The organism is Amycolatopsis sp. NPDC088138, assembly GCF_044741685.1.
Classification (GTDB): domain Bacteria; phylum Actinomycetota; class Actinomycetes; order Mycobacteriales; family Pseudonocardiaceae; genus Amycolatopsis.
In genome coordinates this window covers 289702-346395 of sequence record NZ_JBIUTB010000009.1, presented here as the reverse complement: position 1 = coordinate 346395, position 56694 = coordinate 289702, and the positions used below count along the sequence as shown (strand labels likewise).

General features: G+C 72.2%; 51 protein-coding genes (1 of these 51 only partly in view). 15 read left to right on the top strand and 36 right to left on the bottom strand.

The features are described from left to right. Positions 1-17: the start of an MFS transporter gene (locus ACIOD2_RS46035; protein ID WP_400551992.1), read on the bottom strand. It extends 1171 nt beyond the left edge of the window; only the first 17 of its 1188 coding nucleotides appear in the window; the start codon lies at positions 15-17; the stop codon falls past the left edge of the window. Positions 18-83: 66 nt separating this feature from the next. Between ACIOD2_RS46035 and ACIOD2_RS46030 the strand changes: the two genes are divergently transcribed. After that, complete coding sequence (locus tag ACIOD2_RS46030) at positions 84-1067, top strand: DUF5937 family protein (protein ID WP_400551991.1); 984 nt, start codon at positions 84-86, stop codon at positions 1065-1067. A 1-nt stretch (position 1068) separates the two neighbouring features. On the opposite strand, the gene ACIOD2_RS46025 is transcribed toward ACIOD2_RS46030, so the two are convergent. The 11 genes from ACIOD2_RS46025 to ACIOD2_RS45975 form a co-directional block, all read right to left on the bottom strand. Next, positions 1069-2298 carry a hypothetical protein gene (locus ACIOD2_RS46025; protein WP_400551990.1) on the bottom strand — a complete coding sequence of 410 codons (1230 nt, stop codon included), beginning with the start codon at positions 2296-2298 and terminating at the stop codon, positions 1069-1071. 218 nt (positions 2299-2516) lie between these two features. Next, entirely contained in the window at positions 2517-3332 is an 816-nt protein-coding gene (locus tag ACIOD2_RS46020; RefSeq protein ID WP_400551989.1) for an HpcH/HpaI aldolase/citrate lyase family protein, read from the bottom strand. Beyond that, positions 3329-4537, bottom strand: a complete 1209-nt coding sequence (locus ACIOD2_RS46015) for a CaiB/BaiF CoA transferase family protein (protein ID WP_400551988.1) — start codon at positions 4535-4537, stop codon at positions 3329-3331. Before ACIOD2_RS46015 ends, ACIOD2_RS46020 begins: the two co-directional genes overlap by 4 nt. Next, positions 4534-6417, bottom strand: coding sequence for an SUMF1/EgtB/PvdO family nonheme iron enzyme (locus ACIOD2_RS46010; protein ID WP_400551987.1), 1884 nt, complete (start codon positions 6415-6417; stop codon positions 4534-4536). Before ACIOD2_RS46010 ends, ACIOD2_RS46015 begins: the two co-directional genes overlap by 4 nt. Beyond that, positions 6414-7295 carry a ribokinase gene (locus ACIOD2_RS46005; protein WP_400551986.1) on the bottom strand — a complete coding sequence of 294 codons (882 nt, stop codon included), beginning with the start codon at positions 7293-7295 and terminating at the stop codon, positions 6414-6416. Before ACIOD2_RS46005 ends, ACIOD2_RS46010 begins: the two co-directional genes overlap by 4 nt. A gap of 109 nt (positions 7296-7404) precedes the next feature. Further along, a complete protein-coding gene (locus ACIOD2_RS46000; RefSeq protein WP_400551985.1) occupies positions 7405-8706 on the bottom strand; it encodes an ADP-ribosylglycohydrolase family protein in 1302 nt (433 codons plus the stop codon). Beyond that, complete coding sequence (locus tag ACIOD2_RS45995; protein ID WP_400551984.1) at positions 8703-9866, bottom strand: ADP-ribosylglycohydrolase family protein; 1164 nt, start codon at positions 9864-9866, stop codon at positions 8703-8705. Before ACIOD2_RS45995 ends, ACIOD2_RS46000 begins: the two co-directional genes overlap by 4 nt. A gap of 13 nt (positions 9867-9879) precedes the next feature. Next, the gene (locus ACIOD2_RS45990) at positions 9880-11163 is read right to left on the bottom strand and encodes an ABC transporter substrate-binding protein (protein WP_400551983.1); all 1284 of its coding nucleotides are present in this window, start codon (positions 11161-11163) and stop codon (positions 9880-9882) included. Between the two features lie 35 nt (positions 11164-11198). Then, entirely contained in the window at positions 11199-12026 is an 828-nt protein-coding gene (locus ACIOD2_RS45985; protein ID WP_400551982.1) for a carbohydrate ABC transporter permease, read from the bottom strand. A 3-nt stretch (positions 12027-12029) separates the two neighbouring features. Further along, positions 12030-12971 carry a carbohydrate ABC transporter permease gene (locus ACIOD2_RS45980; RefSeq protein ID WP_400551981.1) on the bottom strand — a complete coding sequence of 314 codons (942 nt, stop codon included), beginning with the start codon at positions 12969-12971 and terminating at the stop codon, positions 12030-12032. Next, positions 12968-13978: a LacI family DNA-binding transcriptional regulator gene (locus ACIOD2_RS45975; RefSeq protein WP_400551980.1), complete on the bottom strand. Its 1011-nt coding sequence runs from the start codon at positions 13976-13978 to the stop codon at positions 12968-12970. The genes ACIOD2_RS45980 and ACIOD2_RS45975 overlap by 4 nt, the downstream gene beginning before the upstream one ends. Positions 13979-14765: 787 nt before the next feature. Here ACIOD2_RS45975 and ACIOD2_RS45970 point away from each other — a divergent pair. Beyond that, positions 14766-15611: an alpha/beta hydrolase fold domain-containing protein gene (locus ACIOD2_RS45970; protein ID WP_400551979.1), complete on the top strand. Its 846-nt coding sequence runs from the start codon at positions 14766-14768 to the stop codon at positions 15609-15611. Positions 15612-15614: 3 nt separating this feature from the next. Here ACIOD2_RS45970 and ACIOD2_RS45965 read toward each other — a convergent pair whose 3' ends face one another. Then, entirely contained in the window at positions 15615-16577 is a 963-nt protein-coding gene (locus ACIOD2_RS45965; RefSeq protein ID WP_400551978.1) for an alpha/beta hydrolase, read from the bottom strand. A gap of 103 nt (positions 16578-16680) precedes the next feature. On the opposite strand from ACIOD2_RS45965, the gene ACIOD2_RS45960 reads away from it, so the two are divergent. Together ACIOD2_RS45960 and ACIOD2_RS45955 are read left to right on the top strand one after the other, a co-directional pair. Beyond that, a complete protein-coding gene (locus ACIOD2_RS45960; RefSeq protein ID WP_400551977.1) occupies positions 16681-17721 on the top strand; it encodes a PucR family transcriptional regulator in 1041 nt (346 codons plus the stop codon). 71 nt (positions 17722-17792) lie between these two features. Continuing rightward, positions 17793-18170 carry a hypothetical protein gene (locus ACIOD2_RS45955; protein ID WP_400551975.1) on the top strand — a complete coding sequence of 126 codons (378 nt, stop codon included), beginning with the start codon at positions 17793-17795 and terminating at the stop codon, positions 18168-18170. A gap of 275 nt (positions 18171-18445) precedes the next feature. Here the strand turns inward: ACIOD2_RS45955 and ACIOD2_RS45950 are convergent, their stop codons facing one another. The 7 genes from ACIOD2_RS45950 to ACIOD2_RS45920 are packed head-to-tail and all read right to left on the bottom strand — an operon-like array spanning position 18446 to position 27965. Further along, entirely contained in the window at positions 18446-20167 is a 1722-nt protein-coding gene (locus tag ACIOD2_RS45950) for an acyclic terpene utilization AtuA family protein (protein ID WP_400551974.1), read from the bottom strand. After that, the gene (locus ACIOD2_RS45945) at positions 20164-20943 is read right to left on the bottom strand and encodes a TIGR03084 family metal-binding protein (RefSeq protein ID WP_400551973.1); all 780 of its coding nucleotides are present in this window, start codon (positions 20941-20943) and stop codon (positions 20164-20166) included. Before ACIOD2_RS45945 ends, ACIOD2_RS45950 begins: the two co-directional genes overlap by 4 nt. Position 20944: 1 nt before the next feature. Further along, positions 20945-21691, bottom strand: coding sequence for an enoyl-CoA hydratase/isomerase family protein (locus tag ACIOD2_RS45940; protein ID WP_400551972.1), 747 nt, complete (start codon positions 21689-21691; stop codon positions 20945-20947). After that, on the bottom strand, positions 21688-23640 hold the full coding sequence (locus tag ACIOD2_RS45935; protein WP_400551970.1) for an acetyl/propionyl/methylcrotonyl-CoA carboxylase subunit alpha: 1953 nt from the start codon (positions 23638-23640) through the stop codon (positions 21688-21690). Before ACIOD2_RS45935 ends, ACIOD2_RS45940 begins: the two co-directional genes overlap by 4 nt. A 4-nt stretch (positions 23641-23644) precedes the next feature. Continuing rightward, positions 23645-25243 carry an acyl-CoA carboxylase subunit beta gene (locus tag ACIOD2_RS45930; protein ID WP_400551969.1) on the bottom strand — a complete coding sequence of 533 codons (1599 nt, stop codon included), beginning with the start codon at positions 25241-25243 and terminating at the stop codon, positions 23645-23647. Next, positions 25240-26805 carry an AMP-binding protein gene (locus ACIOD2_RS45925; RefSeq protein ID WP_400551968.1) on the bottom strand — a complete coding sequence of 522 codons (1566 nt, stop codon included), beginning with the start codon at positions 26803-26805 and terminating at the stop codon, positions 25240-25242. Before ACIOD2_RS45925 ends, ACIOD2_RS45930 begins: the two co-directional genes overlap by 4 nt. An 8-nt stretch (positions 26806-26813) precedes the next feature. Continuing rightward, complete coding sequence (locus ACIOD2_RS45920; RefSeq protein ID WP_400551967.1) at positions 26814-27965, bottom strand: acyl-CoA dehydrogenase family protein; 1152 nt, start codon at positions 27963-27965, stop codon at positions 26814-26816. A 69-nt stretch (positions 27966-28034) separates the two neighbouring features. Here ACIOD2_RS45920 and ACIOD2_RS45915 point away from each other — a divergent pair, with 69 nt between their 5' ends. Together ACIOD2_RS45915 and ACIOD2_RS45910 are read left to right on the top strand one after the other, a co-directional pair. Continuing rightward, complete coding sequence (locus ACIOD2_RS45915) at positions 28035-28664, top strand: TetR/AcrR family transcriptional regulator (protein ID WP_400551966.1); 630 nt, start codon at positions 28035-28037, stop codon at positions 28662-28664. Positions 28665-28733: 69 nt separating this feature from the next. Then, the gene (locus ACIOD2_RS45910) at positions 28734-30401 is read left to right on the top strand and encodes an AMP-binding protein (RefSeq protein ID WP_400551965.1); all 1668 of its coding nucleotides are present in this window, start codon (positions 28734-28736) and stop codon (positions 30399-30401) included. Here ACIOD2_RS45910 and ACIOD2_RS45905 read toward each other — a convergent pair. After that, positions 30398-30679 (bottom strand): VOC family protein, encoded by a 282-nt coding sequence (locus tag ACIOD2_RS45905; protein ID WP_400551964.1) that lies wholly within the window; start codon positions 30677-30679, stop codon positions 30398-30400. The two genes, ACIOD2_RS45910 and ACIOD2_RS45905, sit on opposite strands and share 4 nt — an antisense overlap. Positions 30680-30728: 49 nt before the next feature. Beyond that, positions 30729-32831 carry an RICIN domain-containing protein gene (locus ACIOD2_RS45900; RefSeq protein ID WP_400551962.1) on the bottom strand — a complete coding sequence of 701 codons (2103 nt, stop codon included), beginning with the start codon at positions 32829-32831 and terminating at the stop codon, positions 30729-30731. A 158-nt stretch (positions 32832-32989) separates the two neighbouring features. Between ACIOD2_RS45900 and ACIOD2_RS45895 the strand changes: the two genes are divergently transcribed. The 4 genes from ACIOD2_RS45895 (at position 32990) to ACIOD2_RS45880 (ending at position 36125) form a co-directional block, all read left to right on the top strand. Continuing rightward, positions 32990-33724, top strand: a complete 735-nt coding sequence (locus ACIOD2_RS45895; RefSeq protein ID WP_400552079.1) for an SDR family NAD(P)-dependent oxidoreductase — start codon at positions 32990-32992, stop codon at positions 33722-33724. Between the two features lie 327 nt (positions 33725-34051). After that, the gene (locus ACIOD2_RS45890; protein WP_400551961.1) at positions 34052-34354 is read left to right on the top strand and encodes a hypothetical protein; all 303 of its coding nucleotides are present in this window, start codon (positions 34052-34054) and stop codon (positions 34352-34354) included. Continuing rightward, positions 34341-35366 carry a ketoacyl-ACP synthase III family protein gene (locus ACIOD2_RS45885; protein ID WP_323327087.1) on the top strand — a complete coding sequence of 342 codons (1026 nt, stop codon included), beginning with the start codon at positions 34341-34343 and terminating at the stop codon, positions 35364-35366. Before ACIOD2_RS45890 ends, ACIOD2_RS45885 begins: the two co-directional genes overlap by 14 nt. Before the next feature lie 84 nt (positions 35367-35450). Further along, positions 35451-36125, top strand: a complete 675-nt coding sequence (locus ACIOD2_RS45880; RefSeq protein ID WP_400551960.1) for an SGNH/GDSL hydrolase family protein — start codon at positions 35451-35453, stop codon at positions 36123-36125. A gap of 45 nt (positions 36126-36170) precedes the next feature. Here the strand turns inward: ACIOD2_RS45880 and ACIOD2_RS45875 are convergent, their stop codons facing one another. From ACIOD2_RS45875 to ACIOD2_RS45835, 9 genes are all read right to left on the bottom strand, one after another. Beyond that, positions 36171-36572 (bottom strand): hypothetical protein, encoded by a 402-nt coding sequence (locus tag ACIOD2_RS45875; RefSeq protein WP_400551959.1) that lies wholly within the window; start codon positions 36570-36572, stop codon positions 36171-36173. A 216-nt stretch (positions 36573-36788) separates the two neighbouring features. After that, positions 36789-37646 (bottom strand): alpha/beta hydrolase, encoded by an 858-nt coding sequence (locus ACIOD2_RS45870; RefSeq protein ID WP_400551958.1) that lies wholly within the window; start codon positions 37644-37646, stop codon positions 36789-36791. Between the two features lie 39 nt (positions 37647-37685). Continuing rightward, a complete protein-coding gene (locus ACIOD2_RS45865; protein ID WP_400551957.1) occupies positions 37686-38330 on the bottom strand; it encodes a response regulator in 645 nt (214 codons plus the stop codon). Then, entirely contained in the window at positions 38327-39460 is a 1134-nt protein-coding gene (locus tag ACIOD2_RS45860) for a sensor histidine kinase (protein ID WP_400551956.1), read from the bottom strand. Before ACIOD2_RS45860 ends, ACIOD2_RS45865 begins: the two co-directional genes overlap by 4 nt. Positions 39461-39485: 25 nt before the next feature. After that, the gene (locus ACIOD2_RS45855) at positions 39486-40169 is read right to left on the bottom strand and encodes a hypothetical protein (RefSeq protein WP_400551955.1); all 684 of its coding nucleotides are present in this window, start codon (positions 40167-40169) and stop codon (positions 39486-39488) included. 616 nt (positions 40170-40785) lie between these two features. Continuing rightward, positions 40786-41691: an ATP-binding cassette domain-containing protein gene (locus ACIOD2_RS45850; protein WP_400551954.1), complete on the bottom strand. Its 906-nt coding sequence runs from the start codon at positions 41689-41691 to the stop codon at positions 40786-40788. Next, complete coding sequence (locus ACIOD2_RS45845) at positions 41688-41936, bottom strand: PLD nuclease N-terminal domain-containing protein (protein WP_400551953.1); 249 nt, start codon at positions 41934-41936, stop codon at positions 41688-41690. The genes ACIOD2_RS45850 and ACIOD2_RS45845 overlap by 4 nt, the downstream gene beginning before the upstream one ends. 101 nt (positions 41937-42037) lie before the next feature. Next, on the bottom strand, positions 42038-43066 hold the full coding sequence (locus tag ACIOD2_RS45840; protein ID WP_400551952.1) for a Glu/Leu/Phe/Val dehydrogenase dimerization domain-containing protein: 1029 nt from the start codon (positions 43064-43066) through the stop codon (positions 42038-42040). Further along, positions 43063-44262 carry an FAD-dependent oxidoreductase gene (locus ACIOD2_RS45835; RefSeq protein ID WP_400551951.1) on the bottom strand — a complete coding sequence of 400 codons (1200 nt, stop codon included), beginning with the start codon at positions 44260-44262 and terminating at the stop codon, positions 43063-43065. Before ACIOD2_RS45835 ends, ACIOD2_RS45840 begins: the two co-directional genes overlap by 4 nt. A gap of 248 nt (positions 44263-44510) precedes the next feature. On the opposite strand from ACIOD2_RS45835, the gene ACIOD2_RS45830 reads away from it, so the two are divergent. From ACIOD2_RS45830 to ACIOD2_RS45815, 4 genes are all read left to right on the top strand, one after another. Beyond that, a complete protein-coding gene (locus ACIOD2_RS45830; protein ID WP_400551950.1) occupies positions 44511-45086 on the top strand; it encodes a snapalysin family zinc-dependent metalloprotease in 576 nt (191 codons plus the stop codon). A 98-nt stretch (positions 45087-45184) separates the two neighbouring features. Then, positions 45185-46594 carry a glucose-6-phosphate dehydrogenase gene (zwf, locus tag ACIOD2_RS45825; RefSeq protein ID WP_400551949.1) on the top strand — a complete coding sequence of 470 codons (1410 nt, stop codon included), beginning with the start codon at positions 45185-45187 and terminating at the stop codon, positions 46592-46594. Then, the gene (locus ACIOD2_RS45820; protein WP_400551948.1) at positions 46591-48393 is read left to right on the top strand and encodes a glycoside hydrolase family 15 protein; all 1803 of its coding nucleotides are present in this window, start codon (positions 46591-46593) and stop codon (positions 48391-48393) included. Before zwf ends, ACIOD2_RS45820 begins: the two co-directional genes overlap by 4 nt. Positions 48394-48658: 265 nt before the next feature. Beyond that, entirely contained in the window at positions 48659-49093 is a 435-nt protein-coding gene (locus tag ACIOD2_RS45815; protein ID WP_400551947.1) for a VOC family protein, read from the top strand. 6 nt (positions 49094-49099) lie between these two features. Here ACIOD2_RS45815 and ACIOD2_RS45810 read toward each other — a convergent pair whose 3' ends face one another. From ACIOD2_RS45810 to ACIOD2_RS45790, 5 genes are read right to left on the bottom strand one after another with little or no spacing between them, the layout of a single operon-like run. Beyond that, a complete protein-coding gene (locus ACIOD2_RS45810; protein WP_400551946.1) occupies positions 49100-49501 on the bottom strand; it encodes a hypothetical protein in 402 nt (133 codons plus the stop codon). A gap of 20 nt (positions 49502-49521) precedes the next feature. Then, entirely contained in the window at positions 49522-52749 is a 3228-nt protein-coding gene (locus ACIOD2_RS45805; RefSeq protein ID WP_400551945.1) for a WXG100 family type VII secretion target, read from the bottom strand. Further along, a complete protein-coding gene (locus ACIOD2_RS45800; protein WP_400551944.1) occupies positions 52749-53063 on the bottom strand; it encodes a hypothetical protein in 315 nt (104 codons plus the stop codon). The genes ACIOD2_RS45805 and ACIOD2_RS45800 overlap by 1 nt, the downstream gene beginning before the upstream one ends. A 1-nt stretch (position 53064) precedes the next feature. Continuing rightward, a complete protein-coding gene (locus tag ACIOD2_RS45795) occupies positions 53065-53328 on the bottom strand; it encodes an acyl carrier protein (protein ID WP_400551943.1) in 264 nt (87 codons plus the stop codon). After that, complete coding sequence (locus ACIOD2_RS45790) at positions 53321-54964, bottom strand: fatty acyl-AMP ligase (RefSeq protein ID WP_400551942.1); 1644 nt, start codon at positions 54962-54964, stop codon at positions 53321-53323. Before ACIOD2_RS45790 ends, ACIOD2_RS45795 begins: the two co-directional genes overlap by 8 nt. Positions 54965-55033: 69 nt before the next feature. Between ACIOD2_RS45790 and ACIOD2_RS45785 the strand changes: the two genes are divergently transcribed. Then, complete coding sequence (locus ACIOD2_RS45785; RefSeq protein ID WP_400551940.1) at positions 55034-55921, top strand: carbon-nitrogen hydrolase family protein; 888 nt, start codon at positions 55034-55036, stop codon at positions 55919-55921. The last annotated feature ends 773 nt before the right edge of the window (positions 55922-56694 follow it).

Here is a 56694-nt window from a genome sequence, read left to right as displayed (position 1 = left end):
GTCTCGATCCGCGTCATACCGGAAATCCTTCGGCGCCGCGGGAAAACGGGACAGCATTTAGCCCGTGGCTACATACTCGGACCATGGCGCTGACGATCGAACTCGGGGTGGCCGAGCTGGCGACGACCCGCTTCGCGATCTCGCCGCTGTCGGAAACCGTGGCCTGCCTGCAGCAGCTGGCCGGGCGCGACCGGGAGGCCGCCAATCTTCCGTGGCTGCGGTGGGCCGAGGACGAACTCGCGAGCGCGCCGCTGGATCTCGCGCTGACCTGGCCGTTGCTCATCAGCGACCGGCCCAACTGGCCCGAATTCCTCGTCCCCGCCCCGCGCGGCTCCGGCCCGTCGATCGACGACGACCTGGCCGCGCTGCGGCGGACCACCACGCGTCAGGTCCGGGCCAGCCTCGGCCGGGTCTTCGGGGACACGCTCCCCGGTCCCGTCGCGGCGCTCGCCGCGCACCCGAAGGCCGGCCTGGCCACGATCGCCGCGGAGCTGCGCGCGGCGCACGACCGGCTCGTCGCGCCGCACTGGCCGCGGATCCGGGCGGTGCTCGACGCCGACGTCGGGCACCGCGCCCGGCAGCTCGCCGCGGGCGGCAGCGCGAAGCTGTTCACCGGCCTGCACCCGGACCTGCGCTGGGAGGCGGGAAAGCTGCTGCAGACCGGAAAGCGCTGGCGGGCGGACCGCTTCGTGAACCGGGGACCCGGCGGGCTGGTCCTCATCCCGGTCGTGCTCGGCTCGCCGTACGCGGTGATCAAGGGGAACACCTCGACGCAGACCACCGTGCGCTACCCGGCGCGCGGGCGCGGGACGCTCTGGACGGCGGGCACGCGGCCGCCGCCGGGCAGCACGGTCCGGCTGCTCGGCCGGGCACGCGCCGAGCTGCTCGAGGCGCTGCGGTCCCCGGCGACGACGACCGACCTCGCGCGAGCACTCGGCGTCACGCCCAGCGCCGTGTCCCAGCACCTCGGTGTCCTGCGCGAGAGCGGGCTGGTCGAGCGGGAACGTTCCGGGCGCCAGGTCCTCTACCTGGTCACGGCGCTCGGAACGGCCCTGCTCGACCGCTGACTCAGGCCGCCAGCGACGACAACGGCACCGCGAACACCGACCGGCCGCAGGTCTGGCTCTGCGCCTTGCAGTCCGCCGTCGACCACTCCGACTGGGACCAGACCAGGCCCGTCGACCAGTCGTACGTCAAGGCCTCCGGGTGGACGGCCCAGCACGCGGCGGTGGAGCCGCACGTGGCCGACGTGCTCTGCGCCGTCGTCTGGGTCCAGAGCTGGCCGTTGATCGTGGCCGAGCTGTGGGCGACGTACCACTTGCCGCCGTGGGACAGCACGCCCTGCATGTTGCCCACCGAGCTGCGGAACGCCTCCGCCGCGGTCCCGGTCAGCAGGTAGTCCGTGCCCATCGGGAAGCGGTAGAGCCGGCCGTGGAGGCTCTGGTCGGAGAAGTACTCCGTCGTCACGACGCTGGCCGGGCTCGTGCTGCGGTCCAGGGAGATCGACGAGAAGCACGGCACCCCGGTATCGGAGGCCATGCTGCACGTGCCGCCCGCGTAGGTGTAGTAGCCGACCTGCATCATCGCGTACTTGTACGTGTACGCCGCATATCCGCCGGACGTCTTGCCGATCGCGTTCGACGTCGTGTCGGTCAGCTGCAGGATGTGCTGGGTGCTGAACACCCGGATCGCGGTCGAGGTGTTCCCGACGGCGGTGACGTAGATCTTGTCGCCGTACCAGGCCATCCCGCCCATGTGGGCCTTCGCCGCCGTGAAGCTGCTGCCGGTGCTGTTCGGCACGGCCAGGTACATCATCCGGTGCGCGGCGGAGGCGGGGTTGTCGTAGTCGACCGCCTGGATCCGCGCGTCGTCGTAGCGGCCGAGCGCGTCGGTGCTGTGCCAGCCGGACAGGATGATCTTGTCCGCGCCCCACATACCGTCGTCGTCGGCGTCACCGGAGGTCGTGATGCCCTGCGGGACCCAGGTCGTGCTGCCCGCACGTTCAGCGTCCCAGCACAGCGACTTCGTGGCGGCCGGCGCCTTGGGCAGCGCGGCCTTCTCCGCGCCGGTGCAGCCGGTCATCGCGTAGCTGGGGTCGTTGACGACGGTGTTGAGGCTGACGTTCGGCAGCGCGTTGTCCAGCGCGGTCAACGCGGCGGCCGGGGTCGCGTGCCAGACCAGGTTCTGCTTGGTCGTGGTCGTCAGCGGGTCGCTGTAGGCGGCGCTCGCCGTACCGGGCAGCGCCAGTGCGCCGGCCACCACGGCCAGCGCGAGAAGGAGCACTTTCGGAGTTCGCATGGCGCCATTGCCGCACCCGGTGATCCAAATTTCGTACAACGGCACTTGTACTACTCGTTGTACCCGCTGAAGCTCCGGCGACGGCTCCGCCCAGGGTCGCGCCAAGGCAGGGCCCTCAGCGTTCGTCGATGGAGGATTCTGGACACTCGGCGTCCCAAATCCTCCATCGACACTCGCGGGCGTGCCCGACGCTGTCGACGAACCCCGGGCGGGCGCCACTACTCCGCGAGCGAAAGCACCGTCCGCGCCTGTTCGACCATCGCGACGTCGAGGAAGGTGCCGTCGGCGAGGGCGATCGCGCCGACACCCGCTGCCGTCGCGCCCGTGACCCGCTCGATGACCTCCCGCGCCCGGGAGACCTCCTCACGCGTCGGCAGGAACGCGGCGCGGATCGTCTCCAGCTGCACCGGGTGGATCGCCGTGCGGCCGCGGAAGCCGAGCGCCCTGCCCGCTCGGCAGGACTCGGCCAGGCCGTCGAGATCCCGGACGTTGACGTAGGCGGACATCGCGGGCGGCGGCAGCCGCGCGGCCCGGGCCGCGACGATCACGCGGCTGCGGGCCCACGTCAGCCCGGCGTCGTCGGCCACACCCAGGTCCGAGCGCAGGTCGGCCTCACCGAGGCCGATCGACGCGATCCGCGGGGACGCCGTCGCGATCTCCAGTGCGCGTTCGATGCCCAGTGCGGACTCGATGAGCGGGTGCAGCGCGCGGTCCGGCACGGCGGCCGCGACGGCCCGGATCTCCTCCGGCGACTCGACCTTCGGCAGTCGCACCCCCACTTCCGGCGGCAGGGTCGCGACCGCCGCGAGGTCGGCGGCGTGCCACGGCGTGGTCGGGTGGTTGACGCGCACCTGGACCGGCCGCGCCACCTCACCGAGCAGCAGGATCGTGTTCTCCCGCGCTTCGTCCTTGCGCCCGGGCGCGACCGCGTCCTCGAGGTCGGCGAGCACGACGTCGGCCGCGGAGGCCAGGGCCTTGCGCACCCGGTCCGGCCGGTCGGCGGGCGCGTAGAGGAACGTCAGCGGCGGGCTCACACCGCACCCCGGTCCCGCAGCTCGGCCACCCGGTCCGGCGCGAAGCCCAGCTCCGCCAGCACCGCGTCGGTGTCCGCGCCGTGCGGCCGGCCGGTGAAGCCGATGACGCCGTCGTGGTCCGAAAGCCGGAACAGCGGGCCCTGCATGAGCATCGGCCCCAGCTCGGGGTCGTCGATCTCGTGGATCGTGCCGAGGGCCCGGAACTGCGGGTCTTCGACGATGTCGGCGGCGTCGTAAATCGGCGCAACCGCGGCCTGGGCCTGCTCGAACGCGGCGACGACGTCGTCGCGCGTGCGCTGCCCGATCCACGTGCCGACGGCCTCGTCGAGTTCGTCGGCGTGCTGTGCGCGTTCGGCACCGGTCGCGAACCACGGCTCGTCGGCCAGGTCGGGCCGCCCGACCAGCCGGACGACGCGCTCGGCGATCGACTGGGCCGAGGTGGAGACCGCGACCCACTGGCCGTCGACGGTGCGATAGGTGTTGCGCGGCGCATTGTTGGTGGACCGGTTGCCGGTGCGCGGCTGGACGGTCCGCAGCTGGTCCCAGCGTGTGATCTGCGGCCCGAGCATGGCCAGCATCGGCTCGATGATGGCCGTGTCGACGACCTGCCCGCGCCCGCTGCGTTCACGCGACGCCAGCGCGACCATGATCGCGTACGCCGTGGCCAGCGACGCGACGCCGTCGGCGAGCCCGAACGGCGGCAGCGTCGGCGGGCCGTCCGGCTCGCCGGTGGTCGCCGCGAACCCGCTCATCGCCTCGGCCAGCGTGCCGAATCCCGGACGTGAGCGATAGGGGCCCAGCTGGCCGAAGCCGGTGACGCGGGCGAGCACAAGCCGCGGGTTCCAGTCGGCGAGGACGTCATAACCGAGGCCCCAGCGTTCGAGCGTGCCGGGGCGGAAGTTCTCGATGACGACGTCCGCGCTGGTGACGAGCGCGAGGAACACCTCGCGGCCGCCTTCGCTGCCGAGGTCGGCGGTGATCGTGCGCTTGTTGCGGCCCAGGGTCTTCCACCACAGGTTGACGCCGTCCTTGGCGGCGCCGTGGCTGCGCGACGGGTCGGGTTTGCGCGGGTGCTCGACCTTGATCACCTCGGCACCCATGTCGCCCAGGTGCATCGCGGCCATCGGGCCGGCGAACAACGTCGAGGCGTCGACGACACGCAGCCCGGCGAGGGCGCCGTTTTCCGGGTCGCGGGTGACGGTCATGCCGTCACGTCCCAGGCGCACCGGAAACCGACCGTCGCCGCGCGGGCGAGGCCGAGTCCGGGCAGCAGGAGCTTGACGCTGTACGCCGGTTCGCGGCGGCCGCCCTCGACGTACCACTCGGAGCCTTCGGCCCGGTAGTCGCTGCCGCCCTTGAGCATCACGAAACGCGTCCGTCCGTCCGAGTGTTCGCTTTCCGTCCAGTTCCACACCGCCGGCGTGCCGCGTTCGAGGCCGCCGGTCTCCCCCGCCAGCTGCCATTCGTCCTCGGTGGGCAGCCTTCCGCCGCGCCAGGCGCAGTACGCGCGGGCGTCGCCGAGGTCGACGTAGGTCACCGGCTCGTCCCTCCCGCCGCGGTGCGCCAGGAATCGGTGCGGGTCCGCCGGCTGGTAGCCGGTGGTCTCGACGAACTCGGCGAACTGGGCGCTCGTCACCTCGGTGACCGCGACGGCGACCGGCGTCGGCAGCTCACCCTCGCGTTGCAGCGTCCGGGCGTCGTGCAGGCGGGGCGGGAGCGGTTTCCATTCGTCCACGTAGGGCGCGCCCTGGTACATCCCGGTTTCGCGGGCGCGGTAGCGGACGGTCAGGACGTACGGTCCTTGAGGGACGACCACGGCGTCCGGCTCGGGTTCACCAGTGGTCCTTTGTGGACTGACGCGCGTCGCGAGCCGGTGCGGGAAGCGGGCGTCGGGGTCGTGCTCGGGGGTCGCCAGGTCGTGCAGCCACGCGGGTTTGGTGGCGCCTTCGGCGACCTCCAGCGCCGCCCCGATCCCCCGGGCCGGAACCCCGCCCAGGAGGTCGATGCCCGGCAGCGAGCCCTCGTAGTCGGTGTCGCCGCGGTTGACGATCGTCCACAATGTCACGCCGTCCTGCTCCCAGCTCGACGCGTGGAGCCCGGGTGCCAGGTCGGCGAGGGGTGTCCAGTCGCCGTTCAGCAGGAGGTCGCTCGCCGCGCGCTGGACGGTCACCATCCGCCGCACGGTCGCGGCGTCGCGGCGGGACCAGCCGACCCACACGCCGAAGACGACTTCCCAGACCATCACGCCGACGCCGTTGAGCCACGCCGACTGCAGTTCCTCGGTGTGGTCGCGGTGCCAGCGGCGGACGTGGTGCTGCATGTGCCGCCGCTCGTACCAGTGCGCGCGCAGGACACCGGGCACGGGCGAGTCGGCGAAGAACTGCGCCCACGACGCGGCGTGGTCCTCGATCCGCTCGACCGCGAGCTTCGACTCGCCCTCCAGGACGAGCCCCGGCTTGGCCGCTTCGAGCCGTTCGACGAACTCGGGCTCGGCCTTCTTGAGGGTGTCGAGGAAAACGCCGTCGGCGTCGAGGTCGGCGACGAGCGCGGCCAGTTCGATGAGGTCGTCCTCGCCGCGGCGGGTGCCGACGTCCCACGGGTTGTAGTCGACGAACACGCGCAGCCCGGCTCGATGCAGGTCGTCAACGAGGGCCTTCAGGCCGGGGACGTCGCGGTAGAAGTCCCACTGGTTGCGGTCGTCGAGGCCGATCACCGGGTAGGCGTGCCAGAGGACGACGGCGTCGAGGCCGCCGAAGCGCTCGCGGGCGTCTTCGAGGAACCGCTCGGGGGTGAAGCGGTGGTCGTCGAACGAGTAGAGCAGCTCGTCCCACAGCCACACCTGGGCGACGCTGTAACAGGTCGCCGCCCAGGCCGCGCCGGGACGCGCGTAGGCCTCGCCGGTGTAGCCGTGGCGGGCTCGCGCGTCTTCGCGCCAGGCGTGGAGCTTCGCGCGCCACGCGGGCCGGTCGGCCGGGTCGTCGGGCGCGGCGAGGATCTTGGCTTCGTCCAATTCGGACAGCAGGCCGCGCACCGGCGTCGGCCGGTCGATCGGCCGCGGGACGAGCGGGTCGAACGGGACGGTCATGACACCTTTCCTCCGAGCAGCGCGACCTCTTCGGCGGACGGCACGGCGGTCTGCGCCCCGGGCCGCGTCACGGCGAGGGCGCCGGCCGCGGTCGCGAGCCGCGCGGCCGCTTCGACGTCGAGACCACGGGCGAGCCCGGCCGCGAGCACACCGCAGAAGGTGTCCCCGGCGCCGGTCGTGTCGATGACCTGAACCGGAATCCCGTTGACGTGCTTCGGTTCCTGCTCGCGCCGGAGAACGACACAGCCCTCGCCGCCCAGTGTCACCACAACCACCGGTACACGGTCCAGCAGGGCTTCGGGAGTACCCGCGAGATCGGCGGCCTCGTGCTCGTTGACGACGAGGATGTCGACCGCGGCCCACAGCTCCGGCGGCAACTCACGCGACGGCGCGGCATTGAGCACGAAAAGAGCCCCGGCTTTGCGTGCCGCGGCGGCTTCGGTCACGACGTCGAGGGGAATCTCCAGCTGGGCCAGCACGACATCGGCTTCGGCAATGCGCTCGGCTTGCTTGTCATTGAGCTGCAGGAGGTCATTTGCCCCGGAGGCGACGACGATGGCGTTCTCCCCATCCTGATCGACGGTCACGAACGCGGTCCCGGTGGGCGCATCCACGCGCGCGACGAGATCGGTGCGGACACCGGCGCCGCCGAGCGAGACGAGCAGCAGATCGGCAGCCTCGTCGTCTCCGAGCGCCCCGACAAAGGAGGTATCGACACCCCCGGCCCACGCGGCGGCGACGGCTTGGTTCGCACCCTTGCCTCCAGGACTGCGACGCAGCCGGTCCCCGAGAACGGTCTCGCCCCCATGCGGATGCCGAGGCACATCAACAACAAGGTCCACATTCGCCGACCCGACGACCACCACACGCCCGCTCACGCCACACCACCCACGAACGCCGTGCCGATCTGCGCCGCCCGCGAGGGTCGTGAGTGGTAAGGAGGGTTAGAACCCTCCTTACCACTCACGACCGCTACCACGCACTCGGTCATGACTGCCCCACCAGCGCCGCCGTGCGGGCCGCCAAGTCCGCGATCTGCCGTTCCCCACCAGGCAACGAGGTCGCGATGCGGCCGTCCAGGGGTTTCGTCCAGTACTCGCCGATGCCCTCGACACCGCGCAGCGCGCCCACCACTCCCCCGACCGTCGCCGCGGCCGAGTCGGTGTCCCAGCCCGCCGTCACCGCGATCGAGACGCTCGGGCCGAACTCGCCGCCACCCTTGGCCAGCGCGTAGGCGATCACCGCGGCGTTGTTGAGCACGTGCACCCAGTGCAGGTCGCCATACGCCGCGTGCAGCTGGTCGAGGCCCGTGCGGACATCACCCGAGAGAGCCGCGGAGCGGCCCAACGCGACTGCCGCAGCAAGGGAACTCCCGGCGGGGATCACCGCGTCGGCCGCGTCGAGGACCTCGTCCGGTGTCGAGCACACCATCGCCGCCGACGCCAGGGCCGCCGCCCACATCGCGCCGTAGACGCCGTTGCGGGTGTGGCTCAGCCGGGCGTCCGTCCAGGCGAGCCGGGCCGCGGAAAGGACGTCACCCGGCGAAACCCAGCCGAAGACGTCCGCGCGGATCAAAGCCCCGATCCACTCGCGGAACGGGTTCCGGTACGTGGCCGGCGAAGGCCGCGCGTCGAGGATGTTGCGGTACGCCGCCCGCTCCGCCGTGAACACCCGGCCCGCGGGCAGGTTGTCCAGCCACAGCTGCGCGACGTCGTCCGTGCCGAAGTCGCGTCCGTGCGTCTCCAGGAGGGTGAGCGCGAGGATCGGGTAGTTGAGGTCGTCGTCCTCGGGCATCCCGTCGATGTTCTCCTCGAGGGAGGTCGGCGCCGAACGCCGGTTCCACGGCCACCGCGCGGCCACCTCGGCCGGCAGGCCTGCCGCGGTGAACCAGCCCGACAGCGGCCAGCGGCCGGTCGCGCGGAGGATCTCCTCGATGCCCTCGCGCGGGATCTTCTCCACCGGCTTGCCCAGCAGGCACCCCGCGGCCCGGCCGGTCCAGGCGCCGAGCAGCCGGTCCGTCCCGCCACGCGGCAGAACCGGCGCCGACAGGCCGAGCGAATCCCACGACGGCTCCGCGATACCCGGCAGCGCGTCCAGTTCGTCCAGCAGTTCCCGAGCGAGCGCTCGCAGCTCGGCCGCCCCGGGACCCGCGCCGCTCACCACCGGGACGGGATCACCGCCCGCCGCGACCCAGCGGTCCCGGACGGCCGAGACGTCCTTGCCCTCCGCGGCCGACTGGACCAGCTCGTGGGCCAGGAGGTCCTCCGGTTGTGCCCAGGTCAGCCTCACGCGGCGCCGCCGAGCACGTCGAGGGACGCAACCCGGGCGAGCGCGCGCTCCCGGTCGGCGCGCAGGATGTCCGCGGCCGCCGAGGCCAGCAGGTGCCCGGTCTCGCGCAGGTCCATCCGGCTGGCGTCGCCGATCGTGTCGACCCACTCCTTCGGCACGACGGCCGTGCCGCCGAGGCCCGCGCAGAGCGCCGCCGCCATCACCGCGATCGAGTCGGCGTCCCGGCCGTAGTTCACCGAGGCGAGCACCGCGCCGCGGAAGTCGCCGCGGTGCGCGAGGACGAACGCCAGCGCGGCCGGCAGCTCCTCGATCGCCTTGGTCCGCGACGGGCGCCGCGCGTCCATCGACATCTGCCGGTAGTGCGGACCGACCGAGTCGAACGGCGCCACCGTCTCCCGCACACGCGCGGCTAGCGCCCGCTCTTCGTCGTCGGTGGCCGGGGCGGTGGTCCAGCCGCCGAACTCGTCGACGACGGCCCGCAGCGCCGCCGCGGTCCCGTCGTGGGCCACGTCGAGCCCGGCCGCGACGACGTCGTCGAGCGACGCGCCCGGGGCGACCGCGGCCGCGACCATCGCGGCCAGCACACCCGCCGCTTCCCGGCCGTAGCTCGACTGGTGTGCCGCCGTCAGGTCGATCGCCTCGGCGTACGCGGCCCGCGGGTCACCCGCGTTGACGACCCCCACGGGCGCGACGTACATCGCCGCGCCGCAGTTGACGACGTTGCCGACACCGGCTTCCCGCGGGTCGACGTGTCCATAGTGGAGTCTCGCGACGATCCACTTCTCCGCGAGGAACACCCGCTGCAGCAGCAGCGCCGTCGACTCCAGCTCCGGCACCCAGCGCGGCTCGCCGATCATGAGCGGCACCAGGTCCTCGGCCATGGCGTACGCGTCGAGGTGTTCGCGGCGCTTCGCGTACACCTCGACGAGCGCCCGCGTCATGAGGGTGTCGTCGGTGACGTGCCCGTCGCCCTTGTGGTACGGCGCGATCGGGCGGGCGTCCCGCCAGTCCGGGTACCACGGGCCGACAACGCCGGTCACCCGTCCGCCGTGCCGTTCTTCGATCTGCTCGGGCGTCCACCCTTCGGTGGCGCCGCCGAGCGCGTCCCCGACGGCCGCTCCGGTGATCACCGCGACGGCCCGGTCTTCCAGCCAGGTCAAGAATCCGCTCCTGTCACTTGCTGACGCTCTTCCAGCCGTCTTCCAGCTGCTTGGCCAAGCCGGCCGCGTCGATCTTCTGTCCGAGGAACTGCTGGTACGCCGGGGTCGCGACGGTGTCCTTCCACTGCGCGTACTTGCCGGCGAACAGGTACGGCGCCGAGGTCAGGTACTGACCGGACGCGAGGATCGGGCCCCAGCCGTTCTTCGTGCCGAGCTTCGTGGTCAGCGCCTGGCGCGCCGAGGTCGTCGGCGGGATCAGGGCGTCGGCCTCGTTCATCGCGGCGAGGTTGTCGGTGCTGGTGAAGAAGTCGACGAACTCGGCGGCTTCCTTGACGTGGCCGGAGTCCTTGTTCACCGACAGCGTCTGCGGGTTGGCGGCCTGCGCGGGCCCGGCCGAGCCGGCCAGCGGCGGCAGCACGACCCAGTCGAATCCCTTCGGCGCGTCCTTCTCTATGTTGGCCGCCTGGTAGGAACCCTGGACGGTCATCGCGATCTGGCCGGCGTAGAACGGCGCGAGAGCCTTCGTCCCGGACTGCGTCAGCGTGACCGGCATGATCGAGTGGTCCTGGTGGGCCATCGCGTCGACGAGCTGTGGCAGCGCCTGCTCACCCTGTCCGACGGACAGCTTCGCGTCGTTTCCGGTGCCCTCGAAGTACTTCCCGCCGAAGCCGGGGGCCAGCGCGACGAACGCCGCCGTCGGGCTGGACAGGCCCCAGCCGAGGCCGAACCTGCCGTCCTTGGTCGTCGCCTTCGCGATCTGGCGCAGCTGGTCCCAGCTCATCGTGGCGCCGGTCGGGATCGTCACGCCGGCCTGCTGCAGCTGGGTCTTGTTCGCGAAGACCACATAGGACTGCAGCTCGGTCGGGAAGGCGACCACCTTGCCGTCGACCGTCACCGAGTCGAGGACGCCCTTCGGGATGTCCGCCTTCTTCTCCGCCGGCAGGTACTGGGTCAGGTCCGCGAGGTAGCCGTCGGTGGCGAAGGGCGCGATGCTCGCCGCCTCGTAGTGCACGACGTCCGGCGCGGTGCCCGCGTTGAACTGGGTGATCAGCTTGTCGTAGACGCCGTCCCAGCCCGCCTGGACGATCTTGACCTGGACGTCCGGGTGCGCCTTGTTCCAGTCACCGACGATCTTCTGCGTCTGCGCGATCGCGGCCGGCTGGTCCGAAAGGGACTGGAAGGTGAGGGTGACCGGCCCGTCGCCGCTGTCCCCGCTGCCGCTGCCGCTGCCGCACGCGGCGAGCAGCAGGCTGGTGACCATCAGGCAGGCGGCGACCACCGCGCGTCGTGTCTTCATCGACCGACCTTTCGAGGATTCTCTGGTGGAGTGCGTCATCCCTTCACCGCCCCGGCCATCAGGCCGCTGGTGAGCTTCCGGCGCAGGATGCTGAAGAAGACGATGCTGGGGATGGCGGCGAGCACGGCGCCCGCCGCGAGCGGGCCGAGGGCGACCTTGCCCTCGCCGCCGACGAACATGTTGAGCGTGATGGGCAGGGTGTAGTTCTCCGGCGTCTGCAGCAGGACCAGGGCGAAGAAGAACTCGTTCCACGACGAGACGAAGCTGAACATCGCCGTCGCGACGACGCCGGGCGCCAGCAGCGGGAACACGATGGTGCGCAGCACGGTCAGCCGGCTCGCGCCGTCCATCGCCCCGGCTTCTTCGAGTTCCACCGGGATCGCCGCGACGTACCCCTGCAGCATCCACAGCGCGAACGGCAGCATGTACGTCGTGTGCACCAGGGTCAGGCCGACGAGGTTGTCGGCCAGCCCGAGCGTCCGCAGGATCAGGAACAGCGGCAGGATGATCAGCACGACCGGGAACACCTGGCTGACCAGGATCCAGGCGACCCCGGCGACGCGCAGCTTGCCCCGCAGGCGGGCCAGCACGTACGCGGCGGGCACGGCGATGAGCACGGCCAGCGCGGTCGACGCGAGCGCGACGACGAGACTGTTGGCCGCCGACCGGATCAAGCCCTGCTTCTCGAGAGCTTCGCTGTAGTTCTCCCAGTGCCACTCGCTCGGCAGCAGGCTCACCGACAGCGAGTTCAGCTCGCCGGACGACTTCACCGACGCGGACATCAGCCACAGCAGGGGAAACCCGAGGAACAGGATGTAGAGCGCGAGGGCCACGTACTGGGCCGGGCGCACGAGTCCGCGCATCGCTCAGCGCCCCTTTCCGGCGCGGTCGTCGCGGAACTGCGACCGCAGGTAGACGGCGAGGATCAGCACCACCACGAGGACGAGCACGAGGCCCATCGCCGCGGCGTAGCCGATCTCGCGGTTCTTGAAGGCCTCCAGGTAGACGAACAGCACCGGGACCATGGTCTTGCCGCCCGGCCCGCCCGCCGTCAGCACGTAGACCAGCGAGAACGAGTTGAAGTTCCAGATGAAGTTGAGCGAGGTGATCGACGTGACGATCGGGCGCAGGCTCGGCCACGTCACCGCCGTGAACCGCCGCCACGCGCCGGCGCCGTCCATCGCCGCGGCTTCGTGCAGCTCGGCCGGGATCTGCTGCAGGCCGGCCAGCAGCGTCACGGTCGTCTGCGGCATGCCGACCCAGACACCGACGACGATCACCGCGGGCAGTGCGAACGAGAAGTCGCCGAGCCAGTTGATGTCGCTGGGCAGGCCGACGCTGCCGAGGAAGGCGTTGAGCGGGCCGCCGTTGGCCGAGTAGATCATCTGCCACATGATCGCCACGACGACCGGCGGCATCGCCCACGGCACGAGCGCGAGCACCCGCGTCAGGCCCTGCAGCCGCAGGCCGGAGTTGAGCAGCAGCGCCAGGCCCATCGCGGCGGCGAGCTGGAGCACGGTGACCCCGACGGTCCAGATCATGCCGATCCGCAGCGAGTCCCAGAACAGCGAGTTGTCGACGAGCTTGGTGAAGTTGTCGATGCCGGCGAAGGCGTAGTCCGGGTGGCGCACCAGGCGCGCGTCGGTGAACGCGAGGAAGATCCCGACGACGATCGGCGCGACGCTGAGCACGAGGATCGGGATCAGCGACGGCAGCACGAGCCCGATCGCCTCACGCCGCCGGCTGCGCTGCCGCGCCGGCTTCGCCTTGGTCCGCACGGGACGTTCCTTCAGGGCCGGTGCCGTCACCACGCACTCCCCGGTGTCGAGGACTCGCGCACCACGAGCTCCGGGCCGACGGCGATCTGCTGGGCCGCGCGGTCCGGGTCGTCGGCGAGCTGGAGCATGATCCCGGCGGCCGCGCGGCCGCGTTCGGTCGAGCCGAGGGAGACGCTGGTCAGGCTCGGCTGGAAGACCCGGCCGATCTCGGTGTCGTCCATCCCGGTGACCGCGACGTCCTCCGGCACGGACAGTCCGAGCTCGCGCACGGCGCGGATAGCGCCGATGGCGAGCAGGTCGTTGGCCGCCACGAGCGCGTCGACCGGGCCGCGGGCGAGCAGCAGGCGGGCCGCGTCGAGCCCGGCGGTGACGGTGAAGTCGGCGGCGATCTCCTGGTCCGCCCGGTCGAAGGTGATCTCCCGGGTGACGGCGTCGAACCCCCGCTGGCGCGCGGCACCGGGGGTGGTGTCGAGCGGGCCGTTGAGGAAACCGAGCCGGCGGCGGCCGATGGTGTGCAGGTGGCGGACGGCCTGGCCGATCCCGCCCGCGGAGTCCGTCGAAACGGAGCTGATGCCACGGTCGTCGAGCGCCCGGCCGATCACCACGACCGGCACCGGCGCCTGCTGGATCTCCGCGATCAGCCGGTCGTCGGTGCGCAGCGGCGTGACGATCATGCCGTCGACGAAGCCGCTGTTCAGGCTCCGGACGAGCTCGGTGGTCGACGTCGCGGTGTCGCCGGTGCTCATCACGACGACCCGGTAGCCGTGCGGTTCGAGGACCGCGTGGATGGCCCGCATCATCTCGACGTAGACGGGGTTGCCGATGTCCGCGACCGCGAAGGCGACCTGGAAGGTCTTCTTCATCCGCAGCGAGCGGCCGATGGCGTCCGCGCTGTACCCGAGCTCGGCGGCCGCGGCCCGGACGCGCTCGACCATCGCCGGGCTCGCCCCGGTGCCGTGCAGGGCACGGGAGGTCGAGGCCAGGGAGACCCCCGCGCGCTCGGCCACCTGGATGAGCGTGGCGCGTGTTGACGTCATCGTCGCTGTTACCTCGGATCGAGAGCCTGGAAACGTTTCCAACCTGCGGAAGCGGAAGATGGAAACGTTTCCAACTGGATTGACGCCGATCCTGACACTCGACCGGCGGTTGTGTCAACCACCGGAACACGCCGGGTAAGGGGTTGCGCAGCCAGGCTCTCGGACCGGCCTGGAGTCGGCCAAGGCATCGGTGACCGAGCCTCCGCGGGCGAGTCGGGCACTGTGGTCGGCGAATTGGCCGCCGCGGGCGCCGCGTTGGCCGCCCCGAGCGGCGGGTTAGTCACCTCGGGCGCCGCGTTGACCTATCCGGCGCCGAGCCGGACGGGCCGCCGCCGCGTGTCGTCCCCCGATCACAAGTGATGCCCTTCCAATCACACGTGATGCCGCCCCAATCACGTGTGATGTCCCTCCAATCACGGGTGATGCCCCTCCAATCACGGGTGATGCCCCTCCAATCACGGGTGATGCCCCTCCAATCACGTGTGATGCCCCTCCAATCACGGGTGATGCCCCTCCAGTCACGTGTGATGCCCCTTTCAGCACGTGGTCCGTTCGCCACCACACCGATGTCCGAGCTTTCGCAGCCCTGGTTGCCGCGTGTTCGCCACCCCGGAGGTCGGCTTGCCGGCCGCCGCGGTCGGCTGATCGGCCGTTGCGCCGAGTCAGCCGGTCAACGCGGCCCGAACCAACCGGCCGGACCCCGGGACCAGCCCCGGCGAAACGCGGCATTCCTCCCGCATCGTGGTACTGCTCGCCACACCCCCGGCCGGGTCCCGATAGTGGTCCCGTGCTCACGCCCCGTGCTCCCCTCGCCGCGTTCGCCCTCCCCCGAGCCGAGCGCGCCGGAGCGCGGGTGACCTACCGCGACGCGCTCGTCGCGCCGTTGCCCGGCTACCGGCCCCTGCTGCTGGACCTCATCGTCCCGGCCGGGGCGCCGCCCGCGGTGGTGGTGTTCCTGGACGGCGGCGCGCTCGCGGCCGGCTCGCACAAGCACGGCCGGATCGGCGACCACGTCACGGAAACGTTGGTGGCGCACGGTTTCGCGGTCGCGCGAGCCCAGTACCGGCTGGGCCGGGAAGCCGCTTTCCCGGCCCAGCTGCACGACGTCAAGGCCGCGGTCCGCTGGATCCGGCGGCACGGCACCGAACTCGGGGTGGACGTCGGGCGCGTCGCGGCCTGGGGGCACTCCGCGGGCGGGTACCTCGCCGCGATGCTCGCGGTGACGGCCGACCACACCGAGCTGGAGGGCGATCTCGGCGTCACCGGCGAGTCGAGCGGGCTCGCCGCGGCGGTCGCGTGGAGTCCCCCGACGGACTTCACGCACATCCCGCCGCCCCCGGAAGGGACGTCGTTGCACCGCACCGGCCACGACCCGCACGACTGGCTGCCGGACGCGACGGCGAGCCCGCTGCTGCACGTCTCGGCCACCGCCGCACCGTTGCAGCTGGTGCACGGCACCGACGACTTCGGCATCCCGATCGCGCACAGCGAGGCGCTCGTCGCGGCGTACTGGCGTGCCGGGGCCGACGCCGACCTCATCCGGCTGGACGGCGCCGGCCACTTCTACAGCAGGCAGAAACTGCAGCAGGCCACCGAATCCGGCGTCGGCTTCCTGCGCGAGCGCCTCACCTGAGCTTCAGTCCTTCGCCGTCACCCCGAGCCCGCGGCGCAGCGCGGCCACCTCGTCGACCAGCATCCGGCGCGAAATCGCCGCGTCCTGGATGATCGAGGACCCGTGGAAGGTGCCCGGGTAGTGGTGCAGCTCCGTGGTCACCCCGGCTTGCAGAAGGCGTTGCGCGTACTGGATTCCCTCGTCGCGCAGCGGGTCGAACTGGCAGGTGCTCACGAACGCAGGCGGCAGCCCGGCGAGGTCCGTGGCGCGGGCGGGCGCGGCGTACGGCGAGACGTCGGCGCCGCCCGGCTCGGTACCCAGGTAGCTCGTCCAGCTGTAGACGGCGTTCGGCCGGTTCCACATCGGAGTGTCGACGTACGCGGTCATCGACGGAGTCTCCAGGCGGTCGTCCAGCTCCGGGATGCCGAGGTACTGGAAGCGCAGCACCGGGCCGCCGCGGTCGCGGGCCAGCAGGGCCGTCGCGGCGGCGAGCCCGCCGCCCGCGCTCTCGCCGCCGACGCCGATCCGTTCCGGGTCGATGCCCAGTTCGGCCGCCTTCGCCGCGGTCCAGGTCAGGGCCGCGTAGCAGTCTTCGACCGGCGCGGGGAACGGGTGCTCGGGCGCGAGCCGGTAGTCCACCGACACGATCACGATGCCCAGTTCGTCGACCAGGTGCAGCAGCGAGGCGTGGAACATGTCCAGGTCGCCGAGGATGAACCCGCCGCCGTGGATGTAGACCAGGGCGGGCACCGCGCCTTCCCGGTCGGCCGGGCCGTACACGCGCACCGGGACGTCGGGGGCGCCGGAGGGCCCGGGCACGGTCGTGTCGCGGACGTCGACCGGGTGCACCGGCTCGTAGGCCGGGATGACCTCCTGCAGCTGCGACATCGAAGCGCGCGCGGCCAGGAGGGCGTCGTAATCGGGCAGGGTCACCGCGGGGAGCATGTCCAGCCAGGGCAGCAGCTCGGGATCGATCGCGTAGGTCATGCTCCGATCTTCGGCTCGCGCCGGCGCCGTCGCCACCGCCACGCGGCGGGGGTTGGCGGCCCGGGCCTCGCCATCCGGCGGCGGACGCGCCTATCGTGGCCTCATGAAGGGCCTGCTGCTGAGGCTGTCCGGACTCGACGCCGACGCCGAGAACGCGGTGCGGGTGATCGGGTTCTTCGACCGCCTGATCACCGATCGGGCGAGTCTCGACGTCCTCGTGCGCAGCACGGCCCGCCTCGCCGGCTGCCCGGCCGGGGTGCACGCCCCCGGGCAGGGCCTGGCGCTGCGGGCGGAGCCGGACGCCGAAGTCACCGCCTCGGGCCGGGTGCCCGCCGGGGCCGCCGTGCGCCCCCTGGAGGGTGGCGTGGTGGTCTGGGTCTGCCGCGAAGGCGCGCCGACCCCGCTCGACGACATCCTGCTGGAGCGCTTCGCGATCGCCACCGCCGTCCTGTTGGAGCACACCAGCGTGCCGCTGCCCGCGCTCGGCGACCCCGCGCTGGTCGAGCTGGTGCTGTCCGACGGGATCGGGACGGCCGAGCGGTCGCGGGCGCTGCACCTGCTCGGCCTCGGCACGACGGCCCGGCTGCGCGTGCTGGCGGCCACCGGTGCCGATCTCCCCGGCCGGTCCGCCACCTTCGGCGACGTGCGGGCCGTGCTCACCGCCGACGGACCCGAGACGGCGCCGCCGGGTGCCCGGATCGGCGTCGGCCCGGCGGTGCCGGCCCTCGACCTGGCCCGCTCCTGGCAGTCCGCGCGCACGGCCCTGCGGTTCACCGCCGACGCCGAGCCCGTGGTGTGGTGGGACCGGCTCGGCAGCCTGGCCGAGCTGGCCGGGGTACTCGGCCCGGCGGATCTCGGCTCCTTTCCGGACGTCCAGGCCCTCGACCGCCTGGCCGCCGACCCCCACGGCGACGACATCCTGGCCGCCCTCACCGCCCTCTGCGCGACGGGCTCGGCCCGCAAGGCGGCGGCCGTCCTGCACCGCCACCACAGCACGATGCCCACGCGGCTGGCCCGAGCCGGCTCGGTGCTCGGCTTCGACGTCGACTCCCCCGCCGGCCGCTTCCGCCTGCACCTGGCCCTGATGCTGCGGCGGCTGCGTGACGCCGGACCGTCCGAAGTGGACACTGCGCCGAACGGGTGACGCCCGGACCCGGGCTCAACCGTCACCGGCCCTCCGGAGTGGACGGCACGGACATCCCCCTAGGAGGACACGTGCCGAAACTCCCGACCCTCGTCGCCGCGACCCTGCTGGCCGCCGCCGGAACCATCGCCATCGCGCCCGCCGCATCGGCGCACGACGCCCTCGCCGAGGTCGTCCGCTGCGGGTACCAGCAACAGTTCCGCTGCGGCTACGGCGGGATCACCAACAGCCACACCCGGGTGTACTCCTGCGACACCTGGAGTGACAGCTACGGCTTCCGCACGGAGTGGCGCACCCGCAGCGGCGGCGGAAGCGGCGTCGACGACGCCAACGGCAGCAGCTCCGGCTGCAGTTCGAAGACGCCGGGCACCGCCGCGAACCCGATCACCATCTTCCGCGGCTGCTGGAAGACACCCACCTGGACCTGCACGGACTGGATGAACGCCTGAGCCACACCGGCCCGCGCTGGAACAGCGTTGCCCGCCTGCGCTCCGACAAGCGCCCAGGCGGCCGCGGCACAGCAACCTCAGAAGCCCCTGCCGCCACACCGATCACCACGGGTCCCGGGTCCTCGCGCACCGAAGGCGGCCTTCGGTGCGCGAGACGCAACCAAGGCCGCCTTGGGACGCATGGCAGGACCGCCGTCAACGAACCTCAGGCGCGCGACACCGGCCGGCGCGCCAACACCGGCAGGCCGCCAAGCCCGACCCGCGGCAAACCTGAGTCACGCCTCCAGCAACGACACCGGCACGTCCGCGGGCCGGCTCCGCAGGTACTCGCCGAGCCCCTTCGCCTGCGGGTCCGGCCGCGTCGCCGACGCCACGCCGTCCCCGAGAATTCCCACCACCACGAAGTTCAACGCCAGCAGGTTCGGCAGCTCGAACCGGCGGATCTCCAGTTCACGAGCCTCCGGCAGCAACTCGCGGAAGCGTGAGACGTCCAGGTATCCGCGCAGCCACGCGTACTCGTCGTCGGTACGCGTCCAGAAGCCGACGTTGGCGTTGCCACCCTTGTCACCCGAGCGAGCACCCGCGATCGTGCCCAGCGACACCCGCCGCGTCGGCCCGAAGTCCCGCGCCTCAAAAGAAACCGGAGGCAAGGAGACCGAAGGCCCGGTCGGCGGATGCGGGATCACGAGCCGCGAACCGTCGGGCAGGGTCACCCGGTGCTCCACCGAGTCAGCGGGCACCAAAGCCGGCCAGTAGACGCCGAAAGCGCTCTCCGCGGTCGGCGGGGTCGTCGTGTGGAAGCCCGGGTAACCGCCGAGGGCGAGTTCCATCGTGGTATTGGAGAAGCGGCGGCCGACCTTGCGGGCGTCCGGGTCCTTCACCGTGATCCGCAGGTGCGCGGTCGCCTCGGCGTTGACCGGCGAACCCGGGTGGTCGAACCGCAGCAGGGTGACGTCGACCTCGGCGAACTGCTCCTTGCCGCCCAGCAGGTCGAACAGCTGCTGCTCGGCCCACGCGGCCTTCTCCTCGATGCGGTCGCCGGTGAGCACCAGGGTCATCGTGTTGCGGTAACCGCCGTCGTAGTTCAGCGCGACCTTGAGCTGTTCACCAGGCGGGCTGCCGCGGGTCCCACTGATCCGGACGCGGTCCGGCTCCTCCTCGGAAAGGCACAGGCTGTCGAAGTGCGCGACGGCGTCCGGCCCGGCGTACGCGGGTTCGGCGATCTCGTACAGCAGCTGCGCGGTGACCGTCCCGGCCGAGACCAGTCCCCCGGTGTCGGCGTGCTTGGTGATGACGCTCGAGCCGTCGGCCTCGACCTCGGCGATCGGGAAGCCCGGGTACCGCCGGTCGGTGACCTCGTCGAAGAACGCGTAGTTGCCGCCGGTCGCCTGCGGGCCGCACTCGATCACGTGCCCCGCGGCCATCGCCCCGGCGATCTCGTCGACGTCCCCCGGAGTCCAGCCGTGCCACCACGCGGCCGGGCCGACGACCAGCGAAGCGTCGGTGACCCGCCCGGTCACGACGACGTCCGCGCCCGCCTCCAGCGCCGCCGCGATGCCCCAGCCGCCGAGATAAGCGTTGGCGGTCAACGGTTTCACGCCGGCCTCGGAGAGCTTGCGGCCGGTGTCGAGGTGCGCCAGATCCGGCAGGCGATCGACGAGGTCGTCACCGTCCACATAGGCGATCTTCGGCCGCAGGCCCAGCGCCTCGATCTGCGCGGCCAGCCCGGCCGGGTTCAGGCCGCCGGCGTTCGCCACGATCCGGATGCCGCGTTCGAGGCAAGTGCCGAGGACGTGCTCGAGCTGCGTGAGGAACGTCTTCGCGTACCCGGCGGACGGGTCCTTCTGGCGGGCCTTCCAGAGGATCAGCATGGTCAGCTCGGCGAGGTAGTCGCCGGTGAGGACGTCGATCGGGCCGCCCTCGACCATCTCCCGCGCCGCTTCGAGGCGATCGCCGTAGAAGCCGGAGCAGTTCGCGATCCGGACCGGGCGCTTCACCCGCGTCCCCGCCCCGGCGCGCCCGCGAAGGCCTGGGCGATGCCGATCCACTCCTCGGCCACCGGCCCGCGCACCGCCAGGCCGGTGTCCGAGGCGAGCCGGCGCTGGGTGACCGTCAGGCAGAAGTCGAGCGCGGTGCCTTCGACGCGGTCGGCGGCGGCGCCGTCACCCCACGTCCACCGGTCGCCCGAAGGCGCGTGCAGGACGACCCGGATCGGGACCACCGGCGCCGGACGATCGTGGAGCCCGAAGCTGAACGCCGTCGTCGAGACGCCCAGGTGGGCGATGTGCCGCAGCCGGTCGGTCGGCACACGCGTCACGCCGAGCGTGTCGGCGATGTCCTGCCCGTGCGCCCAGGTCTCCATGATCCGCGCGGTGACCGACGACGCGACGCTCATGTCCGGCCCGTACCAGGGCAGCCGCGCGCGGGGATCGCGGCCTCGGAACGCCGTGACGAACTCCGCTCGCGCGCGCCGGAACCACTCGCGGACCTCGGCCGCGCCCAGTCCCTTGTGCTGCGCGGCGACGCGGTCGGGGAAGTCCATACCGTCGGCCATGAGCGCGGCGGCCGCGACCCGGAAGCCTTCGGGGTCGACGACTGCCTGGGTCGCGGTTTCGTCGAAGAAGGCCAGGTGCGTGACCTGGTCCCGGATGTCCCAGCCGACCGCGGGGGTCGGCCGCGCGATGCCGTCGTCGTCGAGCGGGGCGAGCATGGCCTCGACGTCGGCGCTCTCGGCGAGGAGGTCGTCGAGCAGGGCGTCCTGGGATACGGGCATGTCAGCGTCCTTCCCACACGGGCGTGCGCTTCTCGCGGAACGCCGCAGGACCTTCCTGCGCGTCCCGCGAGCGGTACACCGGGGCCCAGATCTCGTCGGCGCGGTCGTAGACGTCCTGACGTTGGAGGTACGCCGTCCGCTTCGCCGCCCGCACCGACAGTGGCGCGTTGGCCGCGATCCGCTCGGCCAGCGCCTGCGCCCGGGACCGCAGGTCGCCCAGGGGTACGACGTCGTTCACGAGCCCGACCTCCCGGGCTCGCTGCGCGTCGAAGGGATCGCCGGTCAGCAGGATCTCCATCGCGATCCGCGGCGGCACCAGCCACGACAGCGGCGCGGCCCACGGCGCCCCGCGGCCCACCTTCACTTCGGTCACGGCGAACCGCGCATGCGAAGCGGCCACGACCAGGTCGCACTGCTGGGCCAGCAGGAACCCACCGGCGTACGCGACGCCGTTGACCGCCGCGATCGTCGGCTTGGGGACGTCGACGTTCCGGCCGAACACGGGCAGGAAGTCCGGCGGCGGGATCTCCAGGGCCGTCTCGGCCATCTCCTTGAGGTCACCGCCCGCGCAGAACGCCTTGTCCCCCGCGCCGGTCAGCACGAGCACGGCCGCCGAGTCGTCGTCAACGAACCGCCGGGTCCCCTCCCACAGGCCGTCACGGACCTCTTTGGACAGCGCGTTACGGGCTTCGGGCCGATCGATCGTCAGCCAGGCGACGCCGGAGTCGACCTCGTAGGTGACGCTCACGAGACGACCGCCAGCACCTGGCCGGTGTCGACCTGGTCACCCTGGCTCACCCGCAGGTCCGAGAGAACGCCGTCGGCCGGGGCCGCGACCGTGTGCTCCATCTTCATCGCCTCCAGCACGACCAGCGGCTGCCCCGCGGTGACGGCATCGCCGGACGCGGCGAGCACCCGCACCACCGCACCGGGCATGGCGGCGAGCAACGACCCCGCGGCCGTCGCAGCGTCCGGATCGGCGAACCGCGGCACCTCGGTCAGCGCGGCCGACCCGTCCGCGCCATCCACATAGGACACACCGGCCACCGTCTGCACGGCGTAGGTGCGGTGGACCCCGTCGATCTCCAGCTCCACCAGCGAAGGTGACGCGGACAGCAGCCGCACCAGGCCGCCGAGCGGCTCGCCGTTCACGGTGACGCGCAGGCCGGACCGGCGCAGCGAGTACGCGACCTCCAGGGTTTCCGAACCAACCGTGTAGGCAACGCGCTGGGGCGCGCCACCGACGTTGCGCCACCCGGACGGCATCTCGGGCACCACCCGCGCGGCAAGCCGGTGGCGGGCCTGGGCGGCCAGAGCTGCGGCCACCGCCTGCCGGGCACCGCCGGAAAACGCGCCGAGCGCGGCCGGGTCGTGCCGGGTCAGGTAGCCGGTATCGGTGTGCCCGGCCAGGAACTCCGGCTCGGCCAGGATCCCGGCGAGCAGGTTCCGGTTGGTCGTGACGCCGTGCAGCTCGGCCTGCCGTAACGCCCGCGCCAGCGTCCGCGCGGCCTCACGCCGGGTCCGGCCGTGGGCGATCACCTTGGCCAGCATCGGGTCGTAGTGCGGGCCCACGACGGACCCGTCCTCGACGCCGGAGTCGACCCGCACCCCGCGCAGCGGCGGGACGCGGAACCGGTGCAGCGTGCCGGTGGCGGGCAGGAACCCGGCCGGGACGTCCTCGGCGTAGAGCCGGACCTCGATCGCGTGCCCGTCGATCCGGGCACCCAGCACCGAAGGTGGCAACGGCTCACCCTCGGCCACGCGTAGCTGCAGCTCCACCAGGTCCAGGCCGGTGACCAGCTCGGTGACCGGGTGCTCGACCTGCAGCCGCGTGTTGACCTCGAGGAAGAAGAACCGGCCGTCGCGGTCGAGGACGAACTCGACGGTGCCCGCGCCGGTGTAGCCGATGGCCTTCCCGGCGGCGACGGCCGCGGCACCCAGCTCGGCGCGCAGCGCGTCGTCGACCGCCGGCGACGGGCACTCCTCGACGATCTTCTGGTACCGCCGCTGGATCGAGCACTCCCGCTCGAACAGGTGCACCACCTCGCCGTGGGTGTCCCCGAGGATCTGGACCTCGATGTGCCGCGGGTCGACGACGAACCGTTCCAGGAACACCGAGCCGTCCCCGAACGCCGACGCGGCTTCCCGCCGAGCACCCTCGACGGCCTCGGACAGCCCGGCGGAGTCGTGCACCACGCGCATCCCGCGGCCACCACCACCGAACGCGGCCTTCACCAGCACCGGGAAACCGATCGACGCGGCCACGGCGGCGAGGTCGGTCTCGTCCGTGACGGTCGCCCCCGGCAGCACCGGCACCCCGGCCGCGTCCATCAGCGCCTTGGCCTCGATCTTCGAGCCCATCGACGCGATGGCCTCGGGTGACGGCCCGACGAACGTCAGCCCGGCTTCGGCGCAGGCGCGCGCGAACCCGGCGTTCTCCGACAGGAACCCGTACCCCGGGTGGACGGCGTCCGCCCCGGTGGCGCGCGCGGCGGCGATCACCAGGTCAGCACGCAGATAGGTGTCGCCAGGGGCGGATCCGGGCAGCCGGACGGCCTCGTCGGCGAGCCGGACGAAGGGCGCACCCGCGTCCGGGTCGGAGTAGACCGCGACGGTCGAGATGCCGAGGTCGTGCGCGGTGCGCATGACCCGGGCGGCGATCTCCCCGCGGTTGGCGACGAGCAGTTTCGCGATCATCGGCTCACATCCGGAAGACGCCGAAGCCGCGACGGCCCTCGACGCGGTTGGAGTGGACGGCGGACAGCGACATGCCCAGGACGTCCCGGGTGTCGCGCGGGTCGACGATGCCATCGTCGTAAAGCCTTGCGGTGACGGCGAAGGCGTGCGACTCGGTCTCGATCTGCGCCTCGATCGCGGCGGTGCGCGCCCGGTCGGCGTCGTCGTCGAACGGCTTCCCCTGCGACGCGGCCGAATTGCGGCCGACGATCGACATCACGCCCGCGAGCTGGGCCGCGCCCATCACCGCGAGTTTCGCGCCCGGCCAGGCGAACATCAGCCGCGGGTCGTACGCGCGTCCGGACATGCCGTAGTTGCCGGCGCCGAACGAGGACGCCATGTTGACCGTCAGGTGCGGCACCGTGCTGTTGGTGACGGCGTTGATCATCTTGGCGCCGTCCTTGATGATGCCGCCCTGCTCGTAGCGGGTGCCGACCATGTAGCCGGTCGTGTTCTGCAGGAACACCAGCGGGACGTCGGTCTGGTTGGCGAGCAGGATGAACTCGCTGGCCTTCTTGGCCTCCTCGCTGAACAGCACGCCGCGGTGGTTGGCGAGCACGCCGACCGGATAACCGTGGATGCTCGCCCAGCCCGTCACCAGCGAGGTGCCGTAGAGCGGTTTGTACTCGTCGAAGTCCGAGCCGTCGACGGTCCGGGCGAGGATTTCGCGCGGGTCGAACGGCACCTTCGGGTCCGGTGGGACGATCCCCAGGATCTCCTCGGGGTCGTACTTCGGCGGCTCCGGCGTCCGGCTGGGCGCGGGGCCGAGCTTGCGCCAGTTGATCCGGGACAGCACGCGCCGGCCGAGGCGGATCGCGTCCCGCTCGTCGACCGCGAAGTAGTCGGAGAGGCCGGAGACGCGGGAGTGCATGTCGGCGCCGCCGAGCGATTCGTCGTCGGCCTCCTCGCCGGTGGCCATCTTGACCAGCGGCGGCCCGCCGAGGAACACTTTGGCCTGCTGGTCGACGAGCACGGCGTAGTCGCACATGCCGGGCACGTACGCGCCGCCCGCGGTCGAGTTGCCGAACACGATCGCCAGGGTCGGGATGCCCAGCGAAGACAGCTCGGTCAGCTCGTGGAAGATCCGCCCGGCCGGCACGAACAGGTCGGCCTGCGTCGGCAGGTCGGCGCCGCCGGACTCGACGAGGTTGACCACCGGCAGCCGGTTGACACGGGCGATCTCCAGCGCCCGCAACGTCTTGCGCAGCGAGTACGGGTTCATCGCCCCGCCGCGGACGGTCGGGTCGTGCCCGATGACCACACACTCCACATCGGACACCACGCCGATTCCGGTGAGCACCGAGGCGCCGACGGTGAAGTCGGTGCCCCACGCGGCGAGCGCGGACAGCTCCAGGAACGGGCTGTCCGGGTCGAGCAGCAGCTCCAGGCGTTCACGCACCGGGAGCTTGCCGCGGTCGCGGTGGCGCTGGACGTACCGCTCACCACCGCCGGCGATGGCCAGCTCCAGCTGCTCCTCCAGCCGCGCCAGGGCTTCGAGCTGGGCCTTCCGGTTGGCCGCGTAGCTCTCGGCGGAGACGTCGAGCAGGGTCTTCAGGACCGTCATTCGGTGCCCCCGTAGTGCCCGGAGTGCTTGTCCCGGACCAGGTTCTTCTGGATCTTCCCGGTGGACGTGCGCGGCAGCTCGTCGGTGACGATCACGGCCTTCGGGACCTTGTAACCGTCCAGGCGGTCCTTCAGCCGCAGCCGCAGCTCCTCGGCGTCGATCCGCGCTCCTGGCTTGGGCACGACCACCGCCGTGATGGCCTCGGTCCACCGCTCGTGCGGCAGCCCGACGACCACGACCTCGGCGACGTCCGGCTCGGTGTCGTAGACGGCCCGCTCGACCTCGATGGAGGCAACGTTCTCCCCGCCGGTCTTGATGACGTCCTTGTAGCGGTCGGCGAACCACAGCACGCCGTCCGGCCCGAACCGGCCGACGTCACCGGAGTGGAACCAGCCGTACCGGAACGCCTCCTCGGTCGCCTCGGGGTTCTGCAGGTACTCCTGCATGGCCGACGGCGCCCGGTAGACGATCTCGCCCTGCTCGCCGCGCGGCAGCAGGTTCCCGTCCGGGTCCATGATGCCGACCTGGACACCGGTGAGCGGGGTGCCGACCGCGCCGACGTGCGAAAGCTGGTGCTCGGGCCGGAACAACGTCGTGATCGGGCTCATCTCGGTCTGCCCGAACAGCAGCGCGAAGTCGCAGCGGAAGCCGTCGAGGCACGCCTTGATCTGCGCCTCCGGCATCGGCGCCATCGCGTAGACCGCACGGCGCAGCGACGACAGGTCGCGCGCGCCGAACGACGGGTGCTCCAGCGCCGCGCGGTACATCATCGGCAGTCCGAAGACCTGCGTGATCCGCTCGCGTTCGATCGTGTCGAGGAACCGTTCCGGGTCGAAGCCGCGGTGCACGAAGATCGTCGCGCCGACGACGATCGCGGGGGTGCAGAAGGCGTTGAGCTGCGCGGTGTGGAACATCGGCATCATGGCGACGAACCGGTCGTCGGCGCGCCAGCCGGAGTCCAGCGCGGCCGACATCGACTCCAGGTGGATCCCCAGGTGCGTGCCGACCACGCCCTTCGGCGACGCCGTGGTCCCGGACGTGTACAGATAGGACAGTGGGGCGCGGTCCTCGACGACCACCTCGGGTGACGTCGTGTCGTCCGAGAGCACGTCGTCGAGGTCCAGCCCGGTGGCTTCGCCGCCGGTGCCGGGCGCGAGGAACACGTCGGTGACCCCGGGCACCTGAGCCACGGCGGGTGCGATGACGCCGGCGAGCTGGCGTTCCACGACGATGCCGCGCGCCTGCGAATGCCCAAGCACGTAAGCGACTTCGTCACCGCGCCAGCCGAGGTTGATCGGCACGCAGACGAGCCCGAGCTTCGCGCAGGCGTAGTAGACGGCGAGGAACTCGGCGCTGTTGGCCGAGGCCAGCGCGAGGACGTCGCCGGTCGTGTAACCGCGCGCCGTGAGGCCGTGCGCGAGCCGGTTGACCCACGTGTCGAACTCGCCGTAGGTCCAGCGGCGGTCGCCGTCGACCACGGCGAGGGCCTCCGGACGCCCGAACGCGACCCGGGTCAGCGCGTCCCCGACGTTGACCCGGTGGACGAGGTTGTGGTCCGTCATCAGTCCTCCTAATAGGACCGGGGCAGCCCGAGGCTGTGCTGCGCGACGAAGTTGAGGATCATTTCGCGGTTCACCGGGGCGATCCGCAGCAGCCGGGCCAGCCCCCAGTACGGCAGCAGCCCGAAGTCGGCCGAGACGCCGTTGCCGCCGTGGGTCTGGATCGCGGCGTCGACGGCGGCCAGCGCGGCCTCCGCGGCGGCGTACTTGGCCATGTTCGACGCCTCCCCCGCCGGCTGGCCGGCGTCGTGCAGCGCGGCGGCCCGGTGCGTCATCAGGGCGGCCAGCTCGGTCTCGATCTTGGCCTTGGCCAGCGGATGCGAGACGCCCTGGTGGACGCCGATCGGCTGGTCCCACACGGTCCGCTCGCGGGCGTACTGGGCGGCGACGTCGAGCGCGTAGCGCGCGATGCCGACGCAGAGCGCGGCGCCGGTGATGCGTTCGGGGTTGAGGCCGTGGAAGACCTGCCGGAAGCCCGCGCCCTCCTCGCCGACGAGCGCCGACGCGGGCAGGCGGACACCGTCGAAGTGCAGCGTGAACTGCTTCTCCGGGAGCATGACGTCCACCGGGAGCGGGATCACCGTGAGGCCGGGGGCGTCCACCGGGACCAGGAACAGCGAGAGCTGCGCGGTGCCGCCGGGGTCGCGGCCGGTGCGGGCGACGAGCAGCAGCGCGTCGGCGGTGTCGACGCCGGAGATGTAGTACTTCTCGCCGTCGACCACCCAGTCGTCGCCGTCGCGGCGGGCGGTCGTCGTCAGCTTGTGGGTGTTGGAGCCGGCGTCGGGCTCGGTGATGGCGAAGACGACCTTCGCGCGGCCGCTCGCCAGGCCGGGCAGCCATTCCTTGCGCTGCTCCGGCGTGCCGAACTCGGTGATCACCTCGGCGGAGATGGCTTCGGTGACGAGCAGCAGCAGGATCGGCGCGCCCTTCGCGGCGCTCTCCTCGATGACGATGGTCAGCTCGGCCAGGCCGCGGCCGCCCCCGCCGTACTCCTCGGGGATGTTGACACCAATGAACCCGGCGTCGCCGAGCGCGTGCCACAGCTCGGTGCACTCACGGCCTTCACGCGCGTGTTCGACGTAGTACTTGCCCCCGAACGGGGCCGCGATCGCGCCGACCGCGGCCCGGAGGTCGCGGTCCTCGTCGCTCTCGAACACGTCCACGCCGACGCTCCTTAGTGATTTCATATTCACTTATAGCGCACCGTAGCGCCCGTCTGCGAGGATGACAAGATGACGGCAGTTCCCTCGGCATCCCCGGCCACCCGGCGGCGGCGCGACCCCGAGCGGCGCGAGCGGATCCTCACCGCCGCCGCCGAGCTCACCTCGCGGCGCGGGTTCCACGCGATCGGCATGGCCGACATCGGCGCGGAGGCCGGCATCGTCGGATCCGGCGTCTACCGGCACTTCGAAAACAAGGACGCGATCCTGGTCGCGCTGCTCGACCGCGTGATGGCCCGGCTGCAGGACGGCGCCGCGGCGCTGCTCGCCGACGCGCCCGGCGACCGGGCCGCGTTGTCCGGCCTGATCAGGGATCACGTCCGGGTCGCCATCGAGGACCGCACCGTGCTGGCGGTCTACCACCGCGAAATCCACAACCTGCCCGAGGAGGACCGGCGGCGGCTGCGCCGGGCGCAGCGGCACTACCTCGAGGACTGGGTGCACGTGCTGGCCCCGCTGCGCCCCGACCTGGCCGACGGCGAGCTGCGCCTGGCCGTGCACGCGGCGATCGGCGCGGTGCAGTCGACGTTGTTCTTCCGCAGCGGCCTCGCCCCGGACCGGCTCGCGGTCCTGCTCGACGAAATGGCCCACGCCTGCCTCGGGGTCACGCCGACACCACCCGCCTCAGTGAATGGCGAATAACTTTCTCTTGATTTGGTGAGCTGGCTCACGGCATGCTGATCGTCGTCAGCGACGGCGAAGGAGCCCGGTATGACCACGACCAGCGAGAGCGCCACCACCCCAGCGGCGATCGACGTCGAAACCCTGCGGGGCCGTCGCGCGGTCAACCGCTGGGAGCGCACGTCGATCGGCGACGTCTTCGAACGGCTCACCTGGAGCCGCCCGGACCAGGTCGCGCTGAGCGCGGCCGAGGGCGCGTGCGGGGAAGAGCAGTTCGCCTCCGTGACGTACCGGGAAGCCGACCAGGCCGCGAACCGGCTCGCCCACGCGCTCGCCGCCGCGGGGCTCGCACCCGGCGACCGGGTGCTGCTGTTCTGCGAGAACACCGTCGAGGCGTTCCTGGCCAAGATCGGGATCGCGAAGGCGGGCATGGTCGCCGTCCCGCTGAACCCGGGCCTCGCCCCGGACGTCCTCGAGCACCTCGTGCGGCAGACCGAACCGCGGCTGGCGATCGTCGACGCCGAACTCTGGCCACGGCTGGAGGGCGTCCCGGGTGTGCGGGTCGGCGCCACCATCACGATCGGCGGCGGGCCGGTCGCGGGATCGCCGTCGTTCGGCGGGTTCCTCGACGGGCAGCCGGACACCGAGCCGGACGTCGAGATCCACGGCGACGACATCTTCCAGCTGCTGTTCACCTCCGGCACCACCGCGATGCCGAAGGGCGTGATGCTCTCGCACAGCTACGCGCACCTGGCCGGGCTGAACTTCGCACTGTCGCTGACCCGTGGCCTGCGGCACGAGACCGACCTGCGGGTCTGCACGTTCCTGCCGATGATCTACCACGTCGGTGACGCGCTGTTCACGTACTCGACGTTCTTCGCCGGCGGCACGCTGATCCTCGGCCGCCGTCCGGTGCCCGGCCCGGTCGCGACGACGCTCGCGCTGACTCGCGCCACCGCGGTCTGGGCCGGTTCACCCCAGTTCGTCACCGCGCTCGCCGACGAGATCGACGCTCGTGACGACCTCGACCTGACTTCCTTGACCACGCTCGTCTACGGCTGGGGCGCCCTCTCCCCCGAAGTGCTGCGCCGCCTGGAAGCCCGGACCGCGCCCGGGTTCGTCACGGTCGGCATCTTCGGGCAGACGGAAGCCATCGCGTGCCACCGGTTCTGGCCGTCGGCCTGGCCGGAGGTGCACGCGCGCACCGCGCCCGCGATGAACTACGTCGGCGTCCCGAGCGGGCTGCTCGCCTCCGACGTCGTCGACGAGCTGGGCGAGCCGGTCCGCGGCGTCCCGGGCGAGGCCGTCTACCGCTCCCCGGTGATGACGGCGGGCTACTACCGCGACGCGGAGGCGACCCGTGAGGCCTTCCGCGGCGGCTGGTTCCACTCCGGCGACTCGGCCGTCGTGGACGAAGACGGCCTGCGCGTGATGGTCGACCGCTACAAGGACATCGTGAAGACGGGCGGCGAGAACGTCTCGAGCATGCGCGTGGAGGCGGTGCTGGGGCAGCACCCGGCGGTCCTGCGGTCCGCGGTGATCGGGCTGCCGCACGAGCACTGGGGCGAGGCGGTGACGGCGGTGGTCGTCACCCGGACCCCGGCGTCCGAAGCCGAGCTGATCGGGTTCTGCCGCGAGCGCCTGGCCGGCTACGAAAGCCCGAAGCGCATCGTCTTCGCCGAGACCCTCCCGGAGACCGTGGGCGGCAAGATCCTCAAGTACAAGCTCCGCACCCAGCACGCGGAGCTGTACGGCTAACTCCCGAGAGGCTCGAGACGCCCCTTGAGCAGGCAGAACTCGTTGCCCTCGGGGTCGGCCGGACGGGCGCCGAGCCCGAGAAGGCGTTCGAGCTCGGCGTCCTGGTCGCGGTCGGTGGGGTTGAGGTCGATGTGCAGCCGGGACTTCCCCGTCTCCGGCTCGTCCTTGCGGCAGAAGAAGATCACCGGCTGCGGCCCGCCGAACCCGGCGCGCGGCCCGATCTCCACCGAGCCGTCGGGCACGCGCTCGAGCACGAGTTCACCGATACGACACGCCATGAACGACCCTCCCCCTCAGCGAGACGACCTCACTACGACGCGACGTGGGTCAGCCGAGCGCCCAGCGCTGCAGTGCCGTCCCCGTGTCGGCCTGCTGGGTGACCGCGGCGCCGTCCACTGTGGACGCCGTGGTCAGCACCAGGCCGCTGTGCTGCGCCTTGAGCGTGGAGCCCGGGCCGACCAGCCAGCGCTGGTTGGCGCCACCCGTGCACGTCCACTGGATCACCTTCGCCCCCGCGGTCTTGGAGCCATCGGCGACGTCCAGGCACAGGCCCGACTCCGCGTTCGCGATGCGGTAGCTGCCGTCGGCCTGGTGCGTGAAGACCCACTTCTGGTTGGTACCGCCGTTCGGCGTCCACGTGACCAGTGCTGTGCCCGCGGTCGTCGAGTGCGCCGGGACGTCGAGGGCCTTGCCGGACGCGATCAGCGTGTGCGTCCCGTCCACAGTGGACGTCGTGAACGTCAGCGTCTGCTCGGCCGCGGTCCGGTTGCCGCCGGTCCAGGCGCGCAGCGGCGTGGTGTCGGCCGCGCCGGACAGGCTGAGCGACAGTCCGCTGTACCGGTTGACCAGCCGGAACCCGCCACCCTGGGCCGGGATGGCGAACCACTGCTGCCCGACGGACGACCCCGCTGTCACGACCGGTTTGGTGCCCCAGGCGCGGTTCGCGGGTGACGTCGGCACCCCGAGGGCCTGGCCGGTGGCCGCGTTGGTGATCCGGTAGGCGCCGTCGCCGGTCGCGGTGAACGTCCACGCGGCCAGGTCCGAGGTACCCGTCGTCGACGTCGTCGCGGAGCTGCCCGAAACCTGAGCGAGGACGCGGCCGGCGCCGCTGCCGATGCGGTAGGTCTTCGCCGGGTCGACCGGCGGCGCGGCGGGTGTGCCGGTGACCGTGATGTTCGCGTACTCGCCGTCGGAGGACGCACACGCGATCGAGCAGTACGAGCGGAACGTCTTGCCGACGATCGTGGAGCTCGTCTTGTTCGCGTTGTCGGCGAACCAGCGGTACCAGGAGCCGGACTTGTACGCGCCGCTGTCGCCGATCAGCCGCCACTTCTGGGTGGCCAGGTCGTCGGTGACGTAGAACTTCTGCGGCTCGGTGCCGGTGACCACCTCGGGCTCCCCGATGTACAGGCCGAGGTGCGCGTCGTAGGCGATGTTCATGACGAACAGGTCGGACTTCGGCGGCAGCTGCCCGGCCGCGACCTGCTGGTCGACGTTGCCGGTGTTCGCGGGGTCGTAGTCGTCGGCCGGCGGGGTGTAGCCCTTCGGAGCAGTGCCGGTCGGCACCATGTTGCTTTCCTTGCCGCCGACACCGGGCTGCGTCCACTGGCCGTCGTACCACTTCTGCCACGAGCCGGTCGCCATCTTGGCCGACATCGGCGAACGGGCGACGTGCGCTAGTCCGACCATGCCGCCGCCCGCGCCGGCCTTCGGGACGATCCGCGAGCCGTAGTAGACGTAGAAGTAGCCCGACACCGGGTCGGCGAACAGCCGCGGGTCGCCGTCGCCGTAGTCGAAGGTCTGGTTCGGGAACGCCGCCGTGTCGCCGCGCTTGGTGCTGTACGGCGACGTGATCGCGTGGCCCTTGATGCTCCAGGTGTGGCCTTGGTCGGCCGAGACGGCCCAGTCGATCGCGTCGTAGTGCGAGAACGAGTACGCGCCGAACGGCTCGGGCGTGAACTCGTTGTGCACCAGGCCGTACCAGGCGCCAGTGTCCGGGTCGACCCAGGTGCCGACGAGGTCGCAGAAGTTCTTCTCCACGTAGCTCGACCCGGCCGGCGGGTCGGTCGCCTCCTCGCCGGTCGGGCTGGTGTTGCAGCGCCAGGTCGTGTCGTTGTTCTTGTCCCGGGACTCGGCCGGGTTCACGGCGTTGCTCAGCGCGCTCGACTTGGTGGCCGAGTCGAAGTCGGCGCCGGTGTAGAACTCCCACTCGCGCGGGCCGTCCGCGCCGTAGAGAGCGGCGGACTGCTGGAAGTAGAACGTGCCGTCCTTGTCGAGGAAGGCGCCGGCCGGGGTGTCGGTCGGGTACGCGTAGGTGCCGGTGGACCCGACGGTGACGGTGTAGGCGGCGGCCGCGCCGGCCGGCGGGGCGGCGGCACCCGCGGCCGCGACGAGCACCGCGGCAGCGAGCGAAGCACTGAGTGATGACATGACCACGGTCGTCTCCTCGGGGACCTGAGCGAGCGATCGAACAATATCGAACAGCTTCTGTGTCGTTTTCTGATCTGTCAAGAGCCGTTGTGAGCATGTTTGCTCATTCGACCGTCCCCTACGATCGAAGTGTGACGAGCGACCACGCGGCCCGCGGCCTGCCCGACCTGTCCGGCACGGTCACCTGCGTCACCGGCGCGTCCGGCACCATCGGCCGCGGGATCGCGCTGCGGTTCGCCGAGGCGGGCGGTGCCGTGGCCGTGCACCACCGGCGTCCCGGCGCGGCCGACGACCTCGTGGCCGCGCTCGGCGACCGGGCCCGCGCGTTCACCGCCGACCTGACCGACGACGACGCCTGCCACGCGATGCTCGACGCCGTCGCGAAGTGGGGCGGCCGGCTCGACGCGCTCGTCAACAACGCCGGCGTGCAACCCGTGGAGGATCTCGACGGCCTGCCCGTCGAACGGTGGCGGGCGATGCTGGACGCCAACCTCACGAGCGCGTTCTCCTGCACGCAGGCGGCGGCCCGGCTGATGGCCGGCGGCGGGAGCGTCACGCACATCGCGTCGATCGAAGCGAAGCATCCCGCGCCCGGGCACGTCCACTACAGCGCGGCCAAGGCGGCGCTGGTGATGCACGCGCGGGGCGCGGCGCTGGAGTACGGGCCGCGCGGGATCCGCGTCAACACCGTGTCGCCCGGCCTGATCGACCGCCCCGGCATGGACTGGCCCGAAGGCGTCGAGCGCTGGCGCCGCGCCGCGCCGCTGGGGCGACTGGGCACCCCCGAAGATGTCGCGAACGCGTGCGTCTTCCTCGCTTCCCCCTTGGCTTCCTGGATCACCGGCCACGACCTCGTCGTCGACGGCGGTGTCTCGGCCCGGCCGACGTGGTGACGGCCGGAAGGCGCACCACAGACGTGATCATCACCGGCCGCGCGGGCCGGTGCAACTTGAACGCCGGTCACCCTGGGTGACAACCACGCGAAAGAACCTCATGATCCACTGAGTGGGAAACCGAGCTATATTCGAAAAAACGCATGGTTGATCTTCCTTATCAGTCGCCGTGATCACTGTCTGTATCCGGGGGTGCGTGGCGCGCGAAGATCATCGCGGTACGTTTCGCGGCGTTCCTGCGGACCCCGACGACGCGGTCCGCGCAACCCCTCAGGCAGCACGCGTTCTTTCCGCGCGCGCTGCTTCGCCGTGCCGAAAGGAAGTTCCTTGACCGCCACGACGTTGACGCAGGTGCTTCGTGACACCCGCCCGGCCACCGGGACCACCCGGCTGATCGTGCGCTGGGACCGCGAAACGGGCTGGGCGCACCTGGCCATCGCCGTTCCGGGCACCGAGCAGGCCCGCTTCGCCGGGTTCCACCGGTTCACCCGCGGTACCGCCGAAGCCGTCGCCGCCGAGCTGGCCGCGGCCGGGTGCGTTTCCGCTCCGCCACTGCACGTGGACGACACGCTGTCCGAGATCGAAGCCGTGCTCGCCCACCGGGAGGTGACCCCCGATGCGGCTCGATGACCTGTACCTCAACGGGATCGGCTGTGACGTCGGCGCGCTGATCCCGGTCTCGGCGCCGATCGCGGCCGGCGAGTTCACCCACGACGACGCCGCCCGCACCGGGCAGCTGTCCACGGCGGTCGCCGAACGGCCGGGCCCGGAGCTGGCCGTGCGGGCCGGGCGGCAGGCACTCCAGCAGGCACGGGCCACCACGGGCGAACCGGTGTGGCCGTCGCTGTGCCTGCACGCCGGGATCTACCACTCCGGCATCGACTTCTGGCACGCCGCGTCGTACGTGCGCGACCAGCTGGGGGTCGGCGCCGGACCGGGCCTGACGCTGGAGCTGGGCGCGATGAGCAACAGCCTGGTCGCCGGGATCGACCTCGCGGCCAGCGTGCTGCGCGGCCGCCCGGACCACGACGCCGCGCTCATCACCGCGGGTGACCGGTTCGGCGCGCCCGGGTTCCCGCACTGGAGCACGGACATCGGGATCGTCTACGGCGACGCGGGCAGCGCCGTGGTGCTGACCCGGCGGCCGGGCCTGGCCCGGATCCGGGCGATCGCGTCGTACACCGACCCGTCGCTGGAAGGCCTGCAGCGCGGGGACGAACCGTTCCGGCAGGCGAGCGTCGCCGCCCACCGCGGCATCGACATCCGGCGCCGCAAGCGCCAGTGGCTCAGCCGCCAGGGCGGGCCGGCGCACGTCGCCACCCGCAACGGCGACGCCGTCACCACGGTCGTCAAGACAGCGCTTTCCGACGCCGGGGTCGACCTGCCGGAGATCACGAAGATCTGCGCGCCGCACTACGGCAGGCGGCTGGTGGAGACGCAGATCCTGCGTCCACTCGGGATCACCGAGGACCGCACGATGACGGAGTTCGGGCTGCGGGTCGGGCACCTGGGCGCGAGCGACCAGGTCGTGGCGCTCGAGCACCTGCTGGCCAGCGGCGAGGCCGGTCCGGGCGACACGGTGCTGCTGCTGGGCATCGGCGTGGGCATGACGTGGACGGCGGTCGTCCTCGAACTCGCGTAGACCGGATGGGGTGGCTCCGGTCACCCCATCCGTGGCGAGCCCGGCGCCGAATCCCGGGAAACCGCTTCACGAAGGGACCTGCCCGTGCCGCGACGGACGTGGTCGAGCCGCCTGCTCGACGTCTCCGCAGTGCTGGTGCCCGGCATCGGCCGGGTCCGCGCGCAGAAGGAACCGTTCGCCCGGGCGTGGGCTTCGGCCAACCGCCTGGCGCTCGCGTCGGGCCGGCCGCTGTGGGTCGCCCTGGGCGACTCGATGACCCAGGGCATCGGCGCGAACGACGTCGACGGCGGCTGGGTCCCGCGCCTGAACGCCCGCCTCGGCCGTCCGTTCGCGGTCCTCAACCTGTCGGCGTCGGGGGCCCGGGTCGAGGACGTGCTCGACGCCCAGCTGCCGTACCTGCCGGAGGCGCCCGCCCTGGTCACCATCCTGGCCGGCGCGAACGACATGCTCACCCCGTCCCGCCGCCGCGACGTCCCCGCCCGGTTCGCGACGCTGCTGGACCGCCTTCCGCAGGGACGTTCGGTGGTCGCGACGCTGCCGCAGGGGAACGCCGAGGCCCGCGCGGTGAACGCGTTGCTCGACGAGGCGGGCGCGCTCGGCCGCATCGAGGTGGCCGACATGCGCGGCCCGGCGTTGGGCCCGCTGCGCGGCAGCCTCGCCAGCGACTGGTTCCACCCCAACGACGTGGGGTACGAGCGGATCGCGGGGATCTTCGAGGGGCCGGTCCGCGCTTGCTTGGCCCGTCGGGCGCGGGACTGAGCAGGCGAAGCCGTTCCCTGCCGCGCCGACTCGCCACCGGAGCGGTCAATTCGCTGCCCGGGAGCGGCCTACACGCCGACGACGCAACCACCACGGCGCGCTGACCGCCGTGGTGGCCACTCCCGGTGCCATGTCGACCACTCCCGGCGGCGAGTTGGACACTCCCGGCGCCATGTCGGCCACTCCCCACGCCACGTCGGCCGTTCCCGGCGGGAAGTTGGCCACTCCCCACGCCATGTCGACCACTCCCCACGCCATGTCGGCCACACCCCACGCCACGTCGGCCACTCCCGACGCCACGTCGGCCACTCCCGGCGGGAAGTTGGCCACTCCCCACGCCGCGTCGGCCACTCCCGGCGGGAAGTTGGCCACTCCCCACGCCATGTCGACCACTCCCGGCGCCACGTTGGCCGCACCCCACGCCATGTCGACCACTCCCGGTGCCACGTCGGCCACACCCCACGCATGTCGACCACTCCCGGCGGCGAGTTGGCCACTCCCTACGCCGCGTTGGCCACTCCCCACGCCACGTCAGCCACTCCCGGCGCCACGTCAGCCACTCCCGGCGCCACGTCAGCCACTCCCGGCGCCGCCTTGGCCACACCCCGGCGTGTCGGCCGTTCCGGTTGGCGAGTTGGCCGTTCCGGCGCCGGGTGGCGCGAGTCAGCCCGGTGTCGAGCCCACCGTGACCGCGCGGGCGATTTCCGCGGCCACCAGCGCCATCGTGGTGCGGGCGCGCTCCGGGTTCTCGGTCAGGAAGTAGTGGTCCACCCCCGGCGTCCGGTCGTGCAGCACCTCGACCCCGGCTTCCCGGAGCCGCTCGGCGTACCGCTCCCCGTCGGCGCGCAGGGCGTCACGTTCGGCGGTCAGGACCACCGCGCGCGGCAGCCCGGCGAGGTCGTCGGCCAGCAGCGGGGACGCGTACGGGTGCCGCCGCGTCGCGGGATCCGGGAAGTACACCCGGCGGACGAGGTCGCGCAGCCCGGGCGAGATCATCCCGCCCGCCGCCGGGTCCGGGTCGGTGGCGAGGTCCAGCGCGGGCACGCCCAGTACCTGCAGCCGCGGCCGCCACCCGCCCGCGTCGCGCGCTTGCAGGCAGACGGCCGCCGCGAGACCGCCACCGGACGAGAACCCGCCGACGGCGACGCGGTCCGCCTCGACCCACGAAGCGACGTCGAAACACTGGTGCTGCGCCACCGGGAACGCGACGTAGGGACCGCAGCGGTAATCGACGTTATACACCGGCACCCCGGCCGTGGCCGCGACGTACCGGCACCACCAGTCGTCCATCTCCGGGTACCGCATCAGCCAGGCGCCGCCGTGGAAGTGGACGTACGCACCACCGGAACGGAGATCGGGCCGGTAGACGTGCACCCGCACCGGTCCGTGCCGGGTCGGGACCCGCACCACCTCGGGCGCCGGCAGGTCGGTCCCGGCGAACCGCAGGTTGTCGCCGTAGTGCACGGTCCACCGCGCGGTGGCGTGCATGACCATCGCCGCGAGCCGGTCCCGGAGCCTCATACCCGGTGTTCGGAGCCGGCCCGCCCGGCGACGGGTGGCTCAGCCCAGGCCGGCGTCGTGCACGAGGATCGCCACCTGGGTGCGGTTCGCCGCCTCCAGCTTCGCCATGATGTGTCCGATGTGGACTTTCACGGTCGACTCGCTGACCACCAGCGCCTTCGCGATCTCGCCGTTGCTCAGGCCGCGGCCGATCTGCACCGCGACGTCGTGCTCGCGCGGGGTCAGCGCGGCCAGCCGGCCCCGCGCCTGCTCCCCCGCGCCGCCGGTCGCGAAGTCCGCCAGCAGGCGCTTGGTGATCTTCGGCGACAGCATCGCCTCGCCGCGCGCCGCCACCCGCACCGCCGTGACCAGCTCGCGCGGCGGGGTGTCCTTGAGCAGGAACCCGGCCGCGCCGTGGCGCAGCGCCGCGTAGACGTACTCGTCGACGTCGAACGTCGTCAGCACGACCACCGCCGGCGCCGCCGGGTGCCCGGCCAGCCGGCGGACCACCTCGATGCCGTCGACCTTCGGCATCTGGACGTCGGTGAGCACGACGTCCGGGCGGAACCGGTCGGTCAGCTCGACCGCCCGCACACCGTTGGTGTCCTCCGCGACGACCTCGACGTCCCCCGCCGACTCGAGGATCATCCGGATGCCGCTGCGGACCAGCTCCTCGTCCTCCAGCAGCACGACCTTGACCGTCACTTCGCCTCCTGTACCGAGACCACGGGGAATTCGGCCAGCACCCGGAACCGGCCGTCACCGGTCGGGCCGGTCTGCAGTGCGCCGCCGGCCAGCTCGACGCGCTCGCGCATGCCCACCAGGCCGTACCCCGATCCCGGGACGCCGGTGTGGCGCGGGGTGAGCCGGTTGGTCACCTCGACCGCGAGCCGGCCGCCGTCGGTGGCCAGCCGGACGTCGACGGCGGCGTGCGGCGCGTGTTTTCCCGCGTTGGTCAGGGATTCCTGCACGACGCGGTAGGCGGCGCGCCCGACCTGGTCCGGCACGGCGGGCAGCGGGTCCGGCAGCTTCAGCTCGACCCGGGCGCCGGTCGCGGTGACCTCTTCGACCAGGTCCTCGAGCGACGCGAGCAGCCCGGCGCCGGGGCTGGCCGCGTCCGGGGCGTCGTCGCGCAGCACCTGCAGGATGCCCCGCAGCTCCTCCAGGGCGGTGGCGCTGACGGCACGGATCGTCTCGGCGGCCTGCTCGGTCTGCTCGTCCGGCGCCCGCAGCGACAAGGCGCCCGCCTGCAGCGCGACGGCCGTGACCCGGTGGGCGACGACGTCGTGCATCTCGCGCGCGATCCGCCGCCGCTCGGCGAACACGGCCTGGTCGGCCAGCAGCGTCCGGGTGCGCTCGGCCTCGTCGGCGCGTTCCCGCAGCACGCCCAGCAGTTCGGCGCGCTGGTGCATCCACAGCCCGGCGAGCACCGGGCCGACGGCGAACACCACCAGCACGAGCACGACGGTGGTGAGGCTCGGCGGTTCGCGCAGCACGTGCAGGACGTTCCCGCCGAGCACGGCGACGACGGCCGCGACCCCGGTCACGACGCTGACGCCGTTGCGGGCCGCGACCGAGTACAGCGCCACCGTCAGCGGCAGGAGCGTCACCCCGGCGAAGAGGAGGCAACCCACCGCGACGAGCAGCACCAGGAACGGCCACCGGCGCCGGGCGAGCAGCGCGAGGGCGGAGACGACCACCGCAGGCACGTAGAGCGCCGGGTGCGGGTCGCGCGGATCACCGCCGGCCAGGGTGACGACGATGATGGTCACCGCCACGGCGACGTCGAGCGCGAGCAGCGCGACCCGGCCGTCCCACCACGTGAGCCATCGCATCGCGCTCAGGCTATGCCGACGCGCCTCACCCGGCACGGCGGGCCAGGGTGAATCCGGTCGCCGTCAGCGCGACGGCGGTCAGCGCCGCGAAGACCACCGGCCCCGGCATGCTCAGCAGGGCCGTCCCACTGAACGGCAGCGCGGTCATCGGCACCTTCACGAGCGCGGCCAGCGCGGTCTCCGCGACCAGCGTCCACACGGCGAAGACCCCGATGGCGGCCGCGGTGTGCCGCAGCAGCCCGCCGAGCGCGACCCCGGCGAGTCCGGAAAGGACGGTCAGCAGCAGCACCTCCGAGACGGCCCTGCCCGCCGCCCCCGCGTCGGCGGGCAGGACCCCTCCCCCGGCCAGCACCCCGGCCGCGGCGAGTGCCACCATCAGCAGCCCGCCGAGCAGCCCGAGCCCGCCGGAGACCAGGGCCCGCGCGGCGACGATCCGCGCGGGCGAGCGCAGCACGAGCCGCGTGGTGGCGAGCGTCCCGTGCTGGTGGTCGAGCCCGAACGCGGCGACCCCGACCGCCGCGACGAGCAGCGCCCCGAGCCGCGCGACCAGGCCGAACGACGAGGTGAACGCGTCGAGGTCACCGAGGTCGCGTTTGAGCCCCCAGTACAGCCCGGACGCGAACTGCAGCACCCCGGCGGCGAGCAGCAGCAGCCAGGTCGACCGCAGCGACCGGGCGCGGATCCATTCGTAGGCCAAGGCGTTCTTCACGACAGCTCCTCACGCTGCAGGTTCGCGCGCCAAGCGGCACTTTCACGTGAAAGTGCCGCCTTCGCGGGGTTCACGACGGCTCCCCTCGGTGGCGCACCGCGGCGGCCACGGTCGCGAACCGCGCGGCAAGCTCGCATTGCCGCACCGAAGCGGCGGCTGCGGTCGCGAACCACGCGGCGGGCCCGAGCGCAGCTCACCGCAGCATCTCCCGCTGCCGGTTTGCAGCGCCAGGCAGCACTTTCACGTGAAAGTGCCGCTTTCGCGGGGTTCACGACGACTCCCCTCGGTGGCGCACCGCGGCCACGGTCACGAACCGCACGGCAAGCGCACGCTGCCGGTTCGCAACGCCGCGCGGCACTTTCACGTAAAAGTGCCGCTCCCGCGCGACTCATGACGGCTCCCCTCGGTGGAACACCGCGGCCACGGTCACGAACCACGCGGCACGCTGCCGGATCGCAACGCCACGCGGCACTCTCACGCGAAAGCGCCACCCCCGCCCGACTCACGACAACGCCCCTCGGTGGCACACCGCGGCCACGGTCACGAACCACGCGGCACGCTGCCGGTTCGCAACGCCACGCGGCACTTTCACGTGAAAGTGCCGCTTCCGCGGGGCTCACGACGGCTCCCCCCGATGCCGGACCGCGGCGGCGGTCGCGGCGAGGAAGGCGTCCTCCAGGCCGCTGCGGCGGACGAACAGCTCCCGCACCCCCACCCCGGCCCGGGCGGCCACCGCGGCCACCCGCTCGGTATCGGCGGTGTCCACCGCCAGCTCCCCCTCGGTCTCCTGCCGCACCCGCAAGCCGTCCCGGGTCAGCGCGACCATCAACGCGGGCGCGCCGGCCGTGCGCACCACCACGTCGGCGTGTGCGTGACGGGCGACGAAGGCGTCCAGTGGGCCCGCCGAGACCAGGCGGCCGTCGCCGATGACGATCAGGTCGTCGGCCAGCTGCGACATCTCGGCCAGCAGGTGTGACGACGCGAAGACCGTGCGGCCCTCGCCCGCCAGGCGGCGCAGCAGGTCGCGGATCCAGCGCACGCCCTCGGGGTCCAGGCCGTTGGCCGGCTCGTCGAGGATGAGGTACTCCGGGTCGCCGAGCAACGCCGTCGCCAGGCCCAGGCGCTGTTTCATGCCCAGGCTGAACCGTCCGGCAGGGCGGCCCGCGACGGACTCCAGCCCGACCGTGGCCAGCACCTCACGCACCCGCCGGGCCGGGAGCCCGCCACCCGCGGCGACCATCCGCAGGTGCGCGGCGGCCGTGCGGGCCGGGTGGATCGCGCCCGCGTCGGTGAGCACGCCCACCGCGCGCAGCGGGTCCGCGACCTGCGCGTACGTGCGGCCGCCGAACGTCGTACGCCCCGCGCCGCGCTCCAGGCCGAGCATGAGCCGGATGGTCGTCGACTTCCCGGCGCCGTTCGGGCCCAGGAACCCCGTCACGACGCCCGGGCGCACGGTGAACGACAGGTCCTCGACGCCGGCGCCGCCGCGGTAACGCCGCGTCAGCCCCTCCGCGACGATCATCGCCGCACCGGCTCACCCGCGTCGCGGCGGCCGAAGGCGAACCACAGCAGGCAGCCCAGGAACGGCGCGCAGAACGCGAAGACGACCCACACCAGCTTCATGCCCCCGGTCAGGCGCGAGCCGAGGATGCTGAACAACGCGGACACGAACAGCACGACGAAGGCCAGCAGGACCGCGCCGGTCAGGCCGAGCGCGAGCCACGACCACGTCGTCGCGTGGTCCTGAACGGCGGCGAGCGGACTCATCGGGGTTCTCCTCACGGGATCGGTGACTGTCCAGTCCACGATCGCCGCCGGGGCACGCCCGCACATCGGATCTTCGGCTCTGCCGGGATAAGCGGAAAGTACTAGACCCGCGCCGGGGCGAACCGCAGGCCGCACACCGTTCCCGGGACGTCCTCGAGCAGCTCGGCCAGCGCCGCGCCCACCCGATCGGGGGCGCCCGAGCTGCGCCGCAGCAGGTCGGACGTCCGTTCGGCGACGGTCTCCGCCACGAACCGGTACACCTCCTCCGGCGGGCCGGTCCGGAACCGCTCCGGCTGGTGGTGCTCGATCGAGTCGCCGATCACCGCGCCCGCGTTGGCGACGACGTCCGGGACGCACAGCACACCGCGCCGGGCCAGGATCCGCTCCACCTCGCGGTTCGTGTACGGGCAGTTCGCGCCGCTGACGACGACCCGGCACCGCAGCCGCTCCGCGACGCGCTCGTCCACGACACCTGATGCCGAGCACAGGACAAGCAGCTCTTCCGGCCGCGCCCACCACGCCGAGAGCGGGTGCAGCGGGGTGCAGCCCGGCAGCAGCGGCGCGGCCGGGTCGTGGTCGTACGTCGTGACGCGGGCGCCGCCGGCCGCCAGCAACGCGGCCACCGCGGCCCCGGTCTTCCCGACGCCGTGCACCAGCACGCCCCGCCCGCCGACGTCGCCGCCCGCGGCCTGGCGGACGGCCGCGACGACACCGTGCGCGGTGGCGAGGCTCGCGTCGACCGCGCTGCCGACCCCGGCGAGCACGTACGGCGACAGTCCACTGAGGACTCGCATGTCCTCGGCGGTGGTGTTCATGTCGCAGCCGGTGTAGAGCCGCCCGGCGTGGCGGTCGAGCACCTCGCCGACGGCCCGCATCAGCGCGAGCCGGTCCACTGTGGACGGGTCGGCGACGGCGGTGAGCTTCGCCCCGGAGAACCCGGTGCGGTACAGCGCGTGCTTGACGGTCATGCGGCGGGCGAGCCGGAGCCCGTCCGCCAGTGCGTGGCGTTCGGTGCCGTAGGGCAGCACCCGCAGGCCGCCGTTGGCCGGCCCGGCCGCCGGATCGTCCTCGCGCACCACGAACACCGTCACGCCGGCACCGGTGCGGATCCGCTCGACCGCCGGTCTCATCTCAGCGCCCCCGCGCGCCACAGGTCCGGGCGCAGCGCACCCGGGGTGACGTCGTGGGCGGTCCGGCCGTCGAGAGCGAGGTCGGCGCAGACCTCCCCCAGCAGCGGGGCGATCTTGAAGACCCAGCCGGTCGCGCAGACGACGACGTCAGGCAGGCCGGGCGCGAAGTCGAGGACGAGCTCCCGGGCCAGCGTGCCGGGCTCGCCGGGCCGGGTGAGCAGGCCGCACAGGCACGCCGACGGGTCGACCGGCGCCGGGTCCAGCCACGGCAGGTGCTCTCCCACCCAGCGCCCCATCCGCGCCACGACCTGCGCGTCCACTTCACGCCGGGACGGCGGCTCGGCCGAGACGGCGGCCGGGTGGTTGACGCCGATGCGCACGAAACCCGGGCGGTCCCAGGCCAGCTCCGGGAACCCGTAGTACAGCCCGGGATCACCGGCTCGCGGGGCCTGGAACGTGATCCAGGTGGGCAGCGCGCCCGCGGGTTCGCGGGTGCGGAAGTAGGCCGAGACCATGGTCCAGGTCGTGGTGGCCAGCTCGAACCCGAGCAGCCGCAGGACGGCGTTCGTCTCCGGCCCGGCGGCGACCACCAGCTTCGCGCCGTGGAAGACGTCGCCGGCCGCGGTCTCGACCCGCACCCCGCCGTCCCCGGTGTGGATCGCGACGACGTCCTGTCCCCGCCGCAACGCCACCCGCCCGGACGCCGCGGCCGCGCGGTGGAACGCCCGCAGCGTCGCCTTGACGTTGGTCGCGGCGCCGTCCGGCTGGAAGAACCCGGTCCACCGGTCCGGGATCCCGGTGAAGCCGAAGCGGCGCGTCACGTCGGCCGCGGTCAGCCGGTCGAACGGCAGGTCCAGCTCGGTCATCACGGCGAGGACGGCGTCGATCTGCCCTTCCGCACCGGCCGCGCGCGGGTCGCCGAACCACAGGCAGCCGGTCTGAGTGGCCAGGTCCTCGGTGGTGCGCTCCTGCAGCTCCGCCCACAGCGGCCGGGACGCCAGCACCAGCCGCGAGACGGCGGGGTCGTCGTACTGGAGCCGGAACTGCCTGGACGTGCCTCCGGACGCCGTCTCGTCGTGGAGGAAGTCACGTTTCTCCAGCACCAGCGCGGTGTTCCCGCGCTTGGCCGCGGCGTGGGCGGTGGCGAGCCCGACGGCTCCCCCGCCCACGACGATCAGGTCGGCCGGGCCGTCCATCCGCACCCCTTTCGGCGCCGGCGCGGTCGCACCCGGCCCCTAGATCACTACCGGGCCGACGGCGTGGTCCACGGGCCGTTCACCTGAAGGTGTCGCCCACCTTCGACTTGTCAACCCGTAGATAGTGTTGGGAATTCACCAATCACGAGCCCTACGGAAGTCGGCTCCGGCGACGTGTGTCCGAAGGGTAAATTTCCCCAAGCGCGCGCAAATCCGGCAAATCCCCGTCCCCCACGAGGAGTCTTCCGATGTCCAGGAAGTTCGCCCTGACCGGCGCTGTCGCGCTCGCGATCGCGCTCACCCCGCTCGCCGCGGGCACCGCGACCGCCGCACCGGCCTCCACCCAGCAGGAAGCCGCCGTCACCACGGTCTACTACAGCACGTCGGGCGCCCCGTCGTTCCGTTCGCAGATCAACCAGGGTGCCGCGAACTGGAACAGCAGTGTGACCAACGTCAAGCTGGTCGAGCGGTCCTCCGGCGCCAGCCTGCGCTACGTCGAGGGCAACGACCCCCGCGGCTCGTACGCCCAGACCAACGGCCACGGCAGCGGCACCATCTTCATCGACTACGCCCAGGCCCAGCAGTACTACCCGGTCCGGATCACCGCGCACGAGACCGGCCACGCCCTCGGCCTGCCGGACCACTACTCGGGCCCGTGCTCCGAGCTGATGTCCGGTGGCGGCCCCGGCACGTCCTGCCGCGTCGCGGTCCCGAACTCGGCCGAGCGCTCCCGGGTGAACTCCCTGTGGGCCAACGGTTTCGCCGCGAACAACAACGCGCCGGAGCAGCGCATCTACGAGGACGGCACGGTCCTGACCTTCTGACCGGCCCCCGGCACCACCGAGCGGCCCCCGGACCTGGTCCGGGGGCCGCTCGGCGCGTTCAACGTGCGCGACCGGCGTGCGTGATCAACGATCGAGAGGTGAAGACACCGCAGCCCCACGTGCTCGTCCTGTTCGGAGCCACCGGTGACCTCGCGCGCCGGAAGCTGTTCCCCGGGCTCTTCCGCCTCTACACGGCGAAGATGCTGCCCGAAGGGTTCGCGATCGTCGGGTCCGGGCGGCACTCGCCGGGCACCGACGACGAGTTCCGCGACCGCATCGGCGACGCCCTGCGCGACACCCTCGGCGACGACTTCGACGAAACCGCCTGGCGCGAGTTCGCCGGACGGCTCTCCTTCCGCACCTCGTCCGCCGACGACGGCGACGAGCTCGCCCGGCACGTCCGTGACCAGCGCGAACGCCTCGGCGACGACGCCAGGACCCTGCTCTACCTCTCGGTGCCGCCCGGCGCGATGACCGGGATGGTCGCCATGCTCGGCGGGACCGGCCTGGCCGACGGCGCCCGCCTGGTGCTCGAGAAGCCGTTCGGCAGCGACCTCGAGTCGTCGCGCGAGCTCAACGCCGCGCTGCACGAGGTGTTCGCCGAGGACCAGATCTTCCGGATCGACCACTTCCTCGGCAAGGAGGCGGTGCAGAACATCCTCGTGTTCCGCTTCGCCAACGGCCTGGTCGAGTCGCTCTGGAACCACGACCACATCGCCTACGTCCAGATCGACATCCCCGAGGAGATCGGCATCGAAGGCCGCGCCGCCTTCATGGAGTCGACCGGCACCTTCCGCGACATGGTCTCCACCCACCTGCTGCAGGTCCTCGGCTTCCTCGCGATGGAGCCGCCGCCGGAGATCAGCGCCGAGTGGCTGCGCGCCGAGAAGCACAAGCTCTACCGCAGCCTCCGGCCGCTCGACCCGGACAAGGTCGTGTTCGGCCAGTACGAGGGCTACCGCGACGAAGAGGGCGTCGACGACGCTTCGGACGTCGAGACGTTCGTCGCGCTGGAGGCCCGGATCGACAACTGGCGCTGGCAGGGCGTGCCGTTCTACCTGCGCACCGGCAAGGCGCTGGCCCAGACCCGCCGCACCGTGACCATCGGGCTGCAGGAGCCGCCGCTGGCCATGTTCACCGGCGAAGACGACCTCGGCGGCGGCAACGAGCTCGTCTTCGAGCTCACCGAGCAGCCGCAGCTCACGCTGGAGCTGCGGGCGAAGCGGCCCGGCGCGGACCTGTCGGTCGGCAAGGCCGCGCTGACCCTCGACGTCGCCGGCATCTTCGACGGCGTCGAGCCGCTGGAGGCCTACCAGAAGCTGCTGCTGGACGTCATGCGCGGCGACCACACGCTGTTCAGCAGCGCCGCGGAGATCGAACGGCTCTGGCAGGTCTGCGAGCCCGTCCTGGAGGCGCCGCCGAAGGTCCTGCCCTACGCGAAGGGGTCGTGGGGTCCCGAGGCGGCGCTGCGCCTGCCCGGCGAACGCGGCTGGCGGGTCCCCGAGTGACCTACCTGCCGATCGCCGAGCACGGCCTGGTCGGCGACCTGCGCACCGCGGCGCTCGTCGGCACCGACGGCCGGGTCAGCTGGTTCTGCGCGCCGCGGTTCGACTCGCCGAGCGTCTTCGGGGCGCTGGTGGACGCCGAGGCCGGCGGCGACTGGGAGCTGGCGCCGGTGTGCGAGGTCACCGCGCGCCACCAGTTCTACTTCCCGGACACGAACATCCTCATCACCCGGTTCCTCACCGAGGACGGCATCGTCGAGCTGCAGGACTTCATGCCGATCCTGCGCCCGCACGACGGCGAGCACCGGCAACGGCTGGTGCGGCGGGTGGTCAACATCCGCGGGCACGTCCGGATGCGCACCCGGGTGCGCCCGCGCTTCGACTACGGCCGCGAAGCTCCCGAGGTGTCCCAAAAGGACGGAAGGATCTCGTTCCGGGGCAAGGAACTCCGGCTCTGCCTCGACTCGTCGGTCACTTTGGACACCGGCGGCGAGGACGCCTCGGCCGAGTTCGACGTCACCGCGGGCGACACCGAGCTGTTCGTCCTCGAAGTGCTCGAAGACGACACCAGCCGCCCGCCGGCCGACGCGCAGGACCTGTTCGACGCGACCGTCGGGTTCTGGCGCGACTGGCTGTCCCGCTCGTCCTACACCGGCCGGTGGCGGGAAATGGTGCACCGCTCGGCGCTGACGCTGAAGCTGCTCACCCACGAGCCGAGCGGCGCGATCGTCGCCGCGCCCACCCTCGGCCTGCCCGAGCGGATCGGCGGCGAACGCAACTGGGACTACCGGCACGTCTGGCTGCGCGACGCCGGGTTCTCGCTGTACGCGTTGCTGCGCCTGGGGTTCACCGACGAAGCCGAGGCGTTCGTCGGCTGGCTGACCGACCGCGTCTCCGACGACCGCGACGGCGACCTCGGCCCGCTGCGCGTCCTGTACTCCATCGACGGCGACGCCGATCTCACCGAACAGGAGCTGGACCACCTCGAGGGCTACCGCGGCTCCCGCCCGGTGCGCGTGGGCAACGGCGCGGCCGAGCAGCTGCAGCTGGACGTCTACGGCGAGGTCATCGACTCGATCTACCTGTTCGACAAGTACGGCAAGGGTATTTCGCACGCCAGCTGGGCAAGCCTGTGCACGATGCTGGACTGGCTGCTGGAGAACTGGGACCGCCCCGACCACGGGATCTGGGAAACCCGGTCGGGGCAGCGGAACCACACGTTCTCCCGGCTGATGAGCTGGGTCGCGGTGGAGCGGATGGTCCGGGTGGCGCGCCGCCGTGGCCTGCCCGCCGACCTGACGCGCTGGACGTCGGTCCGCGACGAGATCTACACGCGGATCCAGGAGCACGGCTGGAACGAGGAGATCGGCGCGTTCGTCCAGCACTGCGAACCCGAGCCCGGCACCGCGCTCGACGCGTCGCTGCTGCTGATGCCGATGGTGAAGTTCTGCTCCCCCACCGACCCGCGGTTCCTGTCCACTGTGGAACGCATCGGCGAAGAGCTGGTGCTGGACACGCTGGTGTTCCGCTACGACCCGGAGGAGGCACCCGACGGCCTCGACGGCTCGGAGGGCACGTTCTCGCTCTGCTCGTTCTGGTGGGTGGAGGCGCTCACGCGCGCCGGCCGCACCGACGACGCGCGGCTGGCGCTGGAGAAGATGTTCACCTACGCCAACCACGTCGGGCTCTACGCCGAGCAGATCGGGCTCACCGGGGAGCAGCTGGGCAACTTCCCGCAGGCGTTCACCCACCTGTCGCTGATCAGCGCGGCGCTGAACCTGGACCGCGCCCTGGACAGCTAGTGCCGTGCATCCGAGGTTCGTCACCAGGGCCCGGCAGCGCGCCCCAAGGCGGCCTTGGGTGCGTCTCACGTACCGAAGTCCACCTTCGGTGCGTGCCAGCTCGCGCGGGATTCGTCCGGCAGGCGATGCACCCAATGTGGCGTTGGGTGCATCCAACGCACCCAACGCCACATTGGGTGCACCACACTTCGGAACAAGCAGCCTCAGGAGCCCCTGCCGGTGAAATCGGGGCGACCGGAGGCGGCCCGGCCACTACAGTGGGCCGATGGTTTCGGTGAAACAGGTCCAGGTCACCTTCGACTGCGCGGATCCCGAGCGGGTCGCCCGATTCTGGTGCGAGGTGCTGGGCTACGTCGTCCCGCCGCCACCGCCGGGGTTCGCTTCCTGGGAGGACTACGACCACTCGCTGCCCCTCGAGCACCAGGGTTCCGCGTTCGCCTGCGTCGATCCCACGGGTGCCGGCCCGCGGCTGTTCTTCCAGCGGGTTCCCGAGGGCCGGGTCGTCAAGAACCGGGTGCACCTCGACGTGCGCGCCGGCACCGGGCTCGTGGGCGAAGAGCGCCTGGCCGCCCTGATGGCCGAGCGCGACCGCCTGATCGCCCTCGGCGCGGTCTGCGTGCAGGTCCTCTACGCCGACGAACACAACGAGTCGTGCATCCCGATGCAGGACATCGAGGGCAACGAGTTCTGCCTCGACTGACCCCGGCTACCAGGGGTTGTTGAAACCGTCGCCGTCGTCGTCGGGGTCCGCTGCCCGGTGACGGCGGCCGCGGCGCGGCTCCGACGGCGTCGACGCCCCAGGCCCGGTCCCCGGCGTCGGGGCGAACGGGGACGCCGCCCCCGCGCCCGGCTCCCCCGCGAAGCCCTCCGGCTCGAAGCTCTGCGGGCCACCGGCGTCGCGGACGCCCCAGCCGGACTTGGTCTTGCGGTTCGCCATCTCCCGCACGTGCTGGACGTACCGCTCGGCCGCCTGGACCTGCTTGGTCATGTACTCCTGGGACTTGGCCTTGATCTCCTCACCCTGCTGCTCGCGCAGGGCCCGGCGTTCGGCCTGCTCGCGGACGAGGCCGTCGAGGCCGGCCTTCATGCCCGCCATCTCGTCGCTCATGCGTCCTCCTCAGCCCGCGCTCACCACCGGCGGGGGGCCGGTGGCTCCTCGTCGTCCAGCGTGCCGACGATCCGGCCGGTGGGTTCGGCCATCGGCTCGAAGACCGCGCCCTCGATCCGGTACGCGCGGTTCGACCGCTCCTGGTCCCCGCCGCCCTGGCCGCCGCCGCCCATGCCGCCCATCGGCATGCCGCCGCCCATCGACTGACCGGGCTGGCCGTTCGCGCCCATCGCCGCGCCGGCTGGTGCGAACGCCGGCGCCGCCGTCTGCGGCATCCCGGCGCCGGCGCCACTGTGGACGCCCTCCGACAGCGACGGCGTCTCACCGAGCGAGCCCGACACCGCGCCGACGCCACCGCCGCCGAGACCGGCCGTGGACAGCGCGTGGGCACCGCCCCCGCCGCCGCCCGACGCGCCGGCCCCGTCGAGGGTGCCGCTGTGCTTGGGCAGGTCGTCGACCTTCGCGTCCGGCGTGTCGCCGAGGGCGTGCGCCGGGTCGCTCTTGGTCTCGCCGCTGAGCGCGTCGTCGAGGTGCTTCCGGGCGTCGTCGTCCAAGCCGCCGGACGAGGTGTCGTCCTCGCCGAGGGTGTAGGTCGTCGGCTTGCCGGTGCCGTCGTCGACGGTCACGACCGTCGGCCCGTCCGGACCGTCGGGCCGCTCGGCGGTGATCTTGACGTCGCCGTCCTGGATGTGGATCTTGCCGTCCGCGCCCGGGTGGTAGACGCCGTCGGCGTCCGGCTTCCCCGGGTCGTCCGAGCCGGCGACGCCGAGGTCGGTCTTGGCGGCGTCACCGTCGGGCCAGTCGAGCTTGAAGTCCTTCGCCGGGCCGTCGCCTTCGCCGACCTTGATGTCCATCTTGCCGTCGGCGTCCGGCTCGGTCATCTCGAAGGTCTTGTCACCCTGCTTGACCTTCAGGTGGTCGAGCTTCTCGTCACCGTCGGGCTTGCCGTCGCCGTCCTTGTCGGTGTCGGTGTCGGGCTTGCCGTCACCGTCCAGGTCGGACTTGCCGTCGTCGAGCAGGCCGTCGCCGTCCTGGTCGGTCTTGATGCCGTCGCCGTCGAGCTTGTCCAGGGCGTCGGACGCCTGCTTCTTGGCGTCCTCCGCGGCCTTTTCGGCGGCGTCCTTGCCGTCCGCGGCCGGGTCGGAGCCGGAATCCGAGCCGGAGCCCGATCCCGCGTCGTCGCCGAGGCCACTACCGCCGCCACTGCCGCTGCCGCCGAGGCCCGAACCGTCGTCGGTCTTGATGCCCTCACCGCTGAACTCGCTCAGCGCGTCGGCCGCCTTCTTCTTGGCCGCTTCCGCCGCCGCGGCGGCCGCGTCCTGGCCACCGCCGGCTCCCGAGCCGGACCCGGTTCCCGACGGCGAGGTGTCGTCGCCACCGAGGCCGCTGCCCCCGCTGCCGCTTCCGCCGCCGGTGTCACCACCGCCGCCGAGGCCGCCCGCACCGGAGCCGTCGTCGGTCTTGATGCCCTCGCCGCTGAACTGGCTCAGCGCGTCGGCGGCCTTCTTCTTGGCCTCCTCCGCTGCTGCGGCCGCGGCAGCCTGACCGTCCGAAGACGGCGTCGTGTCGTCGCCACCGCCCGAGCCCCCGCCACCGGACGTGTCCGGAATGGACGGCATCGGCCCGCCACCACCGGCGCCCGAGCCGGACCCGGAACCACCGCCCGAGCCCGAACCGGAACCACCGGGGATGTCCGGGATCGGCGGCACGTTGCCGCCGCCACCGGAACCGGAGCCCGAACCGTCACCGCCGCCCGAGCCGCCGCCGGAAGCACCGGACGGCGTGTCGAAGTCCGGGATCGGCGGCACGTTGCCGCCACCGCCACCCGAACCCGAGCCACCGGAACCCGAACCGGACCCCGAGCCACTGCCGGAGCCGCCGGAGCCCGAGCCGGACCCGCCGGAACCGGAACCGCCGGCACCCGAGCCGTCACCGCCACCCGAGCCGCCGCTGCCCGAGCCCGAACCGCCGCCGTAACCGCCGTTGCCCGAACCCGAACCGGAGCCCGAACCCGAGCCCGAACCGCCGCCGGAGCCACCGGAGCCGGAGCCCGAACCGCCACCGGAGCCGCCGGTGCCGGCGCCCTCGAACTCGTTCTTGACCTTGCCCATGACCTTGTCGAGCTCGTCGTAGGCCTGGTCGACGAGGTCCTTGGTGTCCTTGCAGGTCTTGGCGAAGCCCTGGTAGAGCCGGTCCCACATGTCGGGGTTGAACTGGTTCTGGATCCACTGCTTGGCCAGGTCCTGGCCGTGCTTCTTGATCTCGTCGCCGTCGCAGCAGCCCTGGTCGTTGAGCGTCTTGACCAGGTTGGTGCCGAAGTTGGCGTCCATCCAGCCCGCGATCTGGGCCAGGTCCTTCTCGTTGCCGTGCTCGCCGCTGGCGACCGCGATGACCTTCTGCGCCATCGTGTAGTCGGCCTTGCCGACCAGGTCGGTGTACATCCCGATGACCGCGTCGGCCTTGCCCTTGCACAGCTGGAAGACCGTGGTGGCGGTGCTGAGCGTCGCCTCGCCCGCGTTGCCGAGGGTCTGGGACAGCTTGTTCGCCTTGGGCAGGATCTTGTCGTTGTAGTTGTCCGACGACGCGTCGGCGCCGGCGCCGGTCCAGCTCTTGTACAGGCTGGACAGCTCGGTGCCGGTGTTCTCCACCGTCTTGTCCACTGTGGTCGAGCCGGTCTTGAAGTGGGCGGCGTCCTCGACGAAGTTCTGGAAGCTGATGCCGCGCTGCTCGTCGAACGGCTTGCGGATGTCCTTGTCCAGATCGAGCGCGCGGGTGTTGCCGCGGCAGTCGTCCGGGACCTTCGCCAGCAGCGACCCGAACGTCTCGAACAGCTTGAGCGCGGGGGCGGCGGCGTCGAAGATCTCGTCGGACGTCTTCGTGCCGGTGCTGCCGGCGCTGCCCGAGTCGTCCGCGGCCGGGGGCTTGGTGTCGTCGAGCTTCTTCTTGCCGTCGTCGACGGCCTTCTTCTCCTGGTCCTCGTTGTAGCTGGCCTGGTCGCCCGCCTTCTTGGCGGTGTCGTAGGCCTCGTCGAGCGGGACGCCGGAGAAGAGCGGGTTCGCGTTGTAGGCGGTGGCGAGCTTCTCGGCTTCCTGCCGCTTCGCCTTGATGTCGTCCGGTTCCTGGTCGGCCAGGAACGGCGGGGGCGGCGGGTTGTCCCGCATCCAGCTGCTGATCAGCACGGTCTTCGTCTGGGCGGGCACGCTCGGGTCGTCGAGCACCGCCTTGACCTCGGTCCAGGTCTTGGCCATTACAGATCAGCCCCCGCGGTGTCGATCGCGCCCGCCTGGTTGTCCTCGTTCGCGCTGTAGGTGCTGCCCGCGGTGCCGAGGTTCGTGCCGAACGAGCCCAGCGTGCTGCTGTAGCCGCTGACCGCGGCCCAGAGCGCCTGCACGCCGGCGGTGTACTTCGTCGCGTGCGCGCCGTGGGCCTGCCCGAAGCCCGCCGCGTCGACGGGTGTGCTCGACAGGTCCGGGTTGTCGTCCAGCAGCTGTTCCGAAAGCTGGCCGATGTTCTTGGACGCCGACGACAACGCTTCGGTTGTCGCCGTGTACCCCCCGCTCATTTCAGAGCCTCTCGTCAGATCCGCCGGTCACGCCCGCGAGCGCTTCCTCTAGCACTTCGGCCACCGAACCCACGTCGGTGAACCGGTCGAGCTCGTCCAGGTCGATCGTCACCCGGAAGTAGACCTCCAGCGCCGCCAGCAGCTTGATCCGGCCCTTGGAGTCGATACCCAGCTCCTCGAGGGGAGCGTCGGGCTCGACGCCGGCGGGGTCGAGCATGAAGGTCTCGCTGACGACCTTCGTGACCTCGGCGCGGTGATCACCCACGAGAATCACCATAACGTGCCTTGGCGGCCGAACGGGCGACCTTGCCACTGGATGTGCGCGGAAGTCCGCCGGAAGGGACCAGACGTACCGAACGCAGCGTGAGGTCGTGTTCGCGCGAGACGGCGCGGAGCACGGCCCTGGTGACCTCCTTGACGTCGATACCGTCGATGTCGGCGTCGCGCGCCCATTCGGCGACCACGACGGCGCCCTCGCCGCCGGTGCCGGTCACGCCGAACGCGGCGACCCGGTCCCGGCGGACCGCGGGGTGCGCCTCACCCGCCGCCGCTTCGATGTCCTGCGGGTGGAAGTTGCGGCCGTCGACGACGATGAGATCCTTGATCCGGCCGGTGATGTAGAGCTCACCGCGGTGCACGACACCGAGGTCGCCGGTGCGCAGCCAGCCGCGGAGGCCGTCGAGCGTGGCACCGAACGCGGCGCCGTCACCTCGGCCCCAGTACCCGGTCGCGACGTTCGGGCCGTGCAGCCAGATCTCGCCGACCTCGCCGTCGGGCCGCTCGAGCCCGTCGCGGACGATCCGCACCCGCTGCCCGACGGGACGCCCGACCGAGACGAGTTCCTGCCCGCCTGTCACTTCCACGGCCCGGCCCTGCGCGAGCGCGTCCCGGTCGAACACCGCGCCCCGCGGCCCTTCGGGGCCCGCGCTCGCGACGTAGACGGTGGCTTCGGCCAGGCCGTAGGACGGGCAGTGGGCCTCGCGGCGGAACCCGCGCGGGCCGAAGACCTCCTGGAACCGCTCGACCGTGCGGGGCCGGATCGGCTCGCTGCCGTTCAGGGCGACCCGGACGCCGGACAGGTCGAGGTCGTCACCCGCCTCGGCGGCCGCGTCGGCGGCGAGGTCGAAGGCGAAGTTCGGGGCGGCGGTGAACACCGCGGGGTAGTCGTGCAGCTGGCGCAGCCACCGCTGCGGCCGGTGCACGAACTCGGCGGGGGCCATGAACACCGACCGGCCGCCCGCGAAGACCGGCAGGCACAGCAGCTGGATCAGGCCCATGTCGTGGAAGAACGGGATCCAGCCGGCGCAGGTCGTGCCCTCGTCGACGGCGTAGGCCCGGCTGCCCTGCCAGCAGGCCGCGACGATCGCCCGGTGCGGGATCACCGCACCGGCGGGCTCGCGCGTCGAGCCGGACGTGTACTGGAGGTAGGCGGGGGTTTCCGGGCCGACCGGCACCGGGTCGGCACCCGGCCCGGCCACCTCGTCGACCACGACGAGGTGGTCGTGAACCCCGGCTTCGCGCACCCGCCCGGCCGCGGCCGAGGACGTCAGCCACACGCGGGCCCCGCAGTCGGCCAGCACGCCGGTGAGCCGCTCCCGCTGGCCACGGCTCGTCGGCGCCATCAGCGGCACCGCGACCAGGCCCGCGGCGAGCGCGGCGAAGAACGCGAGCGGGTAGTTCAGGTCCTGCCCGACGAGCACGGCGACGCGCTCCCCCGGCTCGGCGACCCGGCGCAGCTCGCCGGTCACCACGCGTACCCGGGCGGCGAACTCGGCCCACGTCAGCGTGTGCTCCGCACCGGCGGTGTGGTCCTGGTGCGTGAACAGCGGGCGGTCTTCGGCCGCGCGGGCGAAGAGGCACTCGACGATCGAGGTGCGCAGCACCTCTTCGGGCACGTTCACCGGCGGCGCGGGTGGACGGGACGCATGCCGGAAACCTACCGCGCGCCGTCGCCGGGCTAGGCTCGGGTCGTGGCGCGGACGTTCCGCTTGGCGGTGGCCCAGAGCGAAATAGTCGAAGATCCAGCTGACGTGGCCGCCCTGCGCGCGTCAGGCATCCGGCTGCGCGAACTCATGGTCGAGGCGCGGGACGCGGGCGCCCGGCTGGTGCAGTTCCCCGAGGGCGCGATCACCTACCCGCACAAGCGTGTGATGTCGGTGCACGGCCCGCAGCGGGTCGGCCCGGCCGACTGGACCCGCGCGGCGTGGCCGGTGCTGCGCGCGGAGGCCGAGGCGACCGCCGACCTGGCCGGCCGCCTGGGCATCTGGGTCGTGTTCGGCTCGATCCACCCGCTCAGCGGCGCGAACCGCCCGCACAACAGCCTGTACGTCGTGTCGGACACCGGAAAGCTGGTCGGCCGGTACGACAAGCGGTTCCTGTCGAACACCGAGCTGCGGTACCTGTACACGCCCGGGACCGAGCCGCTGGTCTTCGAGATCGACGGGCTGCGGTTCGGTTGCGCGCTGTGCATCGAGGTCAACTTCCCCGAGCTGTTCGCCGAGTACGAGCGCCTCGACGTCGACTGCGTGCTGGTATCGGTGATGGTGGACGACGCGCCGCGGGCCACGGTCGCGCAGGCGTACGGGACGCTGTTCAGCTACTGGCTCGGCTACGCGGTACCCGCCCAGTTCGCGGCGACGGTGCCGTCGGGGATCGTCGCGCCCGGGGGCCGGTGGATCGCGCGGGCGCCTTCGCGCGCGGAGCCGGCGCTGGCCATCGCGGACTTGGAGGTGACGGACGGGGAGGTCGCCACGGCGGTGCGGCTGGCGCGGCCTTGGCGCCGTACTGCGCAGGCTGGGCTTTACGACGACCACGTTGTTGTCGGTGACCCGCGAAGCGAAGATCGCGGCTCGTTCTGAGTCGGGCCTGGCGGAACCACCTGCCTGGGTGTGCTCCGGCCGGACCGGACACCCATGGTGACATCGCCGCCACCACGGCTCCGCCTCATCGGCCCGCCTCCACCACCCGCGAAGCGACGACCGCGGCTCCTTCCGCGCAAGACCTGACAGGAAACCGCCCGCCCCGGCCGGACCGGACTCCCCTCGTGACATCACCACCACCGCGGCGATCCACCTCATCGACCCGCCTCCACCACCCGCAAACAGCGACCGCGGCTCCTTCTGAGTGGGGCCTGACGGGAACCACCTGCCTAAGTGCGCCCGGCCGGACCGGACAGCCCACCCCTCGCGACACCGCCACCACCGCGGCGATCCACCCTCGCCGGCCCGCCTCCACCACCCACGAAGCGACGACCACGGCTCCTTCTGAGCGAGGGCTGACGGAAACCACCTGCCTAGGTCTGCCCCGACCGGACCGGACAGCCCACCCCCTCGTGACACCGCCACCACCGCGGCCATCCGCCTCATCGACCCCTCCGCCAGCCGCGAAGCGGCGACCGCGGCTCCGTCCGCGCAAGACCTGGCGGGAGCGTCTCGCCTCGGCCTGAACCTGGCGGGACATCTCACCTTTTCGGCGACCCCGTGCCCGCTGCCGCCGCGCCGCCGCAGCGGCCTGCCCCGTCGTGGGGGGGCCCCCCCGGGGGGGGCCCGCCCAGGGGGGGGGGCCCACCCCCCCGCCCCCCCCCCCCCCCCCCCCCCCCCCCCCCCGGCCCCCCCGCCACCCCCCCCCCCCG

Bases quoted from the DNA above. Each gene is read 5' to 3' on its own strand.
- ACIOD2_RS45930 (WP_400551969.1), bottom strand. From the start codon at position 25,243: ATGACGGTCCTGAAGACCCTGCTCGACGTCTCCGCCGAGAGCTACGCG.
- ACIOD2_RS45815 (WP_400551947.1), top strand. From the start codon at position 48,659: ATGGTTTCGGTGAAACAGGTCCAGGTCACCTTCGACTGCGCGGATCCC.
- ACIOD2_RS45800 (WP_400551944.1), bottom strand. From the start codon at position 53,063: ATGAGCGGGGGGTACACGGCGACAACCGAAGCGTTGTCGTCGGCGTCC.
- ACIOD2_RS45960 (WP_400551977.1), top strand. From the start codon at position 16,681: ATGAAGGGCCTGCTGCTGAGGCTGTCCGGACTCGACGCCGACGCCGAG.
- ACIOD2_RS45835 (WP_400551951.1), bottom strand. From the start codon at position 44,262: ATGGACGGCCCGGCCGACCTGATCGTCGTGGGCGGGGGAGCCGTCGGG.
- ACIOD2_RS45900 (WP_400551962.1), bottom strand. From the start codon at position 32,831: ATGTCATCACTCAGTGCTTCGCTCGCTGCCGCGGTGCTCGTCGCGGCC.
- ACIOD2_RS45925 (WP_400551968.1), bottom strand. From the start codon at position 26,805: ATGACGGACCACAACCTCGTCCACCGGGTCAACGTCGGGGACGCGCTG.
- ACIOD2_RS45965 (WP_400551978.1), bottom strand. From the start codon at position 16,577: ATGACCTACGCGATCGATCCCGAGCTGCTGCCCTGGCTGGACATGCTC.
- ACIOD2_RS45850 (WP_400551954.1), bottom strand. From the start codon at position 41,691: ATGATCGTCGCGGAGGGGCTGACGCGGCGTTACCGCGGCGGCGCCGGC.
- ACIOD2_RS45910 (WP_400551965.1), top strand. From the start codon at position 28,734: ATGACCACGACCAGCGAGAGCGCCACCACCCCAGCGGCGATCGACGTC.
- ACIOD2_RS45915 (WP_400551966.1), top strand. From the start codon at position 28,035: ATGACGGCAGTTCCCTCGGCATCCCCGGCCACCCGGCGGCGGCGCGAC.
- ACIOD2_RS45860 (WP_400551956.1), bottom strand. From the start codon at position 39,460: ATGCGATGGCTCACGTGGTGGGACGGCCGGGTCGCGCTGCTCGCGCTC.
- ACIOD2_RS45945 (WP_400551973.1), bottom strand. From the start codon at position 20,943: ATGCCCGTATCCCAGGACGCCCTGCTCGACGACCTCCTCGCCGAGAGC.
- ACIOD2_RS45805 (WP_400551945.1), bottom strand. From the start codon at position 52,749: ATGGCCAAGACCTGGACCGAGGTCAAGGCGGTGCTCGACGACCCGAGC.
- ACIOD2_RS45935 (WP_400551970.1), bottom strand. From the start codon at position 23,640: ATGATCGCGAAACTGCTCGTCGCCAACCGCGGGGAGATCGCCGCCCGG.
- ACIOD2_RS45870 (WP_400551958.1), bottom strand. From the start codon at position 37,646: ATGAGGCTCCGGGACCGGCTCGCGGCGATGGTCATGCACGCCACCGCG.
- ACIOD2_RS46025 (WP_400551990.1), bottom strand. From the start codon at position 2,298: ATGCGAACTCCGAAAGTGCTCCTTCTCGCGCTGGCCGTGGTGGCCGGC.
- ACIOD2_RS46010 (WP_400551987.1), bottom strand. From the start codon at position 6,417: ATGACCGTCCCGTTCGACCCGCTCGTCCCGCGGCCGATCGACCGGCCG.
- ACIOD2_RS45990 (WP_400551983.1), bottom strand. From the start codon at position 11,163: ATGAAGACACGACGCGCGGTGGTCGCCGCCTGCCTGATGGTCACCAGC.
- ACIOD2_RS46015 (WP_400551988.1), bottom strand. From the start codon at position 4,537: ATGACCGTCACCCGCGACCCGGAAAACGGCGCCCTCGCCGGGCTGCGT.
- ACIOD2_RS45845 (WP_400551953.1), bottom strand. From the start codon at position 41,936: ATGAGTCCGCTCGCCGCCGTTCAGGACCACGCGACGACGTGGTCGTGG.
- ACIOD2_RS46030 (WP_400551991.1), top strand. From the start codon at position 84: ATGGCGCTGACGATCGAACTCGGGGTGGCCGAGCTGGCGACGACCCGC.
- ACIOD2_RS45905 (WP_400551964.1), bottom strand. From the start codon at position 30,679: ATGGCGTGTCGTATCGGTGAACTCGTGCTCGAGCGCGTGCCCGACGGC.
- ACIOD2_RS45830 (WP_400551950.1), top strand. From the start codon at position 44,511: ATGTCCAGGAAGTTCGCCCTGACCGGCGCTGTCGCGCTCGCGATCGCG.
- ACIOD2_RS45810 (WP_400551946.1), bottom strand. From the start codon at position 49,501: ATGAGCGACGAGATGGCGGGCATGAAGGCCGGCCTCGACGGCCTCGTC.
- ACIOD2_RS45985 (WP_400551982.1), bottom strand. From the start codon at position 12,026: ATGCGCGGACTCGTGCGCCCGGCCCAGTACGTGGCCCTCGCGCTCTAC.
- ACIOD2_RS45840 (WP_400551952.1), bottom strand. From the start codon at position 43,066: ATGAGACCGGCGGTCGAGCGGATCCGCACCGGTGCCGGCGTGACGGTG.
- ACIOD2_RS45975 (WP_400551980.1), bottom strand. From the start codon at position 13,978: ATGACGTCAACACGCGCCACGCTCATCCAGGTGGCCGAGCGCGCGGGG.
- ACIOD2_RS45885 (WP_323327087.1), top strand. From the start codon at position 34,341: ATGCGGCTCGATGACCTGTACCTCAACGGGATCGGCTGTGACGTCGGC.